The 53,499-nt window shown below is 34.3% G+C and carries 45 protein-coding genes, 1 tRNA gene and 1 pseudogene (1 of these 47 cut by a window edge); 20 read left to right on the top strand and 27 right to left on the bottom strand.

All coding sequences use genetic code 11. The features are described 5' to 3' along the window. Positions 1-175: 175 nt before the first annotated feature. The 3 genes from QO182_RS12550 (at position 176) to QO182_RS12540 (ending at position 3,212) form a co-directional block, all read left to right on the top strand. Positions 176-388 carry a hypothetical protein gene (locus QO182_RS12550; RefSeq protein WP_371561954.1) on the top strand — a complete coding sequence of 71 codons (213 nt, stop codon included), beginning with the start codon at positions 176-178 and terminating at the stop codon, positions 386-388. Next, positions 388-1,209: a hypothetical protein gene (locus tag QO182_RS12545; RefSeq protein WP_371561952.1), complete on the top strand. Its 822-nt coding sequence runs from the start codon at positions 388-390 to the stop codon at positions 1,207-1,209. The genes QO182_RS12550 and QO182_RS12545 overlap by 1 nt, the downstream gene beginning before the upstream one ends. Positions 1,210-1,355: 146 nt before the next feature. Continuing rightward, positions 1,356-3,212, top strand: a complete 1,857-nt coding sequence (locus tag QO182_RS12540; RefSeq protein WP_371561950.1) for a hypothetical protein — start codon at positions 1,356-1,358, stop codon at positions 3,210-3,212. A gap of 327 nt (positions 3,213-3,539) precedes the next feature. On the opposite strand, the gene uvrA is transcribed toward QO182_RS12540, so the two are convergent. The 7 genes from uvrA to QO182_RS12505 all read right to left on the bottom strand — a co-directional run bounded on the left by uvrA (position 3,540) and on the right by QO182_RS12505 (position 13,957). After that, entirely contained in the window at positions 3,540-6,371 is a 2,832-nt protein-coding gene (uvrA, locus tag QO182_RS12535; protein ID WP_371561948.1) for an excinuclease ABC subunit UvrA, read from the bottom strand. 279 nt (positions 6,372-6,650) lie between these two features. Beyond that, complete coding sequence (locus tag QO182_RS12530; RefSeq protein WP_371561946.1) at positions 6,651-7,604, bottom strand: Fic family protein; 954 nt, start codon at positions 7,602-7,604, stop codon at positions 6,651-6,653. Positions 7,605-7,672: 68 nt separating this feature from the next. Then, positions 7,673-9,457 (bottom strand): chloride channel protein, encoded by a 1,785-nt coding sequence (locus tag QO182_RS12525; protein ID WP_371538415.1) that lies wholly within the window; start codon positions 9,455-9,457, stop codon positions 7,673-7,675. A gap of 44 nt (positions 9,458-9,501) precedes the next feature. Further along, positions 9,502-9,603 carry a hypothetical protein gene (locus QO182_RS12520; protein ID WP_371561956.1) on the bottom strand — a complete coding sequence of 34 codons (102 nt, stop codon included), beginning with the start codon at positions 9,601-9,603 and terminating at the stop codon, positions 9,502-9,504. Positions 9,604-9,792: 189 nt separating this feature from the next. Then, entirely contained in the window at positions 9,793-11,478 is a 1,686-nt protein-coding gene (gene ggt / locus QO182_RS12515) for a gamma-glutamyltransferase (RefSeq protein WP_371561944.1), read from the bottom strand. Between the two features lie 49 nt (positions 11,479-11,527). Next, positions 11,528-13,213: a gamma-glutamyltransferase gene (ggt, locus tag QO182_RS12510; protein WP_371561942.1), complete on the bottom strand. Its 1,686-nt coding sequence runs from the start codon at positions 13,211-13,213 to the stop codon at positions 11,528-11,530. Between the two features lie 159 nt (positions 13,214-13,372). Continuing rightward, positions 13,373-13,957: an ACP phosphodiesterase gene (locus QO182_RS12505; RefSeq protein WP_371561941.1), complete on the bottom strand. Its 585-nt coding sequence runs from the start codon at positions 13,955-13,957 to the stop codon at positions 13,373-13,375. A 97-nt stretch (positions 13,958-14,054) separates the two neighbouring features. Between QO182_RS12505 and glmM the strand changes: the two genes are divergently transcribed. Continuing rightward, the gene (glmM, locus tag QO182_RS12500; protein ID WP_371561939.1) at positions 14,055-15,458 is read left to right on the top strand and encodes a phosphoglucosamine mutase; all 1,404 of its coding nucleotides are present in this window, start codon (positions 14,055-14,057) and stop codon (positions 15,456-15,458) included. A 126-nt stretch (positions 15,459-15,584) separates the two neighbouring features. Here glmM and QO182_RS12495 read toward each other — a convergent pair whose 3' ends face one another. The 5 genes from QO182_RS12495 to QO182_RS12475 all read right to left on the bottom strand — a co-directional run bounded on the left by QO182_RS12495 (position 15,585) and on the right by QO182_RS12475 (position 21,143). After that, positions 15,585-15,983 (bottom strand): DoxX family protein, encoded by a 399-nt coding sequence (locus QO182_RS12495; RefSeq protein WP_371561937.1) that lies wholly within the window; start codon positions 15,981-15,983, stop codon positions 15,585-15,587. Positions 15,984-16,252: 269 nt separating this feature from the next. Further along, on the bottom strand, positions 16,253-16,801 hold the full coding sequence (locus QO182_RS12490; RefSeq protein ID WP_371561935.1) for a flavodoxin domain-containing protein: 549 nt from the start codon (positions 16,799-16,801) through the stop codon (positions 16,253-16,255). A 339-nt stretch (positions 16,802-17,140) separates the two neighbouring features. Then, on the bottom strand, positions 17,141-19,666 hold the full coding sequence (locus QO182_RS12485) for a carboxypeptidase-like regulatory domain-containing protein (RefSeq protein ID WP_371561934.1): 2,526 nt from the start codon (positions 19,664-19,666) through the stop codon (positions 17,141-17,143). Then, positions 19,659-20,567 (bottom strand): FecR family protein, encoded by a 909-nt coding sequence (locus QO182_RS12480; protein ID WP_371538433.1) that lies wholly within the window; start codon positions 20,565-20,567, stop codon positions 19,659-19,661. Before QO182_RS12480 ends, QO182_RS12485 begins: the two co-directional genes overlap by 8 nt. Before the next feature lie 60 nt (positions 20,568-20,627). Beyond that, positions 20,628-21,143, bottom strand: coding sequence for an RNA polymerase sigma factor (locus QO182_RS12475; RefSeq protein ID WP_371538435.1), 516 nt, complete (start codon positions 21,141-21,143; stop codon positions 20,628-20,630). A 247-nt stretch (positions 21,144-21,390) separates the two neighbouring features. Between QO182_RS12475 and QO182_RS12470 the strand changes: the two genes are divergently transcribed. From QO182_RS12470 to QO182_RS12455, 4 genes are all read left to right on the top strand, one after another. Beyond that, on the top strand, positions 21,391-22,434 hold the full coding sequence (locus tag QO182_RS12470; RefSeq protein WP_371561932.1) for a hypothetical protein: 1,044 nt from the start codon (positions 21,391-21,393) through the stop codon (positions 22,432-22,434). Between the two features lie 94 nt (positions 22,435-22,528). Further along, a complete protein-coding gene (locus QO182_RS12465) occupies positions 22,529-23,305 on the top strand; it encodes a membrane metalloprotease (RefSeq protein WP_371561930.1) in 777 nt (258 codons plus the stop codon). 24 nt (positions 23,306-23,329) lie between these two features. Next, a complete protein-coding gene (locus QO182_RS12460; RefSeq protein ID WP_371538439.1) occupies positions 23,330-23,908 on the top strand; it encodes a porin family protein in 579 nt (192 codons plus the stop codon). Positions 23,909-24,125: 217 nt separating this feature from the next. Continuing rightward, positions 24,126-25,613 carry an aminotransferase class V-fold PLP-dependent enzyme gene (locus QO182_RS12455; protein ID WP_371538441.1) on the top strand — a complete coding sequence of 496 codons (1,488 nt, stop codon included), beginning with the start codon at positions 24,126-24,128 and terminating at the stop codon, positions 25,611-25,613. A gap of 78 nt (positions 25,614-25,691) precedes the next feature. Here the strand turns inward: QO182_RS12455 and QO182_RS12450 are convergent, their stop codons facing one another. Further along, a complete protein-coding gene (locus QO182_RS12450) occupies positions 25,692-27,257 on the bottom strand; it encodes a YdiU family protein (RefSeq protein ID WP_371538442.1) in 1,566 nt (521 codons plus the stop codon). Between the two features lie 79 nt (positions 27,258-27,336). After that, the gene (locus QO182_RS12445) at positions 27,337-28,206 is read right to left on the bottom strand and encodes a lysophospholipid acyltransferase family protein (protein ID WP_371538444.1); all 870 of its coding nucleotides are present in this window, start codon (positions 28,204-28,206) and stop codon (positions 27,337-27,339) included. Positions 28,207-28,321: 115 nt separating this feature from the next. Here QO182_RS12445 and QO182_RS12440 point away from each other — a divergent pair, with 115 nt between their 5' ends. Continuing rightward, positions 28,322-28,960 (top strand): rhomboid family intramembrane serine protease, encoded by a 639-nt coding sequence (locus QO182_RS12440; protein ID WP_371538446.1) that lies wholly within the window; start codon positions 28,322-28,324, stop codon positions 28,958-28,960. Positions 28,961-29,013: 53 nt separating this feature from the next. Continuing rightward, entirely contained in the window at positions 29,014-29,703 is a 690-nt protein-coding gene (locus QO182_RS12435) for an SIMPL domain-containing protein (protein ID WP_371561928.1), read from the top strand. Positions 29,704-30,026: 323 nt separating this feature from the next. Here QO182_RS12435 and QO182_RS12430 read toward each other — a convergent pair. From QO182_RS12430 to QO182_RS12410, 5 genes and pseudogenes are all read right to left on the bottom strand, one after another. Next, positions 30,027-30,111: transfer RNA gene (locus QO182_RS12430), tRNA-Tyr, on the bottom strand. Positions 30,112-30,287: 176 nt separating this feature from the next. Next, positions 30,288-30,674: pseudogene (locus QO182_RS12425) on the bottom strand (TlpA family protein disulfide reductase); the annotation flags it as partial. Positions 30,675-30,692: 18 nt separating this feature from the next. Continuing rightward, positions 30,693-31,469, bottom strand: a complete 777-nt coding sequence (locus tag QO182_RS12420; RefSeq protein WP_371561926.1) for a DUF4369 domain-containing protein — start codon at positions 31,467-31,469, stop codon at positions 30,693-30,695. A 697-nt stretch (positions 31,470-32,166) separates the two neighbouring features. Beyond that, positions 32,167-32,607, bottom strand: coding sequence for a KTSC domain-containing protein (locus QO182_RS12415; protein ID WP_371561924.1), 441 nt, complete (start codon positions 32,605-32,607; stop codon positions 32,167-32,169). Positions 32,608-32,783: 176 nt separating this feature from the next. Then, complete coding sequence (locus tag QO182_RS12410; RefSeq protein WP_371538450.1) at positions 32,784-33,032, bottom strand: hypothetical protein; 249 nt, start codon at positions 33,030-33,032, stop codon at positions 32,784-32,786. A 94-nt stretch (positions 33,033-33,126) separates the two neighbouring features. Here QO182_RS12410 and QO182_RS12405 point away from each other — a divergent pair, with 94 nt between their 5' ends. Next, complete coding sequence (locus QO182_RS12405) at positions 33,127-33,684, top strand: hypothetical protein (RefSeq protein ID WP_371561922.1); 558 nt, start codon at positions 33,127-33,129, stop codon at positions 33,682-33,684. Positions 33,685-33,699: 15 nt separating this feature from the next. On the opposite strand, the gene QO182_RS12400 is transcribed toward QO182_RS12405, so the two are convergent. Together QO182_RS12400 and QO182_RS12395 are read right to left on the bottom strand one after the other, a co-directional pair. Further along, entirely contained in the window at positions 33,700-34,095 is a 396-nt protein-coding gene (locus tag QO182_RS12400; RefSeq protein ID WP_371561920.1) for a response regulator, read from the bottom strand. After that, positions 34,092-36,935, bottom strand: a complete 2,844-nt coding sequence (locus QO182_RS12395) for a PAS domain S-box protein (protein WP_371561918.1) — start codon at positions 36,933-36,935, stop codon at positions 34,092-34,094. The genes QO182_RS12400 and QO182_RS12395 overlap by 4 nt, the downstream gene beginning before the upstream one ends. Positions 36,936-37,422: 487 nt before the next feature. On the opposite strand from QO182_RS12395, the gene QO182_RS12390 reads away from it, so the two are divergent. The 3 genes from QO182_RS12390 to QO182_RS12380 are packed head-to-tail and all read left to right on the top strand — an operon-like array spanning position 37,423 to position 38,209. Further along, positions 37,423-37,578 (top strand): hypothetical protein, encoded by a 156-nt coding sequence (locus tag QO182_RS12390; RefSeq protein WP_371538456.1) that lies wholly within the window; start codon positions 37,423-37,425, stop codon positions 37,576-37,578. Between the two features lie 11 nt (positions 37,579-37,589). Further along, entirely contained in the window at positions 37,590-37,820 is a 231-nt protein-coding gene (locus tag QO182_RS12385; RefSeq protein WP_371538457.1) for a hypothetical protein, read from the top strand. Positions 37,821-37,828: 8 nt separating this feature from the next. Further along, the gene (locus QO182_RS12380) at positions 37,829-38,209 is read left to right on the top strand and encodes a YchJ family protein (protein ID WP_371538458.1); all 381 of its coding nucleotides are present in this window, start codon (positions 37,829-37,831) and stop codon (positions 38,207-38,209) included. A 112-nt stretch (positions 38,210-38,321) separates the two neighbouring features. Here the strand turns inward: QO182_RS12380 and QO182_RS12375 are convergent, their stop codons facing one another. Continuing rightward, on the bottom strand, positions 38,322-39,557 hold the full coding sequence (locus QO182_RS12375) for an ATP-binding cassette domain-containing protein (protein ID WP_371561917.1): 1,236 nt from the start codon (positions 39,555-39,557) through the stop codon (positions 38,322-38,324). Between the two features lie 148 nt (positions 39,558-39,705). Between QO182_RS12375 and QO182_RS12370 the strand changes: the two genes are divergently transcribed. The 3 genes from QO182_RS12370 (at position 39,706) to QO182_RS12360 (ending at position 43,197) form a co-directional block, all read left to right on the top strand. Continuing rightward, positions 39,706-40,824 carry a VWA domain-containing protein gene (locus QO182_RS12370; RefSeq protein ID WP_371538461.1) on the top strand — a complete coding sequence of 373 codons (1,119 nt, stop codon included), beginning with the start codon at positions 39,706-39,708 and terminating at the stop codon, positions 40,822-40,824. Positions 40,825-40,976: 152 nt separating this feature from the next. Continuing rightward, positions 40,977-42,440 carry an AAA family ATPase gene (locus tag QO182_RS12365; RefSeq protein ID WP_371561916.1) on the top strand — a complete coding sequence of 488 codons (1,464 nt, stop codon included), beginning with the start codon at positions 40,977-40,979 and terminating at the stop codon, positions 42,438-42,440. A gap of 163 nt (positions 42,441-42,603) precedes the next feature. Next, the gene (locus QO182_RS12360) at positions 42,604-43,197 is read left to right on the top strand and encodes a 2OG-Fe(II) oxygenase (protein WP_371538465.1); all 594 of its coding nucleotides are present in this window, start codon (positions 42,604-42,606) and stop codon (positions 43,195-43,197) included. Between the two features lie 185 nt (positions 43,198-43,382). Here QO182_RS12360 and QO182_RS12355 read toward each other — a convergent pair whose 3' ends face one another. Both QO182_RS12355 and QO182_RS12350 read right to left on the bottom strand, forming a co-directional pair. After that, complete coding sequence (locus QO182_RS12355) at positions 43,383-44,093, bottom strand: DUF4339 domain-containing protein (RefSeq protein ID WP_371561913.1); 711 nt, start codon at positions 44,091-44,093, stop codon at positions 43,383-43,385. A 100-nt stretch (positions 44,094-44,193) separates the two neighbouring features. Then, entirely contained in the window at positions 44,194-45,336 is a 1,143-nt protein-coding gene (locus QO182_RS12350; protein ID WP_371561912.1) for a saccharopine dehydrogenase family protein, read from the bottom strand. Positions 45,337-46,160: 824 nt separating this feature from the next. Between QO182_RS12350 and QO182_RS12345 the strand changes: the two genes are divergently transcribed. From QO182_RS12345 to QO182_RS12335, 3 genes are all read left to right on the top strand, one after another. Continuing rightward, complete coding sequence (locus QO182_RS12345) at positions 46,161-46,361, top strand: hypothetical protein (protein ID WP_371561910.1); 201 nt, start codon at positions 46,161-46,163, stop codon at positions 46,359-46,361. A 58-nt stretch (positions 46,362-46,419) separates the two neighbouring features. Next, positions 46,420-48,630 (top strand): bifunctional alpha,alpha-trehalose-phosphate synthase (UDP-forming)/trehalose-phosphatase, encoded by a 2,211-nt coding sequence (locus tag QO182_RS12340; protein ID WP_371561909.1) that lies wholly within the window; start codon positions 46,420-46,422, stop codon positions 48,628-48,630. Positions 48,631-48,850: 220 nt separating this feature from the next. Continuing rightward, positions 48,851-49,927, top strand: coding sequence for a DNA topoisomerase IB (locus QO182_RS12335; protein ID WP_371561907.1), 1,077 nt, complete (start codon positions 48,851-48,853; stop codon positions 49,925-49,927). A 271-nt stretch (positions 49,928-50,198) separates the two neighbouring features. Here the strand turns inward: QO182_RS12335 and QO182_RS12330 are convergent, their stop codons facing one another. From QO182_RS12330 to QO182_RS12320, 3 genes are all read right to left on the bottom strand, one after another. Further along, the gene (locus QO182_RS12330; protein ID WP_371561905.1) at positions 50,199-52,001 is read right to left on the bottom strand and encodes a glycoside hydrolase family 15 protein; all 1,803 of its coding nucleotides are present in this window, start codon (positions 51,999-52,001) and stop codon (positions 50,199-50,201) included. A 687-nt stretch (positions 52,002-52,688) separates the two neighbouring features. Next, on the bottom strand, positions 52,689-52,865 hold the full coding sequence (locus QO182_RS12325; protein ID WP_264619783.1) for a histone H1: 177 nt from the start codon (positions 52,863-52,865) through the stop codon (positions 52,689-52,691). A 499-nt stretch (positions 52,866-53,364) separates the two neighbouring features. After that, positions 53,365-53,499 carry the 3' end of a helix-turn-helix domain-containing protein gene (locus QO182_RS12320; RefSeq protein ID WP_371538475.1) on the bottom strand. The gene runs 189 nt beyond the window's last position, so 135 of the gene's 324 nt are visible here — the last part of the coding sequence; its start codon lies off the right edge, out of view; its stop codon occupies positions 53,365-53,367.

Here is a 53,499-nt window from a genome sequence, read left to right as displayed (position 1 = left end):
ATACAACTTTTCTTGCTTTAATATTCGAAATATACATTATATTTGAAAGAACATAACGGCGGTTTTTTCACAGACTGACGTTATAGGCAATTTAAAAAAATCGGAGATTCAAGATAAATTTGCTTATTAGCATATTAATCTTTAGTTTTACAATGTTTAACTGAATCAATATATTATGACACTTTTTAAAAACATTAACCGTTGGTTCGAAAGAACAAAAAAATCTGACATCAAAAGAGTTAGAGTAACTTCTTCCGGTGCATTTTATATGAAAAGTGAGGATTTATTTAATGATAGCAAAGAAGCCTTAGAATTGATTGAGAAATTAGACAAATCTATAAACAATTTTAAGAAAGCAAATTCTAGAAAATTTGCACACGCTGAATAATGCCACGTTTAGATCTTATAATATTACCTCTATTAGCAGGGTACATTTTTCTTTTCACATTTAATCTAACAAAATTTTATAATATTCGTGTAGACAGACAAAGATTAATTTTTAATTCTTTACTTTGCTCTGTCTTACTTTCTATTACAGCATTTATTTTAGACTACTATATTCTAAAATCAGAAATCACTTTATTTTGTTCAAAACCTATAACTGATTATAGAACATACTTCAGTATTCTAACAAATAATATTATAGGAAAAAATAATATTGTATTTGGATTCAAACACTCAATATTAATTTTATTTATCTCTTTCCCACTTGCAAAATTTCTAAATTTATTTTGTTCCAGAAAATTTGCATATGACTTTACAATAAGAAAGTTTGGAACTCAATTAGATCGTTTATTTTGGTTTTCACTTACAGAAAAAAAAGATGAAGACAAATTATTAATGATTACTACTAAAAGTAACAAAGTTTATATCGGTTATGTAAATAAAATTTCCGAACCTTTAGGCGAATCGCATATAAGAATCATACCAAATTTTAGCGGTTATAGAGATAAGGAAAAACTAACGATTGATATAACTACTAAATATACTGATGTAATTAAGTTTTATGTAGAAAATAATAAGAAAAAAGAAATTGACGAAAAATTGGGAATTATCATTCCTACATCAGAAATATTAATTGTTTCAAAGTTTGATGCTGATATATTCGGTCGCTTGAATTTAAATGATAATTTAGACGAGATAACCGAAACAAACACTCAAAAAATTTTTAGAAATTTATCGAATTTACTCAAAGATTTAACAAGATAAACAGCCTATAACAGCCATTTAGCAAGATTGTGGGTTTAGTGGAATTGCCGTTTTTAATGACGTTTAAGTTCAGCCGAAAGTACTCGTTTTCAAAAGTCCACAACCTCGCTAAGTGGCATAACGTTAGGCAATATTATAAAAGAACTATGAGAATACAGGAAGACATTCCAATATTAGGAAAAGTTACGGTTAACTTCCTTGACTTGAGTGCTAAACTTTATCAACATTACATAAAAGTTGAAGAAATTGAAAGGCAAAAAAAGACTGCACATTTAGGGTTAATTTCACATGCCTTTAAAAATTCAAATCATAGTAGATATGATTACTTAATATTGCAATGTGTAATTTCAGAAATAATAGAAAATACATTTAAAGGAACTACCAATGCACAAGGAAATATAACTATAAATGGTGTTAAATGTTTTGGCAATGATATTATAAAATCGTGGATTTTACTTTCCAATTTCGGACACTGCAAAAACACTATTGGAGATGAAAAAACCTTATTACTCCATTGTCTTCAAAATAAATCTTTTAAGAAAAAATTAATTAATAGTATTAAAGATGTAGATTTAAAAAAATGGTCAACAAATGTTATAGAAAATTTTGATTATGTCAATTTCCATCATATAATCAGTTTTTATAGGATTTATAAAACATTTAAAAGAAGAGTACCACAGCAAAATGAGATTCTAAATGTTTATAAACTTCTTATCCTTCCAGAGGAAGATAATGAACTTATTGCCAACTCTATTCAAGTTTCCCAACTTAAAAATATATATTATATTTTAAGAGACATTTCTATAATCTCACTTGATTCAAGAAATAGCTCATTACCTTTTAATCTAGATATACTCTCTACAGTTTTATCACTAGATTCTTTTGAACATAGATATCAAAATAAAAGAATGTCAATAATTTTGGAACCACTTTTTTCAATTCTTTTTGATAACCTATATCTGAATATTAAAAGCCAAACACATCAACGTTCTTATGAAGTAAATGCATCCAAAACTATTGACGTTAATTTCGAGCAAAGTCTTGATCTTGCATTACAATCAGGATTATATGATCCAACAATTTGTAATTTAAACCATTTTTTGAGAATTCAACTAAACAAAAAAAATATGGTTTTTGAAGAACTTTCTAAAGCAACAAGACAAGTTTTAACAGTCAAAAAAGGGATTGAAGATGTTGAAGCTTCGATGGATTTAAATCCATTTACAGACGAACGAGTGATAGATTTTTACATTGGTGAGAATTTTAATTTAAAAGATTTTTCAACTTTAATTTTTAATATTGGTAACATTGTACTTGGTCAAATTATTGGAACAGCGAATACTGAATTTAATAAAACCAAAAAGATTAGTGAAATAATCGAAAGAAATTTAAATACACTTCCCATTTCAGAACAACAAAAAACAGATTTCAAATTACCAATTAATAAGTATATTTCATCAAATATTACAAAAGCACTTTTAAACAAAAATATCCCTATCTATAAGGATATACTTTGGGCAGTGTTACGTTATCATATAGATGAAAAATTTCATTATGACATTGATAAACACTCTTATGATAACTATGAATATTTTGGCGTTAAAGTAGCTAATTTAAATCCACTTAAAGAAAATATAGAAAATGCGATAATTAATGAAAAAGATGCTGACCGAAAACATGAATTAAATCAAATCAAAAAGTCGGCGTTCAGAAGTTTTGAGGGTACTGTAATAGTTTGTCTTGCTAGAATTAAAATCTATAATTATTCTTTATCACCAGACAAAAGAATAGTAACGGATATAGATGGAGTTGTTTTAAAATTTAATGAAAAGGAATTGATTTTGGAATTACACGAAAGTAAAAATACTGCAAAACCGGTTAAAGACGCTACAAAAGATATTAATTCAAAATTGATTAAAACAATTGATAAGAAAATCAAAGGTTTAAAGGTTATAGGAGTACCAAATTATGGAGCTAAAATTTATATCCGTCATATAAAATAACATTGCCTAACAGCCGTTTTGCAAGATTGCGAATTTTCTGGTAAATTCACGTTTACGTTTCGCAAGAAATTTTATCTTTAACGGGAAATAAATGTTTACGAACTTCCAGACATTTCAAGTAGCATAATGTTAGTTCAAATAGTAGCTGCTCTACGCAGTCTACCTAAAAGGGTATTGAAAGTGCATATGCCTTGCGTAGTCTACAGACTTCTTGCTCACAAACCAATATAAACTAAAAAACTACTGTATCACACAGTAGTTTTTTCGTATTATTTCAAAGTATAATTAAAAGATAATAATTTGCGAATTTGCTGTAATTAAAAACACTTACTCCAATTCCTTTTTCAAAAACTTTGCAGTATAGCTCTTTTTATTATCGGCTATTTCTTCGGGAGTACCTTTGGCAACGACTTTTCCTCCGCCTTTTCCTCCTTCAGGACCAATATCTATAATATAATCTGCCAGTTTTATCACGTCCATATTGTGTTCGATAATCAGGATGGTGTTTCCTTTGTCTACTAATTTATTGATAACTCCCATCAGTACGCGAATGTCTTCAAAATGAAGTCCTGTTGTGGGTTCGTCTAGGATATAAAAGGTGTTTCCAGTATCTTTTTTAGATAGTTCTCCAGCAAGCTTAATACGTTGTGCTTCCCCACCAGAAAGCGTTGTGCTCTGTTGACCAAGGGTAATGTATCCTAACCCTACATCTTGAATCGTTTTTACCTTACGGTGTATCTTCGGAATCATTTCAAAAAACGGAACCGCTTCGTCCACTGTCATGTTCAGCACATCAGAAATGGATTTTCCTTTAAAACGAATTTCTAGAGTTTCTCTGTTAAATCGTTTTCCTTGACAGGTTTCGCACTCTACATAAACATCTGGAAGGAAGTTCATCTCGATGGTACGCACACCTGAACCTTGACAGGTTTCGCAACGTCCGCCTTTTACATTAAAGCTGAAACGCCCCGCCTTATAGCCACGTATCATGCTTTCTGAAGTCATGGTGAATAATTTCCTGATTTCAGTAAACACTTCGGTGTAAGTGGCAGGATTAGAACGTGGTGTTCTCCCTATCGGGCTTTGGTCAATATTTATTACTTTGTCAATAAGCTCTAAGCCTTCAATTTTTTTGTACGGTTGCGGTTTCTTGACACCATTAAAGTAATAGGCATTCAAAATAGGGTAGAGCGTTTCATTGATCAAGGTCGATTTACCGCTTCCAGAAACTCCCGTCACACAAATCAGTTTACCTAATGGTAGTTCAATAGAAACATTTTTCAAGTTGTTTCCTGTGGCTCCGGTTAGTTTCATGAATTTTCCATTGCCTTCCCGTCTTTTTGATGGAACTTCGATTTTCATCTCGCCATTCAAATATTGTGCGGTAATGGTATTTGATTTCAGGGTTTCCGCCGGTGTTCCAATGCTTATGATTTCGCCTCCAAATTTTCCCGCTTTCGGACCAATGTCAATCACATAATCAGCGCGTTCAATCATGTCTTTATCGTGTTCGACCACAATAACAGAGTTCCCTAAATCACGCAATTGTTCCAAAGAATGGATTAATTTATCATTGTCTCTTTGGTGTAAACCAATACTGGGTTCGTCTAAAATATAGAGTACGCCAACCAATTGTGAACCAATTTGTGTTGCCAGTCGGATGCGTTGTGCTTCTCCACCAGAAAGTGATTTTGAACTTCGGCTTAAAGCCAAATATTCTAAACCTACGTTCATTAAAAAGTTCAGTCGGTCCTTAATTTCTTTAATTACTTCAGTCGCAATACGCTGTTGTTTATCAGATAAACGGCTGTCTAAATCCTTAAACCATGCGGTCAGGTCAGAAATATCCATTGCACACAATTCTGTAATGTTTTGTCCGTCAATTTTAAAGAATTGTGCTTCTTTTTTCAAACGAGAACCATCACAAACCGGGCATGGAATTTCATCCATGAACTCCTTAGCCCATCGTTTAATAGTCGTAGAACCGCTTTCGTCGTGCTGGTTTTTTATAAAGTGAGAGATTCCCTCAAAGTCTATTTTGTAATCTCTGGCAACGCCTAAATCTTTTGAGTTAATCGTGAATTTTTCCTTGCCACCATTCAAAATCATTTCCATCGCTTCGGCTGGAATTTTTTCAATGGCATCGCTAATTTTGAAACCATATTTCTCTCCTATGATTTCTAACTGCTTAAATATCCAAGACGATTTGTATTCGCCCAAAGGAGCAAAACCACCTGCTTTTATGGATAATTTTGGATTTGGAATAATCTTCCTTGTATTGATTTCGTTTACCGTTCCCAGTCCTTTGCAATGATCACAAGCTCCTTTTGGAGAGTTAAAAGAAAACAAATTAGGTTCCGGATTTTGATACGATATTCCAGTAGTAGGACACATCAGGTTTCTACTAAAATAGCGTACTTCTTTAGAATCCTGATCCAGAACCATCAACACATTTTCCCCATGATGCATGGCAGTGTTGATGCTTTCGCTTAAGCGTTTTTCATTATCTGGAGTTTTTTCAATAACCATACGATCCACAACAATTTCGATATCGTGGGTTTTATAACGGTCCAGTTTCATTCCCGGAGTAATATCTAGGACATCACCATTCACACGAACTTTTAAGAAGCCTTGCTTAGCGATTTGCTGGAACAATTCTCCGTAATGTCCTTTTCTCGCTCTAATAACCGGAGCAAGAATATTGATTCGTTTTCCTGTGAAATCGTCAATAATTAGCTCTTTGATTTGTTCATCAGAATAGCTGACCATTTTCTCTCCCGTATTGTAACTATAGGCATCTGCTGCACGTGCATAAAGCAGACGCAGGAAGTCATATATTTCAGTGATGGTTCCCACAGTAGACCGCGGACTTTTGCTGGTCGTTTTTTGTTCAATGGCGATAACAGGAGAAAGTCCGTCAATTTTATCGACATCAGGACGCTCTAAGCCTCCTAGGAACTGTCTGGCGTAAGCCGAGAATGTTTCTACGTACCGGCGCTGTCCTTCAGCGTAAATAGTATCAAATGCGAGGGATGATTTTCCAGAGCCTGAAAGACCAGTAATGACTACCAGTTTTTCACGAGGAATGGAAACATCTATATTTTTTAGGTTGTGAACGCGAGCGCCTTGAACCTCAATAGTATTGTCTTTATCTAACATAATTTTTGCAAAAAAGCAAAGTTACCATTTTGATTTATTCTTTCGATAGAACACTTTAGAAGTTTATGTTAAAATCAATACTTTATAATTGAATTAGGTGCATTATTTGGAGCAGAAACACCGCTGTTTTCAATAAAGTGCTCTCCCGCTTTCCGTTTCAATCTTATAAGGCAAAACAGGTGCCTTATAAGGATTTTTACTTCAATCGGGGCTATTTAGTAGGTTTTGTTCTTGTAATAATGAATGGGTATTGCGCATAAAAAAACGCTAATTATGTGATTAGCGTTTTCTCTTTCTAGTGGCCATATAATTCTCTACGGCTTCTCTTGTGGTAAGCCAATTGCGTCCTTCTTTATAAGCATCAATTTTGCCTTGTCTTGCCAGTAAACTTATGTATTCTTGACCATAGGGCATCTCAGGTTCCTGAACTAAATTAGAAATAGAAATGTATTCTGTATCGTTTCCTGGAAGCGCATTTAGGTATATATTAAGTGTACGCTCTAGAGCTTGACACATCAATAAGGTAAGTTTTTGATAATTACCTCCATTGGCTTGATTGAGCGCTTCATAGTATTTCTTTTGATCGTTTTTTAAGATGATGGCAGGCGGAAAACCACAACGCATCAATACTAAATTCATTGCCAGCCGGACCGTTCTACCATTTCCATCAAAAAAAGGATGAATCCAAACGAGTTTATGATGAAAAACAGCCGCTAGCTCAATGTCATTAAGTCCTAACGGATTTGTATTGATAAAATCAATCAGTTCATCGAGTAAATCCGAAACTTTATTGGCATTTGGAGGAACAAAATTAGCACCTGATATACGCACGCCTCCATTGCGCAAGCGACCTGCAAAATCATCTTCAATGGAACGCAAAACCAACCCATGCAAAGACAAAATATCTATACTACGCAACACATAATCATCATTTACAATGGAGAATAAATAATCAATTGCTTTAGCATGATTGTGGGTTTCAAAATGCTCTCGTAATGATTTTCCCTTGATGGTTATTCCTTCTTGAAGCACCATTTGGGTTTCTCTTAAACTCATGGTGTTTCCTTCAATACTATTAGAATTATAGGTCCATTCTATAGATAGACTTTCCTTGATTTTATTCAGTGCGATGGCAGGCAATGGTCTGCTGGTTTGCAGGACTTGCTTTTTTTGATACAATCGATCAAAGGTTGATTGAAATTCTTCTCTATAATTTGTATCTATCTTCCACATAACCAAAAAGATACTACAATTATCGGATAATAATAAAAAACACCCTATCCGATATTAAGAATTATAAATTATTCAATAGTCATCGATTTCAATTTGGTACGATAGGCTTCAAGTGCTATTGATTTTGATATAAATCCGAAGTATTTATCATCTTTCACCACGGGTAAAAAGGCAACTTTTGATCGTTCAAATTTGTTCATAACCGTCTCCATTGTATTAAATGGATAGATTATTTCAGTAGGAACGGCCATGATGTTTTTAACTAAAGTATATTTTACCCTGTAGGTGTTAAAAATTATTTCACGTATGTTATTGAAATGGACAACACCTACTAAGTGTTTTTCTTTATCTACGACAGCAAAAATAACTTGATTCGAGTGCGAAATTAAATCGACTAATTTCTCCAAGTTTTCGTCTGGGGTAACCGTTAAATAATCGGTTTGTATAATAGAATTGGTATCTAATGTAGCAAGTACATTCGTGTCTTTATTACTGGTAAAAGCATGTCCTTTTTTAGCTAATTCTTTTACATCCATGGAATGTCTTTCAAATCGTTTTGAAATAGCAAAACTGATGGAAGCAACAATCATCAAGGGAAGCATTAAACTGTAGCCACCAGTTATCTCAGCAATCAAGAAAATCGCTGTCAAAGGAGCATGGAACAATCCGCTCAAAATACCGGCCATACCTACCATCGTAAAATTACTAACGGGTAACTGGGTTAGACCAGTTAGATTTATCGCTTTTGAAAAGACAAATCCAAGATAGGAACCTACAAATAAGGAAGGGGCAAAGTTACCTCCGTTTCCACCAGATCCTAAAGTAATTCCAGTGGCAAAAACTTTTACCATCATCGTCAAGCCTACAAATATTAGTAGCACCCAACTATTATTACTAAAACTACTGAAAAGAGTGTTTTCTAACATTACACCGGGATTATCCTCTGATAATACTTTGATGCTTTCATAACCCTCACCAAAAAGTGTTGGAAATATAAAAATTAAAATGGCTAGAATAGAGGCTCCTACCATTGCCTTTTTATAAGAGTTAAGTTTAAGTTTAGCAAAATAATGTTCCGTTCTTTGAAAATATCGGGTGTAGTAAACAGACATAAAACCAGTTAATATACCTAGAAGGATATAAAATGGGATTTTATGATAATCGAAGACTTGTTGCTGTTTAAAATTTAATAAAATAGATTCATCCAAGATAATTTCAGAGACCAAAGCACCGGTAGCGGCGGCAATCATAATTGGAGTAAATGCTGCAATACTCACATCGACAAGTAAAAATTCGATAGCAAATAAAACACCGGCAATGGGCGCGTTAAATGCCGCAGCTATTCCGGCTGCAACACCACAGCCAATAAGAAGGGTTCGGTCTTTATAACTCAGTTTGTAGCGTTGTGCATAATTTGAACCAAAAGCGGCTCCAGCCACAACAATAGGACTCTCTAAACCTGCTGACCCTCCAAGTCCAACAGTTAGGGAACTTGTAATGATTTGGGCATACATTTGTTTTTTTGGAACGATACTGGCTTTCTTTGCCACTGCATATAAAATTTGGGAAGTCCCTTTTTCTATAGAGCCGCCAAGCACTCTTTTTACTACCAATACAGTCAGTAATAAACCTGCGATAGGTAATATACTGTTTATGAAACTTAGTTTTAAAATACCATTAATATAAGTGGCAAATGAGAAAACTCGGTGGGCAAATGATTTCAGAACAATAACTGCAAATGCTGAAGAAATACCTACTAATACACTCGATAGGAAAATAAATTGCTTTTCTGTTAGCATAGATTGCGACCAGCCAATAATATTTTCTAACTTAGTAATGTATTTTTTGAACATTTCTTTTTTTTTAAAAGTGCTAATTTACTATTAATTTAATGATCCTATAAGTTTTTTAGTGCTTCTTTTCTGCTCAATCGTTGTAGGTTAATATTGGTAACAAAATTTTTTATTACTTCTGGATTTGCTTTTATATATTCACGCAAGGGCCAGCTAATTGCTTTCAAAATAAAAATTTAGAAGAGCGTATATGTTGACTGCATATTTTTTATATTAAATCTAAATCCGTTTTGTTTTTGTTCCAAAAGAACCAAATTATTCTCAATAGCCACAGCATTTCACTATGGCTATTTTCTTTAAAGGTAAGTTCTAAATCGGTATTAAATCACATTCCTCTAAAATCCCACGGCGGTATCATCTCCTCTAAAATCTGCTCCACCTTCCAACTTATTGTTTGGCAAAACTAAAATAGCATCTACTTTACCAATAACAGGAGTTGTTTTTTCATTGATGAGATAGGCTTTTGCTTTTAATGTATCAAGGGTTTGTGTACTAAACGTATTCGGTTCAAATGTAATCAGATCGGGCAACCATTGGTGGTGAAAACGGGGTGCATTTACAGCGTCTTGCATACTTAAATTGTATTCGTACACATTCAATATGGTTTGCAATACAGAAGTGATAATGGTAGAGCCTCCAGGCGAGCCCACGGTCATCAATAGTTTTCCATTCTTTTCTACAATGGTAGGCGTCATAGAACTCAACATTCTTTTTTGGGGAGCAATGCTGTTTGCTTCATTTCCTACAAGGCCAAACATATTAGGAACTCCTGGTTTAGCGCTGAAATCATCCATTTCATTATTCAATAGAAAACCTAGCTCATCACAGTAAAATTTTGAACCATAACCTGCATTTAGCGTTGTTGTTGCGGCAATAGCATTTCCAAATTGATCTACGATGGAGTAGTGGGTCGTTTCCATACTTTCGTTATAATTTACATTCCCTTCTTTGATGTCTGATGATAAGGTGGCTTTCTCAAAACTGAAATCGGCCATTCTTTGCTTCAAATAGTTGTCATCCATTAATGCTTTTAAAGGAATTTTTACAAAGTCAGGGTCTCCTAAAAAGTAACTTCTGTCTGCATACGCTCTGCGCTCTGCTTCTACAATAACTTGAATCGCTTGTGGTGAATTATGTCCCATCTTAGCCAAATCATAAGGGGCAATCATTTTAAATATTTGTGCCAAACATATTCCACCGCTACTTGGTGGTGCCATTGAAATGATGTTTAAATCTTTGTATTTAAAACTAAGCGGGGTCCTCCATTTAGCTTCATACTGAGCCAAATCTTCCATAGTTATGATGGCTCCTTTTTCCTGAAGATAACGGACTAAAGTTTTAGCAGTTTCTCCTTTGTAAAACTCGTCTCGTCCATTTTTTGAAATTCTTCTTAAAGTTGCAGCAAGCGCTGGGTATTTAATGGTGTCTTTTTCTTTGTAAACTTTTGAAAGTACCGAGTTGGCCCCGTTAATTTTAGTAAGTTCTTGACGGTAGTCATTCAGACGTTCTTCTTGTTTTTGGGAAACCACAACACCGCGTTCAGCTAATTCGATAACGGGTTTCAATATTTCTTCGATAGGTAAAGAACCTAATTTTTCATGTACTGCAAAAACACCTGCTATGGTTCCTGGTATACCTATTGCCAATGGAGTTTTGGTGCTTTTTCCAGGAATAACATTTCCATTTGTATCCAAAAACATATCTTTTGTGGCTGCCAAAGGTGCTTTCTCACGGTAGTCCAAAGTTCCTTTTTCGCCATTGGCTTTTCTATAGACCATAAATCCACCACCACCAAGATTACCGGCATAAGGATAGGCTACCGCCAATGCTAATTCAGTTGCGACCATGGCATCAAAAGCATTTCCGCCTTTTTTCATTATTCCGACACCAATTTTAGAGGCTTCTTCACGTGCCGAAACAACCATAGCCTCATTTGCTAAAAGACCTGTAGGTTGGACAACACTAGTTTGGGTTTTACAGCCAAAAGCAAAGACGCATAATAGAATTATAATTTTTTTCATTTTAGATGTATTTGTGTTATTTATTTGGAATAGGATGAATTAAAATCGTCTAGAAACCTAAAGCTTTATTGTCTTCTCTTTTATCAGCACCGCCTTCTAGTTTTCCGTTTGGCAGTACTAAAATAGCATCTACCTGGCCTACAATTTCCTTATTAGTTTCGTTGACTTTGTAGCCTTTTGCTTTTACTTTATCTAATAGTTCTTTGTCGAAAGAGTTCGGTTCAAAGGTGATTTCGTCAGGAAGCCATTGATGGTGAAAACGAGGCGCGTTGACTGCTTCTTGCATGCTCATGTTAAATTCGTAAACATTCAATATGGTTTGCAAAACAGAAGTGATAATGGTAGAACCTCCGGGAGTCCCCAAGACCATAAACAACTTTCCGTTTTTCTCAACAACTGTTGGCGTCATCGAACTGAGCATTCTTTTCCCGGGAGCGATACTATTGGCTTCGGTTCCAGTAAGTCCGTATAAATTAGGAACACCAGGTTTAGCGCTAAAGTCATCCATTTGGTTGTTTAAAAAGAAGCCTAACTCATCACAGTAGATTTTAGAACCGTAGTTATCATTTAAGGTAGTAGTTGCAGAAACCGCATTTCCTTCGGCATCAACAATAGAGTAGTGCGTAGTTTGCTTGCTCTCGTAACCTGCAATTTTTCCTTTGCCTATTTCGGATGATTTTGAGGCTTGGTCGAATGAGAAGTCACTCATTCTGTTTTTGATATAAGTAGAATCTAATAGCTCTTTCACAGGAAGCTTTACAAAATCAGGGTCCCCTAGAAAAGCATTTCTGTCGGCGTATGCTCTTCGCTCCGCTTCCGTGATTACTTGAATGGCTTTAACACTATTGTGTCCCATTTCGGCAAGATTAAAAGGTTCGATCATTTTCATGATTTGGTTTAAACAAATACCACCACTGCTGGGTGGGGACATGGAAGTAACTTTCAGATCCTTATAAGTAAAAGTAATAGGCGCTCTCCATTTAGCTTCGTATTGATTTAAATCTTCTACTGTCATATTCCCATCTTTCGCTTTTAAGAAAGCTACTAATTTTTTAGCGGTTTCGCCTTTGTAGAACTCATCACGTCCGTTCTTTACAATACGTTTTAAAGTGGATGCCAATGCGGGATATTTAATCGTATCTCCCGCTTTATAAACTTGAGAGAACAGGCTATTTGGGCCATTGGTTTTTATAAACGTTTCTCTATAATGAGCTAAACTTTGCGCTTGAAATTCGGTAACCACCACGCCGTTTTCTGCTAAGGCTATAACAGGGGCAAGAATTTCAGCTATGGGTAAAGAACCATATTTTTTATGTACTGCAAATAACCCAGCTAGCGTGCCCGGTATTCCAGACGCTACTGCCGAAGCGGTACTTTTGCCTTCAATTACATTTCCTTTTTCATCGAGATACATGTCTTTGGTTGCGGCAAGAGGTGCTTTTTCTCTGTAATCAAGCGCTCCGGTTTCTCCATTTGCTTTTCTAAAAACCATGAAACCACCACCACCAAGATTCCCTGCCTGCGGATAAGCTACTGCCAATGCGAGTTCAGTAGCCACCATCGCGTCAAAAGCGTTCCCCCCTTTTTTCATTATTTCGACACCAATTGCGGAAGCCTCTTCTCGGGCCGAAACAACCATCGCTTTATCAGTAACCAAACCTGTAGGAGTAACTGTTTGTTCATTTGATTTACAGCCGATTACTGCTAGCGAAAAGAGTAGTATCATTTTTTTCATTGTGGTTTAATAGATATCGTTAATTTTTGTAAACATTTTAGCTCCAATTATGGTATAGTTTTTTTAAAAATATATAAGTCATGTAAGTAAAATTTGTACTCATAGTATTTTTCAACATTTAAAAACTTATATGTTTCTATAGCTACTCTATTTTTAAATTTATTCTTCTAATAATTTTTGTCTGACATGTGCTCTCAAATCCTCAAAGAACAGCGTGAAATCCTGCTCAAATTCGGTGTATAACTCCGTTAATTCCTCTGATGCAAAACGCATTTTTGATTCATTCTTGGTTCGGCTATCCATTTGCGTTAATATTTTGTCAATTCCTTCAATGGTTTGATAACTGAGCAGCCAATTTTGTTTTATCATATAGGGCATTAAACCAATCGTTCTTTCGCTTAGAATAGGAGTGTTATCACTCAAAGACTGATAGAAAGCAGCAACATAGCCGTCTAAATCCTGATTAGAGTATTTAATCCAGTTTTTTGCCAGAAAATGATCGTAAAAAACATCAACGATAACACCAGAATAATGATGGTATCTGGAATGCAATTTTTTAGTGCTTTGTCGAAAAATAGGATGTGCATCAGTAAAGGTGTCAATGGCGCGATGTAACATAATTCCTTTCTGGACTTCCAAAGGATAATTTTTAAATTGTTTCCCCCGAATACCATCAGCCATAAAATTGCCGATTTTGATTAAATCATTGTCGCCCGAAAGATAGATGTGTGCTAAGAAGTTCATTCGCCTAAATTATGAATTCTAAATGACTTATTTAAACTGTCAATTATTATATTTGTGGAAAATAACAAGAAATAAATCAAAATTTAAAAACATAAGAATGACTTTAATAAAATCAATATCTGGAATTCGTGGAACTATTGGAGGTAAAGTAGGGGATAACCTGACGCCAGTTGATGCTGTAAAATTTGCTTCGGCTTATGGGACTTGGTTGAAAAACAACACAGCTTCTAGAAGTAATACTGATGAAAAACTAAAAGTAGTTGTAGGTCGCGATGCCCGTATTTCTGGACCTATGATTCATAATCTAGTAGTGAATACTTTGATTGGTTTAGGTATTGATGTGATTGATTTGGGATTGTCAACGACACCTACAGTTGAAGTTGCCGTTCCTTTGGAGAAAGCAGACGGAGGAATTATCCTTACCGCTTCGCACAACCCCAAGCAATGGAATGCCTTAAAGTTATTGAATGAAAAAGGGGAATTTCTAAATGGTATCGAAGGAGAAAAAATCCTTGCTATCGCTGAAGCCGAAGCGTTTGATTTCTCAGATGTGGACAGTTTAGGCGAAATCACAGAGAATGATGCTTACATGGATATTCATATTGATGAGGTGCTGAACTTGCCCTTGGTTGATGTTGAAGCTGTAAAAGTAGCTAAATTCAAAGTGGTAGTAGACGGAGTGAATTCATCTGGAGGAATCATCATCCCAAAATTATTAGAATTGATGGGTGTAGAAGTAGTGAAATTATACTGTGAACCTAACGGACATTTTCCACACAATCCAGAACCTTTAAAAGAACACCTGACTGATATTTCAGAACTGGTAGTAAAGGAAAAAGCTGATTTAGGGGTTGTAGTTGATCCAGATGTGGACCGTTTGGCTTTCATCTGTGAAGATGGTGAAATGTTTGGTGAAGAATATACTTTGGTAGCTTGTGCTGATTATGTTTTGAGTAAAACTCCAGGGAATACGGTTTCTAATATGTCATCTTCCCGTGCTTTGCGCGATGTGACTAACAGACATAATGGAACTTACGAAGCATCTGCTGTAGGTGAAGTGAATGTGGTGGATTTAATGAAAAAGAACAATGCTATCATTGGCGGAGAAGGAAACGGAGGAATCATTTATCCAGAGTCACATTATGGTCGTGACAGCTTGGTAGGGGTTGCCTTATTTTTGACGCATTTGGCCAACAAGAAAATGACGGTTTCTGCTTTGCGTGCTTCGTATCCGGAGTACTACATGAGTAAAAACAAGATTGAGTTGACACCACAAATTGATGTGGATGCGATTCTAGTTGCTATGACTGATAAATATAAAAACGAAGATATCACGACCATTGACGGAGTAAAAATTGACTTTGCTAATGAATGGGTTCACTTGAGAAAATCAAATACAGAACCGATTATCCGTATCTATACCGAATCGCCTTCACAAGCACAGGCTGATACGTTAGCTCTGCGAATTATTGACGAAATTAAAGCGGTAGCTGGAATCTAAAACTGCGCTTTTTAAAAATGTAAAAACCCCTTTCAAAGTTAATTTGAAAGGGGTTTTGATTTTTAGTTCGTAATGAAAGAATGCAAATTATGCATAGTACTTTTTTAATTTCATATAGTCAAAAGTTTAATCCCATGTATTGGAAGAAGAGACTGCCGTTTTTCCACCTCCAGTGAAGAATAATGTCAACGCACCAAATAGGTATAATCCCAATAATTCCAATTTCCAACCACCATTTTCGTTTAATAAAAATAGATCTGCTGTGTGAACTAAGAAAAAAGCAAATAAAGTACCAAAAATATATATAACAGCCGCTAATCGAGTTCTGTATCCAACAAGAATAAGTAGAGGAGCAATAATTTCAGTGATATAAACTCCATAGGCAAGAATTGAAGGTAGTCCTTTTGCAGATAGCATGCCTTCAATAAAAGAGACATCTCCTAATTTAGAAATTCCGTGAAGTAACATTAAGGCTCCAACTGCAATGCGAAGGATTAACAATCCTAAATCAGTGTTTTTATTCATAATTTTTGTTTGATAGGTTTCAAATGAAAAGTTAATATGATTACGCTATTCTATAACTTAGTTCTTATTTTGTTTCTCAAATATATTCTATTTTCTTTAGCAGACGTAGTTTTTTACTTCTAAACGGTACTGTTTTTAATCTTTAATACAAATAAACCTTTTTCAAAGCGGCTTATATTCGATATAAAAGGGCTATTGAGTTTCGGAATGAAGTGCTATTCTACATGAGGTTCTATTCTTTATTTTTAATTGTAATTCGTTTGTGTAGATTAGAGTACTTCTCTCATTTTTGCAACTTTATCAGCGAATTGATCGATAAATGTTTTTACGGCATTCCAGTCCGTGTATTCATAATCCTGCGAAGTATCTGTAGTATGTCCTTCTTTTTTAGAAATAAATTTCATGAGGAGACGTTTGAAGTAATCATATTGAGTGTACTTAAGCGCTCCAGCAATTTGAGTGGTAATCATAGGCTTCCATCCTTTTTGGGCAAGGAATTCATCTGTTATTTTTTGAACTTCCTGATGTTCTTCTTCGATGTCAGACGCAACAGCGAGAGAGACTGAGAAGAATGCAGTGGGCATTTTATTCAAATCAGTAACATGATTGGTTATATAATGCGCCATTGGCGACTGATATTTGTGCATGTGAATAGATCCGCCTATCAAAACGGCATCAAAACCATTTGGCGTTGGTGGTTCCTCTGAAGCATCAGCAATAATCACTTGATGGCCATTCTCTTGCAAAACCTCTTCCATAAAACGTGCAATTTTTCGGGTTTGCCCCTCAGTAGTACCGTAAATAATTAAGAATTTCATAGTTGTCGTTTTTATATTTCTACTCTTTTAGCTTTTCTAATGTGCCCCGTTTTTATTTTGAGATCTGGTTTACACACAGAAATAAATAGAGGGTAATTATAGAAGTAAAAATACGGATAAAAAATCACAAGTATCTGAAAATAAATAAAGTACAGTACTTTTTATTGTCGTTAATTCTGTAGAAAAAGGATAAAGGAGGGCTGTTAATTCGAAAAAGAATAGTTTCAATGGACTTATTTAACAGATAATAGGAAAAGGCAACAAAAGCAATGGCCCATTTTAAAGTTGAATTTAAAAGAGGGTTTAAGTTCTAAATTGGTGCTGCTTTAAGCGCGAACGCTAAAAATTGACTCTAAAACTAACATTAGGAGTCATACCTAGGGATTTGTTGTTTACTGCAATAGTATTGCTGTTGTCGTTTGGATCTACTTTGTAATAACGGTTTGTGACATTGTCTTCATCAGTGATATTGATTACCCCACCGCGTAGGGTTGCCTTTATTGCAGTACTGAAATTGAAACTATAACTGAAAGATGCATCTAATCGCATAAAGTCATCTAGATTCTCGCTGTTAGGTGCTCCGTAATTGACCATGGTATTGTTGCCATTTTGAACCGTTTCGTTGCCTTCAAGTGGTCGAGTGTATGGTTGCCCATTGCGCCAAACTCCTCCAACTGAAATTTTTAGATTGTCCAGAATATCATAATTTAGCCCCAGTGAAGCAGAATGCCGAATGTCCACGTTATTAGGGAAGCTAGAAGGAGTAAAGGAATCAAACTCATAGTCGTTAGTGCTATACGTATAACTAATCCAAGCGCTGAATCGTCTAGCTGTTTTATTGGCTAGAAATTCGACTCCTTTTACTGTATAACTGCCATGTGCATTTTTGTATTGAAAATTATTATAAAACCCCTGATTAGAAGCTGTAATTCCGTCTACGATTTTATAAAACCCAGTCAGCTCAATATTCAATTTGTTTTGTTTGAATTCTACTCCAAAAGAACTCTGCTTGCTGGTTGCGATAGGAATGTCTTCATTGTTGACCAGTACCCAGCGCCTTTTTTCGACACCCAGAAAATCGTCTTCAAAATCGATTATTTGAGTTGCGGTTTGATTTTTAAATTCCCCTTCTAGTTTTAATGCAAATTCCTTTGATAGCTGTTGGCGGATATTAATGCGCGGTTCTACCAGTAATTTGTCAAATTTTTGAAAATAATTTAACCGTGCTCCCAGTCTTAAATAGGTGTTATTCTTGTTGTACTCGGCTTCTGTAAAAACGGCATGATTCAGCAATACATCTTTTTTAGTGCTGGAATAGGAGGGAGCGCTCACGGTAGTTTGGTTAAGCATTCCGGTTTCGTTAATTTGGTATCCTAATAGTAAATTAAGATTTGAGTTTGCTTTATAGTGTGCATTCAGCTTGGTTCCTGTTTCAAGTACTTCATTGGCTTCGGTTAATAACTGGTCCGTTGGCACCCGATAATCCGTTGCGTTAATATTGTATCTGGAAAAATAGGTTACGACCTCTGTACTAAAACGATCCGTCCATTGCCCTTTCCAACTACCTCCGTAGCCCATATTCTTTTGCGAAAGCTGGCTAACCTTAGATTCGCTTTGGTTGGCGTTAGAATATTCAGCATAATTCAAAGCATTATTGATCCCAATTATGTTCGCTCTAAAACTGTGCTTGTCGTTTAAGTCAAATAGTAATTTAGCGGTAAAATCATAAAAATAGAAATCAGATTTGGTACTTTTATCAGCATTGTCAGCATTGATTTCTGTGTCTTGAAAACTTCTCTGGTAATAGTTGGTAAAAGTGGGTGTAGTAACTAAATCAGTAACGGAACGACGTGCAGAGATATCTAACTCGAGATTTTTAGCTAGCGGTATTTCTAGAAAGGCATCGGCACTGATTAGATTGACACCACCACCACCTGAAATCGAGCTTCCTATTTTATCATTTGTACTCATGTTTATGGTACTCGAAACCCCATCACTATAGGCGGCGCTGGTTCCGTTTTTACTTACTGTGACTTTATTTGTTACGTTCGGATTGTAAGCAGATATCAAACCAAAAAAGTGTCCGGAATGATACATTTTTATATTATCCCAAAGCATTAAATTTTGGTCATTGGTGCCACCACGTACATTAATATTGGCAATACTTTCATTCGTGCTTTCCACGCCTGGCAAAGCTTGTATAGACTGTAATACATCAGGTTCTACCAGTCCGGGAAGAATGCCAAATTTTTTAGTATTTAAAACCGTACTTCCATCAATATATTTCTGTAATCCCGGTGTCAGGTAAACATTGATTAACACTTGATTGAGTTCTTCCTTAGAAGGTTTAAGGAATATTTTCTTGCAATTGACTGTAGTAGAAAATAATTCATTAGCAGTAAATTGTTTGGATTCATAGCCTATATACGAAATGGTAATATTCGCGTCAAGTGGTACATTGTCCAGTATAAAAGAACCGTTTTTTATAGTTATGGTTCCTTTAGAACTGTTATCAATACGCACAGATGCTCCCGGTAAAGAGGTATTAGAATCCTGTGCGATCACGGTGCCGCATATGGGGAATGTTTTGTTTAATACGGAAACCGTTACGTAACGACCGTCCAACGATTTAAAGTTCAAAAGTACTTTTGAGTTGAGGTAGGCTATAGTTTGCTCAATCGTTAGTTCAGTAGCAGGTTTTTCGATGGAAATATTGGCCACGTCTTCGACAGCATACGAAAACTTCACATTGAACTGTTGCTCAACAGTACCTATGATTGCTGTTAAAGCCGTTTTATTGGTTGCTGTTTGCGCCTGACCAATGGTTGTTATACACAACAATAAATAAAGGATCCATTTATTCATAATTATAGAATACGATAGTTTTACCTTCTATTTTGTAACTTAATTTTAAGGGAATGGTCACTGCTTCCAATGCGATTTTTTGATTGGTGTGGGTAAAGCTTCCTGTAAATAATTTAGAAGTATCAACCCCTTCCGTTTTGATTTTAATATTGTACTGACGCTCTAATTCTGCTATTACCTGAACCAAAGGAATTCCTGTAAAACTAGATTCCTGTTGCATCCACGATGGATTTTCGGCAGTAGAATCATCTACATCTTCTATTTCTTTATTTACTACTCTAAACGTTTTACCAGGAGGTAGTTTAATCGTTTCATTGTTATAGGTTACACTAACTAATCCTTCATAACAACTAACTTCATAGTAGTTGTTGCGTTGTTTTACATTAAAATGGGTTCCAAGTACTTTTACAACACCGTCAGCAGTTTGTACGCTGAAGGTTTCTCCTTTTTGCACCTGAAAATAAGCTTCTCCATCAAGGGTTAAATCGCGGTTGTCTTTCCATTTTTTTTCATTGAACGTGATTTTTGATTTTGCATTCAATAAAACTTCGGAGTTATCTGGTAATCGGAAGGTTTTTGTTTGTGCGATTCCGGTTTGGTGGGTCTGGGTGTTGTTAAAAAATAGAAAATAAGAGGAAGTAAGTAACACCACTAAAACCGACGCCACTTTAAAGAAGGACTTGAAGTTTAGGGTACGTACTTTTGTTTCTTTTTTCGAAAGAGACCTAGTTTTGAAAGCTGCCAATGCTGCTTGCGCATCTACGTTTGGGGTTTCCAAATGGGAAGCATAATGCGCTATTTTTTCAATCGTGTCAAAACCTTCAGATTGTTTTAAATCTTCGATTTCTTTACTTGAAAGTTCGCCGTTAAGCCATTTTATTATTTCGTTTTCGTTTTTCATTTTCAACTCTATATGTATAAGACAAATTCAATTCGATTTACCCTACTATAAATCAAATAATTATATATTTTCTATTTGTGCTTTCAAAATTTTTAGTGCTGCCGACATTCTTTTTTCAACGGCTTTCTGCGAAATATCAAGTAGTTCTGCTATTTCGCGGTATTTTTTTCCGTCAATTCGATTCATTAGAAAAACTTCGCGCTGCGCTTCACTTAAAGACGCAATCGCATTTTGCAGTTTTACTTTGAATTCCTCTTCTTCGAGTAGATATTCTGGACTTTGATTTGTAGTGTCTAAATTAGGCGTCTCTTTGGCGAAAGCCATAACTACCTTATTGTGTTTGATAGTATTTAGAAATAAATTATTTACTGTAGTCAACAAATAGGTTTTGACTTTACTGAAATCAATCTGGGAACAATTCTCCCAAATTTTAGCAAAAGCATCTTGAACAAGATCCATGGCAGCATCGCTATCACCGCATTTATAGTAGGCAAAATTAGTCGCTGATTGAACATTCTTTATATAAAAGTCGCTAAAATGTTGCTCCTCACAAAGGTTTTTATCTCCGTTATTCATTTATCGTAGGTTCATTGAATGGGCTGTAAATGTAAAATATTTTTTAAACAACGGGAGGAACAAGGCAAGTTGATATTTTTTTATGTTTTTTTAATTATTTTAAATAATTGATTATAAGTAGGTTGTTAAATTTATTATTTTTTATTAAAAAAGGGGGTAGGGTAAAAATAATGTTGATTGTCTTACTAACAGAAAGGCGAATCAATCCTCGCTGTATAACATTAGAAAAACATTAAATTTGTAAATTATGAAAAGATTAAAAACTATTACAGGAATTGCATTGATGACTATATTAGGTTTCACATCATGCCAAAGTGAAGTAGATGACGTACAAGGAGAGAATCCAAATACAAACGCTGCTAATTCAACTACTTCAAACAACCTGAAACGTACTGCGATGTACGATGGTTCTTTTGACGATTTTATTGATGGTACTTCATGCTCATCAATTATGCTTCCTGCAAAAGCTACAGTAAATGGGGTGCAAGTAACACTTTTAAGTCAATTAGATTACCAACAAGTAATTTCTATTTTAGGGCAGTTTAATAATGATCAGGATTCAGTAACCTTACAATTTCCTTTAAAAGTTAAAACAAGTAACTATACAGAGGTTACGGTAAACAATCAAACGGAATACAATGCTATTCTTAATGCATGTACGACTGCTCAGTCTTCTGGACAAGATGCTATTTCTGCGGTAACAATTAACTTTCCTATTACAATTTTAATCTATAATGTAAGTTTACAACAAACGGGGAGTGTGGTTATAACATCCGAACAGCAATTATATACGTATATGTCTAATATAAGCAGTACAGAATTGTTTTCAATTAATTATCCAATGTCAGTTACACTGATTGATGGAACAAAATCAACGGTATCCAGTGATGCGGAATTTCAATCAACTATTAATACCTCTATTAAAACAGAAGCAACAATGGCTGAAGCAGTTCAAAATTCTAAAAAAGTGGAAACTATTTTAGTAAACGGAATGTTTAAAGTACAATCCTATTTAAATGCAGGTGTTGACTCAGCGAATAACTATAAAGATTTTACTGTAGACTTTGCAAATGACATGTCTATTAAAGTAGTAAACAGTCTTACCACAGCTGCAACAGGTACTTATGCGGTAAGTTCGCAGACTGATGTGTTTTTGAAATTGAATTTTTCAGGAAATGCTTCTTTTAGCTTACTGAACAATACTTGGAAAGTAACTAGTTTCAGTGCAACTTCAATCACGTTGCAAAGCACAACAAATGCTGCTGTAACCTTAGTGTTGAAACAAATATAATTTGAGTGATTAGTTTTAAATAATGGATAAGTTTAGAACAGCAACTGGAAACGGTTGCTGTTTTTAAAAATGGGATTCCTAAAAAAAGAATAAAATGAAAAAAAGAATTGCATTAGTAATGATGGCCTTTGCCTTATTAGTTTCTTGTTCGAAAGAGGATAGTACAGATACAGCTTTAGTAGACGGATTTTCGATTAGTAATAATAAGAAAGCAACGGGAAGTTCAGCCCATGATTTATTATCTGAAGATACTTATAAAAGCATGGTAATCGAAGTGGTTTATGTCCAAGGATATGAACCGACAGCGACAACAATTAGTAATTTTACTTCTTTTTTGAATGCCAGAATTAATAAATCAGGGGGGATAACGGTAGCAAAAAGAGCAATTGCTTCACCTGGGAAAGCTACATTTACAAATGAAGAAATTGTAGCTATCGAAGATGCCAACAGAACCAAATATAAAACTGCAGACCAAATTGCAGTATGGGCTCTTTTTATTGATGGAGCATCTGCTTCTGACTTAGGGAATAGCTATGTTTTAGGTACTGCTTATAGAAATACGTCCTTCGTGATTTACGAGAAGACAATTCATAGTTTAAGCGATAGTCCTTTTGAGCCTAACAGGGCTTTATTTGAAACCACGGTAATTACACATGAGTTTGGACATATTCTAGGACTGACTAATTTAGGGACAGTCTTGCAAAGCAATCATGAAGATACAGAACATGAAAAACATTGTAATGTTGAAAGTTGTTTAATGTATTGGTCTGCAGAGTCAGGAAGCGGAATTGCCAATATGGTTTCAGGAGGTTCAGCCCCAAAACTGGATGCCCAATGTTTAGCAGATCTTAAAGCAAACGGGGGGAAATAGAAGAATAACATAAATAATAAAAACATGAAAACGATATATAGTACACTAGCTTTATTAGTAGGTATCGCTACATCAAACGCACAGGATACAGCGACGCACCAGTCAAATGCAGGAATCAAAGGAGGATATAATTTAGCTGCAGTAAGTTTTGACGGGGATGGAGAAACGGGACAGCGACACGGGTTTCAAATAGGGGTTTACGGCGAGTCATTTATCAGCGAAAGCTTTTCTATCCAACCCGAATTGATGTATTCGCAACAAGGGTACGAAATTAAAGATGTTAATGGCACGTTTACCCAAAAACTGAATTATATAAACTTACCGGTTATGCTAAAAGCATATCCCTCTAAAAACTTCTTCTTAGAAACTGGGCCACAAATAGGATTAGCTATTTCTCATAAGGAAGAATACGATGGGTTGTTTAGTAGTTCTCAGGAATATGATCCTAATAACTTTGATTGGGGTATGAACTTTGGAGCAGGTTTTAAAACTAATTCCGGAATAAGTTTAGGAGTGCGTTACCACCTAGGCCTTGGAGACTTGTATGACGAAGGAAAAGCACAAAACCGAGTTTGGCAATTTTCAGTTGGATTTGATTTGTAAATTATGACGTTTTAATAATAGGATGAACCCTTTCAGAGTAGTACTTTGAAAGGGTTTTGCTTTTATCTCGAATGAGTGATGTTTTTAGAAATAGTTGTTACTTATCTTAAAAGTATAAATTCCAGCCGTCCATAATAAGTCTTGGGCCGAATGACAATCGATCTCAATTGCAGGTTCCCTAAAATTCAATTATCTTTACAACCAAATAATGACTATAATGACTACCAAAGAGAATCCAACCCAATTAGAACAATATTTCCAACAATTCCGAAAGAATATCATAGGAATCGATCAAGACTTCACTTCTCCGTACGGGCAACAACAAATTATCTATACGGATTGGACAGCGAGCGGTCGTTTATACCGTCCTATTGAGGAAAAATTGATGAATAAATTTGGACCCTTTGTTGCCAATACGCATACAGAGACAACGGTGTCTGGTACAGCAATGACGAAAGCATACCACCATTCGAGAAGTATTATCAAAAAGCATGTTAATGCAAATAGTGATGATGTTCTCATTACGGACGGAACAGGTATGACAGGGGTAGTAAACAAATTTCAACGTATTCTAGGACTGAAAGTACCAGAGAACTTGAAAGATTTTATAAACGTACCTGCTGATAAGAAACCTGTTGTCTTTATTTCGCACATGGAACACCATTCGAATCAAACTTCCTGGTTAGAAACGATTGCTGATGTTGAAGTTATCCCTGCTACAGAAGATGGATTATTTAGTGTAGAAAATTTAGAAATACTTTTAGAAAAATACAAAGAACGAAGTTTTAAAATTGCATCAATTACTTCCTGCTCTAATGTAACTGGCATACGAACACCTTATCACGAGGTGGCAAAAATAATGCATCGACATAACGGACTTTGCTTTGTTGATTTTGCTTGTTCAGGACCTTATGTGCCAATAGACATGCATCCTGAAGATCCAGAAAGCTTTTTGGACGCCATTTTCTTTTCACCACATAAGTTTCTTGGTGGACCTGGAACCTGCGGTGTTTTAGTCTTTAATAAAAAATTATATCAAAACTTAGTTCCTGATAACCCTGGAGGAGGAACTGTTTCTTGGACTAATCCTTGGGGCGGACATAAATATATTGATAATATAGAAGATCGGGAAGACGGCGGAACTCCAGGTTTTCTACAAGTGATTAAGACTGCTCTGGTAATTCAGTTAAAAGACCAGATGGGAATTGATAATATCCTGAAAAGAGAACACGAAATTGTAGATTACATATTCTCAGCATTAGGAACTATTTCGAATATTAAAATTTTGGCGGCACAACACCAAGATCGATTGGGTGTAATCTCGTTCTATATTGAAGATTTGCATTTCAATTTGGGTGTAAAACTACTAAATGATAAATTCGGAATACAAACTCGTGGAGGATGCAGTTGCGCTGGTACTTATGGACATTTTTTATTGCACGTAGATCAAGAAACGTCCCATAAATTGATTGATGAAATTACCTTAGGGGATTTAATCAGAAAGCCGGGTTGGATTAGAATGTCTATTCATCCTACAACAACAAATGCCGAAATTGAATTTGTTTGCAACAGCATCAAGGCTTTGGCAGAAAACCATAAAACATGGGCTTTGGACTACACCTACAATAGAGATAGTAACGAGTTTGTCCACAAGGATGCGCAGCCGTTAGAAGACGAATTGGTTAAAAGTTGGTTTTCAATGTAACCCATTAAGAAATATGTTTTATATACAAAAGCCCTTTAAGAGATACTTAAAGGGCTTTTTAGTTGGTATTAATTCATCTTAAGAACTACAGGAAAGCATGGAGCTACCAATTTTTTCTCTGGCCCAATCCGGTCTTTTGGCAAACCATTTTTGGTGCTCTGCTTGTTCTTGATAAGGGTTTTTTAATAAAAGGTGTAGTTCTTCAATTAGCGAATAATCTTCTTTTTCGGCCCCTTCAATAGCTAATTGTGACATATAATTACGCAATACATACTTAGGATTCACTCTATCCATGGCAACTTTACGGTCGGCATCTGATATTGACTCTTGTTTTAGTCTGTTTAAATATTGGGTAAACCAATACATCCAGGCATCGTATGTTTTGTCTACAAGCTCTTCCATTTTGTAAAAGGATTCTTTTATCAATTCAAAAGCATCTTCAACGGATTTTTCTTTCTCGATTTGGCTTAATTTTCTAAAGAAAATAGTCATATCCGTTTCTGTCAATTGTAGATTTTCTGTGAGGATATGAATAAGCTGGTTGTCCTCATCTTCTGTAGTGGATAGTCCTATTTTATCTCGCATCATACTTAAATATTCCTGCTCGTATTGCGACTGAAAGGCCTCTAATATTGCTTCTAGGGGAGCTGCTTCTTGGATCAGTGGATACAATGCATTAGCCAACTGATATAGATTCCAAAGTGCTATTTCGGCTTGGTTGCCAAAGCGATACCTGCGATTTTCACGATCCGTTGTATTAGGAGTCCAGTTGGGGTTGTAGTCTTCTAGCCATCCATAAGGTCCATAATCTATAGTAAGTCCTAAAATAGACATATTATCTGTGTTCATCACGCCATGCACAAAACCAACGCGTTGCCAGTGCACAATCATTTCGCGAGTCTTGTTTGCAACGGCTTGTAAAAGGGCGGCATAATTGGCTGTCGTATTTCCTTTAATTTCAGGAAAATGGTATTTAATCGTAAAATCAGCGAGTGTCTTTAATGTTTTGAGATCTTTTTGTGAGGAGAATAACTCGAAATTTCCAAAACGAATAAAAGAGGGTGCTACTCTGCAAACTACGGCACCTTTTTCATAGGCAGGGTTTCCGTCGTACATCACGTCGCGCAAAACCTGGTCTCCAGTAAGCATCAACGATAAAGATCGGGTAGTAGGAACACCTAAGTGGAACATAGCTTCGCTACACAAATGCTCTCGGATGGAAGAACGCAATACCGCCAAACCGTCAGCTCTGCGTGAGTAAGGCGTCATACCAGCTCCTTTTAATTGTAAAGTGTAAACTTGTTCCCTGTATTCTACTTCGGCAAGAATAATAGCTCTACCGTCTCCTAATTGCCCAGCCCAATTACCAAACTGATGTCCGGCATAACTCATGGAGTACGGTCGTGAATCCGGTAGTAGTTCTTTCCCTGAAAATACATTTGTGAATTCAGGTGATTGTATCTCTTCATTAGAAATGCCTAGCATCGCTGCTACTTCCTCTGAAAAATGAATTAATTTGGGGTTCGAAGGAACTTGGGGTTTAACATAGGAAAAACAAGCGTTTTTTACCTGACGCGTAACATTGGTTTCATCAGGATCTGCAGGTAATTCTGCGCTAAATCTATTGTTGATTTTTAACTTCATTTTGTTTTGCATTAGCCTCAAAATTAGTCAAATATTTTTGGACCAACAGTTAATTAAAACTAAAATTATGGCGTCCGTCTTAGCGTCTGTGTTTCCATCTTTTATGAGTCCAGAAATAATATTCGGGAGCTTCATGGATTTGTTTTTCTACTTCCTGAATAAAAGCATCGGTAATTTCAAAATTAGGAACCGACTTAGGATCATCACTGATAGGAATCAGAGTGGCTTCATAATAGCCTCTTCGTACTTTTTTTACTTTTGCAAAAATCACATTAAGATCATATTTTTTTGCCAACATTTCGGGACCGGTATGCACTGGAACTTCGACACCCATAAAGGATTTCCAATGAAAAATCCTACCAGCTTTTGGGGATTGGTCGCTGGCCAAACCGTATATAGATAGTATATTCTCTTTTTGATTATGGGAGATATAAGGAATCGTTTTGCTGGTGGTAACCAGTTCTGTATTGTATTTTGATCGAATATCCCTGATGAGTTTGTCAAAATATTTGTTACTTAATTTTTTATAGACGCCCACCCCTTGATAGCTAATTTTTTGATTAAGTGTGATTAACCACTCCCAGCTCGCATAATGGGAAGCTATAAGCATAATGCTTTTTTCTTTTTGTTCGTACTCTTTCATCAACTCGATATTTGTGATTACAAATCTTTTGTTCATTTCTTCGGATGATATGGTCATGGTTTTTATCATTTCCATAAACATATCACATAAGTGTCTGTATGATTTCTTCTCAATTACTAGTCTTTCCTGATCACTAAGATTAGGTAGTGCCAAAGCTAAGTTTGCTCTAACAACTTTTTTACGATAGCCTATAATGTAATAGACTAGAAAATAGACGCAGTCTGACAACCAGTAAAAAATGCGAAAAGGAAGAATGGAAATAATCCAAAGAAAAGGGTAAGCTATGATGAAAACGAGAAATTGCATGCAGTATTTTTTCTTGCAAAGATAAGTCAAAAATGAATAACCAGATATATTTTGATGAGGTACTAATAGGGTCTATGAGAATTAGTACATTTGCAATTCACAATAAATAGACTTTATGAATATCATTTTAATAGCAATAATCGTTGTAACCGCATTAGTTAGCTGGAAAGGGTTTAATGACCAATCTTTTTTTAGAAAATACGAATTCCATATGGGCAGTGTTCGCGCCGGTGAACAAATTAGACTGATATCCTCTGGTTTTCTTCATGCTGATATTGCGCATTTGGCCTTCAATATGATTACGCTTTACTTTTTTGCTCCTGTGGTTATAGGTCATTTAGGAAGCTTGTCGTTTTTGATTATTTATTTTGGAAGTTTAATTTTTGGAAGTCTATTGACTATCATGTTCCATAAAGACGATTATAATTATAGAGCGATAGGGGCTTCTGGGGCCGTTACGGGTATTTTGTATTCGGCAATATTATTGCAACCAGACATGATGTTAGGGATCTTTTTTATAATTCCAATGCCGGCTTATCTTTTTGGAATACTTTATTTGCTTTATTCTATTTACGGAATGAGAGCTAAGAACGATAACATAGGTCATACGGCGCATTTTGGAGGTGCTATTGGGGGGTATTTGATTACTTTGATATCTAATCCGCACTTAGTAGTTGACCATACTTTTATGGTTGTGTTACTTACTATTCCTATAATTATTCTTTTTGTGATGGCAAAAATGGGCAAATTATAGTGGCATAACTTTTGAAAGAATATTAGTTCATAAATTAATTAAAATAGTTCAAGATGAAAAAAGCACTAGTAGTACTGTCAATGATGTTTATGACGATGTCATATGCACAAGAAATTAAACAAGTTCCTCAAATCAGTGTTGTAGGAGAAGGAAAAGTAAAAGTTGTTCCAGATCAGGCTACCATTTCTGCCACTGTGGAAACAAAAGGAAATAATGCTAAGGACGTAAAAAAGGAAAATGACCAACAAATGGAAGCGGTACTTAGAATCATAAAAAAAATGAATTTGGCACCAGCTGATTATAGAACACAACGTGTTTCATTAAATCCGATTTATGATTATGAAAAAAAGAAAACGAGTTACAACGCTACTCAAACGGTTGAAATAATATTGAGAGATCTATCTAAATATGATGAGTTAATGGAAGGTTTAGTGAATCAGGGAATCAACAGGATTGATAATGTGGTTTTTCAGTCTTCAAAATTAGCGCAATACCAATCAGAGGCAAGAAAATTAGCGATGAAGGACGCTAAGCTTAAGGCAGAGGATTTTGTGTCTGTTTTGGGACAGAAAGTAGGTAAAGCGATAACTATCTCAGACAATTCGCAAAACTCTCAACCACAGCCTGTATATGCAAGAATGAAGACCATGTCGATGGACGAGAGTGCAGCGCCGAGAGAGACATTGGCAGCGGGAGAAATCACAATAACTGCAAATGTAAGTGTAAGTTTTATTTTAGAATAAGAACAGAATAAATAATAGTTAAGGTCCCGTCTCTTTCAATAAGAGGCGGGGCTTTTTTTTTATATTCTTTTTTGGCTTTATTGTAAGCTGTGAGGTAATAAAAATAGAGTAGTGTATAGTTATGCTAACTGGAACTAAACAAACAGCTATAGCTGCTTGAAGCGATTTAGAAGTCAGTTTAGAGGAGTTCGTAAAATTAATTTTCTTCTATTTAGATTATCTAACCTTTTTGGATAATCCCCAACTTTTGCTTTTGATCCTTGATCTGTTTTATTTGCATTTATTGGGGCAAAAAAAAATCGCTGCAATTGCTTGCAGCGATTTGGTGGGGAGAGTAGGATTCGAACCTACGAAGACGTAGTCAGCAGATTTACAGTCTGCCCTCGTTGGCCGCTTGAGTATCTCCCCGAAGCCTTTGAGTACAACACTTATGTTGTTGTTAGCGGTGGCAAATATAGTAACACTTTTCGTTTCTGCAAACAAATAATGCACTTAATTTCACTATTATTTTTAACTGATTGGTATTGAATAAAATAAAAAAATCTCCACTAGGGAGATTTTTTTTATCTGTTCTTGAAAAACGATTATTTAGCTAAAAGTTCAAGAATTTTTGCTTTAAGTTCAGCGCCTCTTAAATCTCTTGCTACAATTTTACCAGAAGCATCAAGTATAAAAGTTGCAGGAATTGCTTCAACTCCATATTGAGCTGCAATTGGTTCATCCCAAAATTTTAAATTAGAAACCTGATTCCAGGTTAACTTATCTTTTGCGATAGCTTCTTTCCATTTGGCAGCATCTTTATCTAATGAAACACCAATGATATTAAGACCTTTTGCGTGTAACTCTTTATAGATCGCAACAACATTTGGGTTTTCTTGTCGACAAGGAGCGCACCATGATGCCCAGAAATCTACAATTGTTACCTTTCCTAAGCTTTCTTTAAGAGAAATTACTTTCCCTTCAGGATTTGGCGCAGAAAAATTTGAAGTTCATTTAGCGTCTCCCATTGGAGCAGCAGTAGCACCAACAGCAGGAGAATTAACTTCAGTAAGTTTTGTTTTAACAGCTTTTCCAGCTTTAGTGTTTTTTAAAGACTCTTCTAAACTATTGAAAATTGTCTCCGTTTTTTTAATATCAGCACTTGGATCGTTAACCATTCCTTGTACAATTAATACACTGATATAAGACTTAGGATGTGATTCAGCGTAAGTTGTATATTTTGCTTTAGTAGCAGCACCAACTTCTGATTGAATTTCTGTATATCCTTGCATCAATTTATTGATTACAGCTGTATCTTTTGTTTGTTGCGCTGCATTCATTGCTTGCATGTTTTGAGTTTGGAAATCCATTAGTTTCTTTTGAACTACTTTAATTTCCTCATTGAATTTAACATACTCATCATTACTATAAGTTCCTGAAACTTTAGATTTTTGAATACTGTCTTTATCGATAGCGATAGTGATTTCTCCATTTTCTAAGATAAAAGGAATTTTTCCGTAAGGTTCTTTTCCTGCTACTGATTCTAATTGTATAGTATGGAAAGATGGTTCAGTAACCTTTCCTTTGATTTCAAACTTACCGTTTTCTACTTTTACAGTATCTAAAGCTGTAATAGCGCCAGTGGTAGGATCTTGAGTTTCTAAGATTATAGTTTTACCATTTTCAATACCAGTTGCAGTACCAGTGATAAGGAATTCATCTTTTCCAACTTTGTTGCAAGAAAATAAAACAACAGCAACAGAAAGTAATAAAATTATTTTTTTCATTATTAATTAGTTAATTAAGTTAAGTGTGCAAAAGTATTTAAATTTATTAAAGTACAATTAATTTTATAACCTAAATTTTTGTTATTTTTTTAGTATTCATAATGATGAATATCAGCAGATAGTTGTTAAAATACGGAATAAAAGAGGAGTGTTTGTACACCAAGTCTCAGGCACTCTCTTTTTAACCCAGGGATATTTATTAGTGTATCTGATGGGCAGAATTGTGTCTTGTTTTTAGTGTAACCAATTGCTTATTAGGTTTTTGTTGCTATCAATACTGATAGAAATCGGCATTGGTTTAAAATAATTTATATAGGTTATCAGGTCACCGCAATTTAGAAGATAGTAGTTTTGTTGTTTTTAAAATTAGAATTAGGTCTATTTTTAGGTGGATTTATGTTCTAATTTCTATTGCATAATGCAATAAGCTACTTGTTTTAATTTATTTAAAGTAATCATATGTGCCTTTAATTTACCTCTCTTTATAATACAGTAGTGTTGCAATCCAGTTGTGTATTGAAGTCTATTGCAGTATTTTTAATGTGTAACCAGAGGATATTAGTCAGTAAAAAATGGCTGTTTTTGTAGAATAACTGATAGGAAGAGAGATATTAGCTAAATCTCAAATATTAAAAAAGAGGATGTATAAAAAAAGCACCCGTTAAGAGTGCTTTTAGTATTTCTATTGTAGAGTAATTTAGTCTTGGTTTAATGTTTTTCTCCAGGTAAAAGAACCAAGAATGTGTCTTTTTGCGAATCTTCCAGGAGATGCTGCATTTACCATTTTTACATAAGTTGCTTTAGGTACACTGATGTACTCATAAACGCTACCGTTTGAAAAATTGATAATCAATCTACCTTCAACAAATTTGTAATCAGTAATTGTTGCAGTTGTAATTGTTTCTGTGTATTCAGGTAAGTTTAACTTTGTAGTTTCAGGATTGATACTTACTAAGAAGTGGTAGGCCTCAATTACTTGTTTACTTTTTTCTTCAGCTGCTTTTAATCCTGCCTCATCACCTTGAAATTTATCAGGATGACATTCCTTCATAGAATTACGGTAGATCGTTTTTAACTCTTTAAGCTCTGCAGTTTTTTCTACATTTAGCAGTTTGCGGTATTCAACTATTTTTTTCATAAATATGGTAACTACTTGTCTTTTAATATAAAATCAATATAATTTGATTTCAGAACCGACAAATTTTTTGCAAAAGTACACTTTTTTTTTAATTTTTAGTTTGAGACTAAAAAATATTCATAAAAAAGAGCGTACAACAGTTCTTAGTTTCTAAATAAATGGACTTTAAAACAATATTATTGTTGCGGTTTGTTGTTTGCTTTATCGAAGTTTTTAGATTTCTTAGGATACTTGTTATAGCTGATATCACTAGGGTTCTCTATGATCGACTTAATTGTAATATAATCTCCTAGAGTATGATTAGAACTCGCCATTTTATAATCTAAAAGATATTCACCACAAAAGAAATTGTTGTTTTCATCTTTTTCCATTATCCCGGTATAAACCCCTTTTTGTAACATTTTTTCTTGTGAAGACTTTGTCATAATCAATTTAATTTTATAAAGTTCTAATTTGCAAAGTTAATCAAATATTTAGTTCCCGCTGCCGCATTTTAGACTTTCTGACTACCTTTGTGCAATGCAAAAAATATTTCGCCCCAGTCCTAAATCTTTCAAGAACACTTTCTGTGTTTTTCAGGAGCTACCCATAAGCAGTCTCGAAGCGCTAACGGTGCAATATGCTAGTAAGTCAGGGAGTAACTATTACTACACTAAATTGGGTATGTATCGCCTGTCAAACCATTGGGGAAGATTAGCTAATAGTAAATGGAGATTAGAAGCTATGGAACCCGAATCTGACTCGAAAACTAAATTAGGTTTTGCGCCTTGGTCTCAATTTTATCCTGATAATGCGGTGGAGGAACTGTATTATTTAGAAATGAATTATGAGAAGAAAACGGTTAATTATCAGCATAAAAACAACCCTGATTATAATGGAAAAGCAATACTTCGTACCAGTTTTGAAACGACAAAAAAAATCAAGCAAATTAGAAATCTACTCAATTTGACTTCATGGGCTAAGTATTATGAATATGATGACTTAGATGTTTTGCGAAAAAAAATTATAGAGGAATTAATTTTCACGACTAAACCTTTAGAGGAAATTAAAAGAGATCTGATGGATACTACCTCTTGATTATTCTATGTTATTTTAATCGTTGGTAGCAATCAATTCGATATCGTTCTTAGTAATAGGTTTAGATAAATAGCCTAAAATTGCAGGATAGGTTTTTGATTTGTTCTTGTCTTCAATTGCAATCGAAGAACTTGAAATATAGACGTCAATGTTTTTGTTTAGTACAAGTTTCAGTTTTCCCAGTTCTTCCATAAATTCCCATCCGTCCATAACGGGCATATTGATATCCAAAAGAATGATATCTGGAAGTACTTCTTTGTTTTTAATTACATTAACCAAGGCTTCTAAACCGTCTTTACCGTCATGAAAAGAAGAAATAGTCGAGAATAAATCTGTTTTTTGGATAATCTTAGTAACGATGATTTGGTAAATTGAATCATCGTCTATGACCCATATTTTCTTTTTTGTCATCGAATATAAATTTTAAAAGTAGTACCTACGTTTGGCGTGCTTTCCACCGTAATATTTCCGTTCATAGCGTCAATTTGGTTTTTTGTAATAAATAATCCAATTCCTTTCGATTCCGGGTTATTACTGAATGTTTTGTACATCCCAAATATTTTGTCTGCATTTTTTACCATATCAATTCCAACTCCGTTGTCTGAAATTTGTAGTACATTCTTTTCTTCTTCAATTAACCATTTAATGTTAATAACGGGTGTCCTATCTGGGTGGCTGTACCGAATTGAGTTAGAAATAATGTTGTATAAAATACTCTCTAAATAGGCAGGATTGTAATTGACCTTTACATCATGAGGAATTTCGGCAAAAATAGTTACTTTTTTTGCAATTATTTGTTGAGAAAGCACTTTTTTTGTTGCCTCTAAATAGTAGTTTAAATTCAAAGATTCTGATATCAAACCGATATTATTCCTAATGTTTATAACCTCGTTTAAGTGTAGCATCGTTTCGTTTAACGAATTAGATACCGATTTTAATAGCAGTAACAACTCATTTTTTTCTTGCTCAGAATCAGAGGTTTCGATTAAGGACGTAATTGAAGCGATATTACTAGTATGAGATCTTAAATTATGAGACACGATATAAGAGAAGTTTAAAAGCCTTTTATTTTGTTCTGTAACGAGGTTAAAAGAATTCTTTAAATCTTTTTCTGCTTCTTTGTTCTTTGTAATGTCGATCATGATACCTCTTAAACCTACAGTTTTATCATTTTCATAAACAACACTTACAATATCTTTCAGCCAAACAATTGATCCGTTTTTAGCAATCATTCGATATTCAAAAGTATGATTTAAGTTCTGAGTTGTTTTCAAATTGCAATAGTTGACTGCCCATTCTCGATCCTCCGGATGAATATGGTCATTCCAAAAAGTACGACTCGCCAGCCACTCCTCTTGAGTATAACCTAATATTTCTTCTACTTTTTTACTGATAAAGGAAAATGAAAAGGTTGCAAGGTCACTTTCCCAAACAATTCCATCAATAGTATTAATTAGAGATTCTATTCTTTTTTGTGAATCAATAATATTTTTTTCAGCTGTTTTTCTTGCTGTAATATCTTCGGTTGAGATTATTACTCTTTCTAGAGAATCTTCATATCCTTTCATTACATTGTACATCAAATGTATGTCCCTGATCTCTCCATTTGGATTTTTTGTCTTGGCATCTATTTTAAATTGATTCTTGCCTAAGCAGATTGCCTCAATATTTTTGATAAAAGAAGGAATAGATTCTTCGGTAAAAATAATTGAAGAATCGTTAAGGATTTCAAACTTTGTTTTAGGGAAAAAATGAACAAGACATTCCGCATTAATATCAAGAATTTTAACCAAGGAGAAACAATTCCTCACTACTTCAGGATGTTTAAATAAATGAGTGGAAATTTTTTCAGGGTCTTCACCAATGAGTTTCAGATCTGAAAGGTATTTTTTAACTGCAGAATAATCTTCTTCCCATAGCTGAAGAGGAGAGTCATTAAATAGACTTTTAAAACGAATTTCACTTTTTTTAAGTAATTCTTCGGCTTCTTTTTTTAATGAAATATCTTCAACAATCGCAATGTGAGTGGATGGTTTCTCGCCAACACTCCAAAGGGGTGAAACGGTTAGATTAGTCCAGATAATTTTTCCGGATTTTGTTCTGTATCGTTTTTCCATTGAGTATTCTCTGATCGTTCCTTGTTTCAGTTTTTCTAAATTTGATAGATCTTGTTTCAGGTCGTGAGGATACGTGACGGATTGAAATGTTTTTTTTTGCAATTCCTGGGCTGAATATCCTAATAATTTACAATATTGATCATTGATTTCGAGAAAATAGCCGTCGATAGAGTCCATGTATGCGATACCCACAGCAGCTTGGTCAAATATCGATTTAAATTTTATTTCGCCATCAGAAAGGATAGCGGCCTGATTTTCGACTAAAAGTTGTAATTCGGCCGGTTTTTTCAGGATAATCGTTACCAAAAAACCAAATAATGCTGCTAATAGCAAACCAAAAATGGCTGGTATTACAATTTGGCCATATAGATAGTTTTGATGTTTAGAGGTAAGGTATATTTCCCAATCACCATCAGGTATACGAAACGATACGCTATAATTTTTTGAAAATTCGTTCTCTTTGGGCAGGTAGAAAACCTCTTTTTGAGTAACAGGGTCTACCTTTGAAAACTGAAAGTAATATTTAGAATGATTTATGCTATGTACCCCTGAATACTTCAAGAGGTCTTCTAGTTTAATGATAACTGCTGAAAACCCCCAAAATTTATTATTCTGGAATACAGGAAGACGCCCCACAATCCCAACACCACCTTGTTTCAAATTAAAGGGACCGGCGAAGAACATTTTCCGAGTCTGAATCGATTTTAACGCTTCTTTTCTAAGAGATACGGACTTCAAAATGTCTAAACCCATTGCGGCTTCGTTGCCTTTTGCAGGATAAGTATATTTAATGATTCCGTCTGGTACTAACTGAACTGCAGAGACAGTTGGATTAGAAGCTACTAATTTTTTTCCAATGGTGTCAAAATTTTCAGGAACACCCTCGTCATTTATAGTAAGCGCTAAGGAAAGTGTGGTTGTATAAGAGTTTTTAAGTGACTGTTCAATGTTTTGATGAATAGTTTCAAGCGTATATCTCATCGCGTGCTGTTCATCATCTTTAACTATTTTATATTGCTGAAAAGCGATGTATCCTACAAAAATGCTCAAGAATAGGAATGTAAAGAAGCCCGTTGTTTTTGGATTTGTTAAAAACCAATGGTAAAATTTTAATCTAGTATTTTCAGATTTCATTTATGCTATTTGAGGGATTGCGGGAATCTTGAATGACTTACAATTTTAATTATAAAAATTTTATAAATATATAAGAAATTACTGAAAACCGTAAATTTATAGATTATTAATTAACGTAATGAAAGATTAAATTTCCTGTTGGATCGTTGTTAGGACTAAAAATAAATTAATAAAATCAACTAAGATATGGTGTTGATTTTTCATGAACTAGTAAGTAAGGTTATTAAATCATTAAATTTATTTGGTTTAATGGGAATCAATTCGTTCTGGAGGATTGTTAATTTTTAATACAAATAGCAGAAAGGTTTTATTAAGCCATAGAAGCACAGTATGATTTCAATTAAAATGCCGAACTTTGCCTAATAATTCTAAAGTACAAGAATCTTCGATTTAAGATTAAAATTATTTTATTTTTAATAGTGATTAGCTAAAGTGCATGTTGCGTTAAGAATAGGTAGTATAGAAATAGATTGAAAAACAAATTATTATGAGCAGGAATAACGAAAAGAATATCAAAAAGCATAACGATAAGTTGCATAAAGCACAGGATAGGGTGAAAAATGCAGAGATTCTTCGCAAAGAAAAGTTAAAACAAATTGTGAAAAAATTCCACGATACTAAGAATTCAGATACTACTATTTAATTAAACAAAAAATGGAAAACGATAAATTTATCTTATTGAACAAAAATGTTCAGGAAATAATTGATTTGATTGCAATTAAAAATGCTAAAGAAGCGAACAACAAATTAGCGGAAGTAAGTGAGCAGTTAGATGATTTTCTTGATTTTTCTGATGAAGACGAGGATTTGATTGAAATCAGTAAATACCAAGTATTATTAAATCAATTGCACCAAAAGATAATAGCTCTTAATGGGCAGGCATAACAACCTCTATGACAACATTAAAATGCTATTGCGGTTCGCTAAAGAACTTTAGCCAATGTTGCGAAAGCTACATCAAAGGAGTTAAAAAAGCCCCTACAGCAGAAGCTTTGATGCGCTCGCGCTATTCTGCATATGCTACACAAAAAGCAGATTATTTAGTAGCAACGACTCATGTTTCTACGCGGAAGCACCATAAAAAAGAAGATATTTTAGAGTGGTCTCAAAGTAATGAATGGATTAAATTATCTGTTTTAGACGCGACTATAAATACGGTTACTTTTAAAGCATTTTATCTTGATAGCACACTTCATGCACAAATTCATCATGAACATTCTACTTTTAAATTAGAAGACGGAAGTTGGTTTTATGTTGATGGAGAATTTTATTAGTACCACGTAATCGCGTGAGTGATTGCAGCGGAAATCCTCCCGTTTTTTTCGGGAGATTGAGAGCGTAAAGCACGACCCTTGTGGTCACGCCAAAATTAAATTTATAGTACGATTAGTTTCTAACTATACCAGTAGAACCTGTTGTATTAGGTGTTAATTCATAAACTGTATTAGGGATAATGTTAGGTTCAATTCGATGAGAAACGTATAAAATCGCCATATTTGTTTCTTGCGATAAAAGGGTAATGAGTTGTGCCACCATGGCAACATTTTCATCATCTAACCCTTCTACAGCCTCATCTAAAATTAATAAAGGAGGATGTTTTAGTACGGCACGCACAATGAGCGCAAGTCTTTGTTGGCCTATTGAAAGTGTTTTAAAAGGTTTGTTTTTAAGTAGACTTAAATGGATTAACTCAAGCCATTGCGAAACTATATTTTTTTGTAAAACTGTGGGTTGTGTGTACAAGCCGATGGAGTCAAAAAAACCAGATAAAACCATTTGTTCGAGACTGTCATTTTTTTGAAATAAATCAGTCATGGCGGTCGAAAAGTAACCAATATTCTTTTTTATATCCCAGATGTTTTCTCCGCTACCTTTTTTCATGCCAAAAAGATATAAATCCTGTCCGTAGCCCTTTGTATTGTCTCCCGTTATTAAAGAGAGCAAGGTGCTTTTTCCAGATCCATTAGGACCCAGTAAATGCCAGAAATCTCCTTTTTTAATAGTCCAATTAATATTATTTAAAATTGGTTTTTCGTGGTAGCTTACGCAAAGATTATTCATTTTTATTAGAACCTCTTCAGAAAAAATGATGGGGTCAAGAGGTGGTGGGATGCTATTCGCTTTAAATAAATCTTGCGCTTTAATTATTGGCTTTATTTCGTTCAAGACAAATGAATTGTCTTTGATGTGCGCTTTTTTTACTTGAAAAGGAACTAAATCGCTTTGACGATTTACTAATAGAATCAATTGCGTTTTTTGAGCTAATTCCTGTAATATAATTGTAATCGTATTTCTAGATTTTTGATCTAAATGGTCTAGTGGATTGTCAACGATAATATAATCAGGTTCTTGGTCGATGCAATAGTTCAAAAAAACTTTTTTTCGTTCGCCAGATGAAAAAGTCCTTAGCTTTCTTGGGGTCTCAAATGAAGTTTCGACTGTATCATATTGATATTCTTTTTTAATGAAGTTGTCAATGGCTATGTCTGAAAAAAGGATTCCTTTTTTAGTGTTAAAAGTACTTAGCTCTGTGCGGGATGCTCCAGAAAGAATGGTTTCTATAAATGCATTTTTATCGACTTGATTGGATAGAAAGATTCCCCAATGTTCTAATGGTTCCATTATTGATTTTTTTAAAACGATAAAATTAAACTTATTTATTTTCGTACCACCTGATTCGAAAGGAATGTGATAACAAACTCTTTTTTTAACTAAAAATTAATAATCGTTTGCCAAGACACTGTTTCAAAATGATGTAATTTTAAAGTCTATGAAAAATGATACTAAAAAAGGTTTCTACTTCAAGCAATATGAGGCGCCAAATCAGTCTCCGTTTGATAAACTCTTTGGAATTTTCAAGGAATTAATCACACATACTTCAGGAGATTTTGACGAAGCAATTGACTGGTTGCGGGAATTAGACAAAGAATATAAACTCACAGATGAACACTATACCATCGATGATTTTATAGAAGATTTAAAGAAAAAAGGATACATCAGAGATGAACTAAAGGACGATGGAACTTCAGGTATTGGAATAACGGCGAAAACAGAACGTGCCATCAGGCAGCAAGCTTTAGACCAGATTTTCGGAAATTTGAAGCGGTCTGGAAGCGGAAATCACAAAACAAAACATTCCGGGAATGGAGATGAGCATACGGGAGAATTTAGGGAGTTTCATTTTGGCGACGGCCTGGAACGAATTTCCCTGACTGAGAGTTTACGTAATGCCCAAATCAATAACGGAGTAGAAGACTTTATGCTCACCGAAAATGATTTGGTTGTCGAGGACACCCAGTATAAATCCCAAATGAGTACCGTACTGATGATCGACATCAGTCACAGTATGATTTTGTATGGTGAAGACCGAATCACACCCGCCAAAAAAGTGGCTATGGCGCTAGCGGAACTAATTACGACACGCTATCCAAAAGACACTTTAGATATTTTGGTTTTTGGAAATGATGCTTGGACTATCGCCATTAAAGATTTACCGTACTTAAAAGTAGGTCCTTTTCACACTAATACCGTGGCGGGATTGCAACTGGCAATGGATTTACTGAGAAGAAAGCGAAATACCAACAAACAAATTTTTATGATCACAGACGGTAAGCCGAGTTGTGTTCGTGAGAAAGATGGTAGCTATTATATGAATAGTAATGGGCTGGACGAATATATTGTAGATAAATGCTACAGTCAGGCACAACAAGCCAGAAAGCTGCATATTCCAATAACAACATTTATGATTGCAAACGATCCGTATTTACAGCAATTTGTCAATAAGTTTACAGAAGCTAATCAAGGAAAAGCCTTTTATACGGGACTGAAAGGTCTTGGTGAAATGATCTTCGAAGATTATGAGACGAATCGTAAAAAGAGAATTAAGTAGTATTCAGTGTTCAGTTTTTAATGTTCAGTCGAGCAGTGAAATAAAGAGGATAGCAATAAATACTTAACGTCTTTTGTTTTTAAATATAATGAGTTACCGTAAGAAATTAGAATAACGACTTCCCGCACTTAGCGGTTAATTAAATAAAAAAAATGAAAATAGAAAATATAAATACATTAGGGGAGTTAAAAGCTTCAGGATATCAAAGTAAAAGTATAAAAGAAGAATTACGTACTAATCTAAGAGAGAAAATAAAATCAGGAAAGCCAACTTTTGAGGGTGTTCACGGTTTTGAAAACACGGTAATTCCTGAGTTAGAACGTGCTATATTATCGCGTCACAACATCAATCTATTGGGGCTTCGTGGTCAAGCAAAAACTCGTTTAGCGAGAAAAATGATTGAATTGCTGGATGAGTATATTCCATTTGTGACTGGTTCAGAGATTAATGATGATCCGCTAAAGCCTATTTCGCGTTATTCCAAAGATTTAATTGCAATAAACGGAGATGCTACCGCTATTTCATGGTTGCACAGAAGTGATCGTTTCTTTGAAAAATTAGCTACACCAGATGTAACTGTTGCCGATTTGATAGGTGATATTGATCCTATTAAAGCCGCTAATTTAAAACTGTCTTATGCTGATGATCGTGTGATTCATTTTGGGATGATTCCACGTGCTAATCGTTGTATTTTTGTGATTAACGAATTACCAGATTTACAAGCCAGAATCCAAGTGGCATTGTTTAATATTTTGCAGGAAGGTGATATTCAAATTAGAGGATTCAAATTGAGAATGCCGCTAGATATGCAATTTGTATTCACTGCAAATCCAGAAGATTATACTAACAGAGGGAATATTGTAACTCCGTTGAAAGATAGAATTGGATCTCAAATATTGACACATTATCCTGAAACGGTACAAATCGCCCGTACTATTACAGAACAAGAAGCGAAGCTGGACGTTGCTCAGAGCGATATGGTTCATGTTCCTTCTCTGGCCAAAGATTTATTAGAACAAATTAGTTTTGAAGCTAGAGAAAGTGAATATATTGACAATAAAAGTGGGGTAAGTGCCCGTATGAGTATAACTGCTTATGAAAACTTATTAAGTACGGCAGAGCGTCGCTCGCTAAAAGCTGGAGTAGACAAAACCACCTTGCGTTTATCTGACTTTATGGGAATTATTCCATCGATAACAGGTAAGGTTGAGTTGGTTTATGAAGGAGAGCAGGAGGGAGCAGCATTTGTAGCGCAAAACCTTATTGGATCAGCAATTCATACGTTTTTCCCAGGTTATTTCCCGAAAATTGAAAAACTAGAGAAACCAGATGAAAAAACGGCCTATACGGATTTAATCGAATGGTTTTTTGCAGAAAGCGGTTTTGAATTATTAGATGACGCTACAGATGAGGAATACCAGAGAATTCTAGGATCAATAGTTCCTTTGGAAATATTGGTTAAGAAATACCAACCCCAATTAGAAAAAGAAGACAAATTTTTCATGAAAGAATTTATTTTGTGGGCCATGGTAGAATATAAAAAACTGAGCAAAGACAGGATAACTGATGGTTACCAGTTCAAAGATATGTATGGAAGTTATATCAGTAAATTATAATCACTAATATAGCATTTATAAAATTGCAAAAAGGATTCAGATTCAGTTCTGGATCCTTTTTTTTATGTACTTCGTAATGATTATTAAGTTTAGTAAATACCTATTGCTATTTATTTTTAATCTACCTTGCTACGTTGGCATCACTTTCGGTCAATGAAATACAATGGAAAATAGCTTTGAAGCTTTAATTACCTCCTATATCGAGAATAAAGTAGGTATCTCTGAACATTTTTTAAGCAACGACTTGGCCAATAGCTTAAAGCAAAATTTACTCGCCTTAAATCAACAAAATTTATTAATTGTCGCTGGAACTGGAAACTCAGAAGTTATTGCTTATGATAGCGCTGTGCGAAGCGATTCTATTTATTGGTTGGATAAAAAACACAATAACGAATTTGAAAATGCTTTTTTTGTTCAAATTGAAGCTTTTATAGCCTACCTAAATGAAAGTTGTTTCACTGGAATTACAGGCTATGAATTTCATTATTCCTTATATGAAAAGGGCGATTTTTACTTGGAACATTATGATCAATTTCACAATAATCCAAGTCGGAAATATTCGATGATTAGTTATTTAAATAGTAATTGGCAACCGGCTGATGGCGGGGAATTGTTAATTCACCAAGATAATAATAACCAGAAAATTGCACCGACGCAGGGAAAAACTGTTTTCTTTAAAAGCGATGAGCTGCTTCATGAAGTTTTAGTTACTCAAAATACCCGTATGAGTATTACAGGTTGGTTAAAATGTGATTGATGTTTAAAACAGTTTTAGTAATTGAGACGCAGATTAAATAGATTTCCGCACCTAATATAAAAATGCGGAGAACCTTTAAATCTGCTTTATCTGTGTGTTATTTTCTAATGTACTGCTTATGTATCCCACTTTATTATATTTTAAATCAATAGGACGGTTTGCATGTCAGTTATAGCAACAGGTTATTAATGAATTGTTTCAAGTTGTAAATACAATCTGTCCGATTCATTTTGTAGTTGGCTTATTTGACTTTTTATGTTTTGGAGATCATTTTGCAACAAGCTCATTTCTTCTAGTTTTTCATTTTCAGATCGAAAGAATGTGAATTTTTCGGCATCTGTAAAATCCTTTTGTGTGTTTTCGAACTGATTTTTATTGTCAATAAGTAAGGCCTTAATTTCAGTAATACGACTGTTAATAGAATCTCTTCTTCTCAGGTTATTATTTTCTAATGCTATTCTTTTTTTTATTTCGTCTTGTATTCGTTGTTCGTTAAATTCGTTTTGTTCCAGTGTGATTTTTTCGTTACTGAATTCTGTTTGTTTATTTTTTAAATCTAATTCGCTTCGTTTATTATTTTGAATAACATTAAGCACAAGGACAGCTGCGAATATGGATAAAAATAAAAGCGTCAAAAAAAAGTGACTTTTCTTTAATCCTAAAATTGTTGTAGACTTTTTTATGGGCTCAATTTCTGGAGAAGGAATTGATCGCTTTATCGTTGGAGGAACTACTGCGAAAAAAGTTTTAAGTTCCTCTATATCCTGAGCGTTTTTCCATTCGTTCATACCTTGGTACCAAACTAAAGAGGCTTTATTTAAGTCTTGTTTTTTTAATTCTTCTAGGGTAAAAGGACCACCATTTTCCTTGCCATTATTGATGTAGTAGCTTCTCATAAATTGCAAATATTTGCTGTGCTTTAATAGAGTGTAATATTACAAAAAAATGTATTTTGTTTGTGTTGAAAACAGTAGTTTGTTTTGTTCTAGTTAGATTTTATAATTTTCCATATACTCTTGAAACAAAAAATCCGTTGAGGAATGCGGCTGAATCAATATGACTTTGAAGAAGAACGCCTCTGTGCTTGCCTTCTAGTAGTAATTGAGCGGCTTGCGCCAAAGGAGCTGCGGTAGTGGTTTGAATTGCTCTTAGTAGATGATTTCCTATTTTTTGAGGAAGTATGGTTTTGGCTATTTCTCGACGGCGTAAAACACCTTCAATATCTCTGCCTTGTATGGCGGCATACAATACAATTTGGTCGTCCTCAATATGTGGAATTACCTCTTGCATTTTGTATTGTAGTTCTTTAATTTTAGATGCGGCAACATCTATTTTTTTAATTTGCTTTTCAATCCATGCGTAATGACCGGGGTAGCGTAGCGTTTTATAATCAAGTCTGCACACTTTTCCAGATAAGGCATGAGGTAAATCAGCAGCACCACCAGAGGTAAGGTCTTCTTCATAAGTAATGCCGTCAATAATAATTTCAGCTCTTTCTGATAAGGAGGGAAGCGTGGTTTTTACGTAATCTCTAAGTACGACGGTAGCTTTTAGATATTCGGTGGCCACACCTACGGGACTCCAAGTAAATCCGTAGTAATGCGGTGCTACAGCATGTTTTGTTAAAGCACCTACTTTGAATTCTAAAGTGTGAACAGAGTTGACTTTGTAGTCATTACAAAATTTTCGGAATAATTCATGGGCTAATAAATTAATATATCCAGGTGCTAAGCCAGTTTGTAGTAGAAAACCAGTATCGGCATTTTTAGACAAAGCTATAATTTCTTCCGTCTCGGCCACATACTCGGTAAGGTTAGCATAGTGAAGTTTGAAGTCTTTTGCAAATTGAGCAATTCTTGGTGATGCACTACCTGGGAGACAATCGAGAATGATGTCCCCCTGTTGAAAGATGGCAATCATTTCCTCAGTTAATTCTTTTTCGTCAAGATTAAAAGCTTTGATAGTGCAGGGTTTTGTTGTTCCTTCCTCAACCCATTTAGCTACTTTTTTAGCTTTTAAAAAACTCCTATCACCTATATAAAGAGTAGGAGTGACATCACTCCATTCGGCTAAAATTAAACTAACTGCCTCAGCAATACCTCCTGCACCTGCAATAATAATATTGAAATGTTTTTTCATATACTAAAGTTAATAAAATTTATATAAACAATTGATTTTTAATTAATTAAATATTTAGTGGTTTAAAATTAGGTACTGTTGTTCCTCTCAATTTATTTGCTAGAACTATTTTTGGCCACGTCCCGCAACCTCGGGATAACAAAATAGTACCGATTAATTAATGATAATTAGTCAAATCCACCTAAATTTTAATATGGTAGACTTGGTTTTTTTGTAATAAAAAACGTGGTATTGTTTTCAAATAACCCAACTATGATGTCTCGATTTAATAATACTCAAAACCTACCAATCTATCAAAAAGCAGATGGGGTCTTTACTTAAGATAATGATTGTAGTCAAGACACTAAAGAATTAATTCGAGCAGATACAATGTTTACGTCCTGCCTAGGATAGTAACGGAAAGCCCGTAAGGGAAGGAGCACTAAATAAAACAAAACCCAAAACAGCGACCGTAGGAAGCTCGTTTTGTGTTTATGTTTTTAAGTGCGATGCCCGCGGACTTGTAGTGAAAAGCCTAAAATGGCAGCATACTTATTATTTATACGATAAATTAAGAATTCATGAAAAAAAAGTGATGTCAGGATCTTAATGTGTAATTTTTAGAAGGAATTATTAATTTTCAGTTTCATAATTAGCTGGTAGTTAAATAATTCACTATTTTGAGTGACAATTCTATAAAATCTAAAGGGGGTATTGTAATAGGATTCAGCAGGGGTGGGGGTAATTTTATTACTAAAAAAAATAGTGCTACAATGATATAAAAGTAGCTATTAGCCAGAATGTATAACCTAATAGGAAAGTGACTAGAATAAAAAACAATAACTATGTTTAAAGTAGGACAAAATGTAAGACAAGAGTTTGGATTTCAAATTATGGAAATAATTGATTTTGAACTTGGCTTAGTTGAAAACGTGATTATGCAGTGGGAGGATGATTTAGGAAATAGATTAATAGGAAAATTTAGTGAGTCACAACTTACCAATGCTGATAATGTTGCCAATGTAAATAGTAATGCACAGCAGTAAATTATATTAAGCACTAAAGTGGTTGATTTAAAGATAATAATTTTTTATAAAAAATATAATGAATAAAACGATAATAGTTTCTAATAGATTACCAGTAGATTTAAAATATGATGAAGACAAGTTAGTTGTAAAATCAAGTTCGGGTGGTTTAGCTACTGGAATGAAATCTGTTCATAGAGAGGGCAACGGGATATGGATAGGTTGGTCAGGTTTGGCTAACGAAGATATGAGCGATTTGCAAAAAGCGGAAGTTGATGCTGCTTTGGCCAAAGAAAAATGTGTACAAGTCCCGCTTACTAATAGTGATATTGATAATTATTATTATGGTTTTAGTAATACTGCCTTATGGCCGTTATTTCATTATTTTCAAGCGTATACTGAATTTGAATTAAATCACTGGGAATCGTATGTTGAAGTGAATCAAAAATTTGCCGATGTTGTTTTAGAAAGCGTTAATGATGGTGACACGGTTTGGGTTCACGATTATCAATTATTGCTGCTTCCTGAGATGCTTAGGGAAAAGAATCCTACATTGACTATTGGATTCTTTTTACACATTCCATATCCATCTTATGAGCTTTTTAGAACTTGTCCGTGGCGAAATGAATTGCTTCAAGGAATGCTTGGTGCTGATTTAATTGGTTTTCATACTTATGATTACGCCCGACATTTTCTAAGTTCAGTAGGTCGTATAAAAGATGTTGAAATAAACTTTAATGAGATTTCATATGGTAACCGAATCATAAAAGTAGATTCTTTTCCCATGGGAATTGATTATAATCGCTATCATAATGCTGCATTGGAACATGATAAATATCCCGAAGATTCTAAGTCGGAATTAATGAAAAGCATCGATTTTCATAACAGATCGAATGATGAAAGTAAGTTGATTTTGTCTATTGACAGAATGGATTATACGAAGGGAATCCCTAATAGAATAAAATCTTTTGAATATTTTTTAAATAAATATCCGGAATATAAAGGAAAAGTACGATTGGTAATGTTAGCAGTACCTTCGAGAGAAAATGTTGCCCAATACCAACTATTAAAAAGAGAAACAGATGAACTTGTAGGAAGGATTAATGGTGATCTATCTACTATTAGTTGGACTCCTATCTGGTACTTCTACAGATCATTGCCTTTTGACGAGTTAATCGATTTGTATGTTTCTTCAGATGTGGCAATGGTAACGCCAGTTAGGGACGGAATGAATTTAGTTGCGAAAGAATATGTGGCTAGTCGAACAAAAGAAAATGGAGTCTTGATATTGAGTGAAATGGCTGGTGCAGCCAAGGAAATGCATGAGGCATTGATTGTAAACCCGAATAATTTTGATCAAATAGCGGATTGTCTTAAAGAAGCATTAGAGATGCCAGCAGAGGAACAAAAAACGAGATTAGAAGCGCTACAAAAAAGAATTTCTAGATACGATGTAGAACGATGGGCAGGAGAATTCTTAAAAGCGCTTAAAGTGGCAAAGGAAGCTGTTCCAATACAAGTTGCAAAAAAGCTTACGCCAAATAAAATTGAAGAAATTGGGCTACATTATAAAACGGCTACTAAAAAATTACTTTTACTGGATTACGATGGTACCTTGGTAGGTTTTAAAAATAATCCAATCGACGCTAGCCCAAGTCAAGAGTTATATGACTTATTAGACAAAATTAATCGTGACGAAAATACTGAAGTAGCCATAATTAGTGGGCGAGATCGTAAAACACTCGAAGGTTGGTTTGGTAGTAAAAGCTACACTTTGGTTACAGATCATGGGGCATGGTTACGAAAAATAGGAGAGGATTGGGTCGCTTTAGATCATTTAAAATCACAATGGAAAGAAAATATTAGACCAGTACTGGAAGCTTTTACAGATAGCACCCCAGGAGCGTTAATAGAGGAGAAAGAATATTCGTTGGCTTGGCATTATCGAAAAGCAGATGCTGAAATGGCGGCTTTGAGAACGATGGAATTGAAACATGTTTTAAAAAGTTTGTTATTCAATAATAGTCTTTCTGTTCTTGATGGAAATAAAGTGCTGGAAGTAAAAAACAGCAATATCAATAAGGGTCGCGCTGCTACGAGTCTTATTTCGAATACAAAGTATGATTTTATATTTGCTATGGGAGATGACTGGACAGATGAGTTTATGTTTGAAGAACTTCCTGAAAGTGCTTACACGGTAAAAGTTGGAAATGTAAAAACAGTAGCCAACTATTTCATTAAAGACAATACAGAAGTTCTTGGTCTTTTAGATAATATAACCTCATTATAATTTATAACAGCAGTTAATTCTGCATTTAGATTGTTTAAATAATAAGAAGCGTTTTTAAAATCACATTTAATTGATGGTTTTAAAAACGCTTTCTTAGATTTTAATAGCCGTTAAAAAGGGGAACTATTTATTATAAAACTATAATTCCTAAACGAAATACGATAAGGATTTATACAAACAATCATGCTAAATTTACTTTAATTGTTTAAAGTGACTGATTGTGCACAGACTAGAAACTAAATTATCAAAAATTGATAATAATCCGCAACAGACGGCTAAATTAGTCGGTTTACGTTATTTTATAAATTCGTCAAGAGGGTTTTACCGTTTTAAAAAGGGGAAAGGATTTTTTTATAAAGATGAAAATGATGTCCCAATTCATGATGGAGAATTGTTAACCCGATTCAAAACATTAGTACTTCCTCCAGCTTGGGAAAAAGTATGGATTTCGCCTTGTGAGAATTCACATTTGCAAGCAACTGGAATTGATACTAAAGGAAGTAAACAATACCGTTATCACGCTAATTGGAATAGAATACGAAATCAATCTAAATTTTATCGCTTACGCCAATTTGCGAAGGCATTACCAAAAATTAGAGTACAAGTAGAAAAAGATTTGAATAAAAAAGGAATGCCTTATGAAAAGGTGATTGCTCTAGTTATTAGATTGATTGAAGTAACCAATATTAGAATAGGAAATGAAGCATATAAAAAGTTATACGGTTCTTTTGGGCTTACTACATTACTCGATAAACATGCAAAAATTAGTAAAGGACTAATCTCTTTTGAGTTCAAAGGAAAAAAAGGGGTGAAGCACAACATTACTTTAAAAGACAAGCGATTAATGCGCTTGGTAAAAAGATGTCGTGATATTCCTGGACAAGAACTTTTTCAATATCATGATGATAATGGCAACCATCATACTGTAGGCTCTGGAGATATTAATAGTTATCTGAAAGAATGTACTTCATTAGATTTTACGGCTAAAGATTTTAGATGCTGGTCAGGGAGTTTAAATGTTTTAAGCAGCTTTTTACAACAACAGAAACCATTATCAGCAACTGATTGTAAGAAAAAAATTGTAGTTGTTTTAGATTCAGTTTTAGAAAAACTAGGCAATACGCGAACTGTTTGTAAAAAGTATTATGTGCATCCCACAGTTATTGCATCCTTTGAAAGTGGAGCCATTTGGAAATACCAACCTCGTAAAAGCATGTCAAAGGGAAAATTAAATGTCGAAGAAAAAGCACTAAGCAAGCTTTTATCAACGGAGAAAATTGCTGAAGTATTAGTTTAACAAATAATCATTTGTGAACGTTTTTAAGTGCTTATTTAATTTGCAATACAATTAAAAGATAAAAGTAATTGTTGTATCATTTCTATTAGAACAAAAGGAATAAAAAAACTTGTGTTTTAACGATTACAATTATGGAAATAGTAGGAATGAAGCCTGATTATAACTCAATAAATTCTAAAATTGATGTTTTTACAGCATTAAAAAAACCGCAATTAGAAATAAATTGCGGTTTACTATTTTACTCAAATTAGCGTTTTTGAAACGACTAGAATTAGTTTTTTATTGCTTCTAAAACTTCTTCATCATCAGTAATTTTAGAAAGATTAATAGCAGTTTCAATAAGTGCTAGATGTGAATAAGCTTGCGGAAAATTCCCTAACAAACGCTTGGTTTCAAAATCAATATCCTCACTAAATAAACCTAAATGATTGCTATAAGAGAGTAACTTCTTAAACATTTTTTCTGCTTTTTTAGTTTCTCCAATTTTGAATAGACTATTGATATACCAAAACGTGCAAATTGTAAACGAAGAGGACGGGAGTCCAAAATCATCTTTATTTTTATAGCGGTATAGAAGACCGTCGTTGCTTAAGTCACGCCCTATTGCATTTACGGTTGCGACATATTTAGGATCTTTAGCATCAATAAAGCCATAGTTTTCCATCAAAAGCACCGATGCATCTAGGTCAGCTGAACCGTACGATTGAGTAAAAGCTTGAACGGATTCGTTCCAAGCGTTATCCATGATATCCTTTCTTATGGCTTCGGCTAATGGTTCCCATTTTGCGGCATTAGATTTTTTACCTAATATTTTTGCTACTTTTATTGCTCTGTCAATGGCGGTCCAACATAATATTTTAGAAAAAGTAAAATGTCTTTCTTCGGTTCTAAATTCCCAGATCCCTTTGTCAGGTTCTTGCCAGTGTTTTGCGACTACCCACACAATCCCTTTGGTGATATTCCAAAGCTCTTCACCATTTTCGGTGTCGTTGCTAAAAGTGCTCAGTTGCTGGTGAATTACATCCATCAAAATTCCGTAAATATCATTTTGACGTTGTGAGTAAGCGGCATTCCCTATTCGAACCGGCTTACTTCCCATATAACCACTCAAATGATCGAGCGTCTTTTCGGTTAGTTTTTTCTCTTTGTTGATACCATACATGATTTGGAGTTTCTCATCCTTATCTGGAATTAAATCAACAATAAACTGCAGGTAATTTTTAGCCATTTTTTTATGACCCAATTCTGAAACTACCTTTACGACCATTGAAGCATCACGAATCCAGCAGAAGCGATAATCCCAGTTTCTGACTTCACCTATAGTTTCTGGTAGAGAAGTGGTAGCTGCTGCTAGTACAGCCCCTGTTTTTTCATAACTAAGCAATTTTAATGTGATAGCACTTCTTATAATTTGCTTGTTAAATTTTTTATATTCAGTTGTTTTATCAACCCATCCTAACCAATAAGTTTTCGTTCTTTGAAACTCCAAATTAATTTTTGCAGTGGTTGGCATTAATATTTTTTCATTGTAGGCCAATAATACATATCCATCTTCATCAAGTTGGATGCTTTTACCTCCTTTAATAGCCGTGAGGTCAAAGCTGCTATATAAAAACAGTGAATCAAATTTAGTAGAGTCACTTAAGCTTATAATATGGTCATCTTTCACATAGTTTAGCGTTTGTCCTAAGGCATATTCTAACTTCGGGTTATATTCTATAGTAAATTTTGGTGAACCGCTTATTTTTTTAAAGTAACGAATAATTTCAGGAGGGATCACATATCCTTCTTTCTCTTTTCGGTAACGCGGCATAAAATCATTGATTTCAAATGCATCAGTACCATTATCAAAAGTAGTTACGAGTATACTAGTATTTTTAAGATATTTTTGGGAAATAGAATAGTCATCACTGCAATGAATTTCAAAACTTCCGCCTATTTCAGTATCTAAAATTTTAGCAAATACAGAAGAGGAATCGAATTCAGGTAAGCAACACCACTCGATAGCTCCAGTATCCGAAATTAGTGCAGCACTTCGACAATTACCTATTATGCCATAATTTAAGTTTTTCATAAAGTATTCTTTTTTCGTTGGTGTTTCTTAATTCTTTAAAATTAATAAAAGAATCTTAGGTAGCCTAACGACTCCTTACTTAAAAAGATAATTACCAATTGATGAAAATATTGATTAACTAAATAGATTAATCCTATAATTTGGATGTTCTTTTTACGATTTTCACTACTTAATTTGTGGGGCTAATGAACGTTTTATAAAAAAACAATTGTATCAAATTGGTTAGACGTAAATTATCTGGGTATAATTGACTGAAATGTTTAGTAGATGAACTATTGAGAAGTAACATTTTTTCTAGTAAGATTTTTTAAATCCGAGATAATAAGCTTTGCTACTATTGAGACTAAAATTTTTTGAACATGAAGGACTTAATTCATGTTTAAATCGTCTTTATTTTGTTTTCGAATAACGATTTATGTTCCAACTTTAATTACTGCTAATTCATCTTGAGTAAAAGCAGTATGTTTTATCTTTTTTTAATAAAAGCAACAATTGAATTCATATTAGATGCTTTTGGATATAAACAATAAATAGCGAAAGTTGTTTTGAAAGTATGAATATAAAAATAAAATATAAATACTTATTACAAAATTGATTTTTGATTTGTTTGAAGCAAAGTAGCTTCAGCTAACAACGTAAAAAACAAAAGTCCTCAGATTAACTAAGGACTTTTGTGATAAAAGGAAATTATTTTTTAGACTCTTCGATAGAAAGTTTTCTAAATTCCTTTAGCATTTTTTCCATTTCTAAAGTTGACTTACGTGCTCTTGCTCCAGCTGCTTTTACTCCTTTATCAATTAGAGATTCTGTTTCTGCAGTAAATGCTTCAAACTCAGCGTTAATTTTTGCTACTAATTCTTTCATGTGTTTTTTATTAAATTAAAGTCACAAAAATAGAATTTTGCGAAAGATAGCCTAGTAATATTATGTTAAAAATAATTCAATATTAAAGTTTATTGCTCATTTAGTACTAAAAAGGACTATTCGACCTGCTTAAAATTAGCTGATTTTGTCATAAATAAAAAAGTTGTTGATTTTTATTAAAGTTCTTTAGAACATTTTTAACTGTAAACTGCGGCTGAATATTGGTCAGTACTATTACTTCCCGATACAGAAAATAACTTTCCTTACTTTAATGGAGTTTTAAACTTCTGTGGTACAATTATGGTACAATTTAAAGCAAACTATCGCAAAACAAAACAAAGTATCCTTGTCAAGATAACATAACTCATGGGAGTTGTTTGTGCAAAAATAGTTATAAATTTTGATTATATCACTAATATAAAAAAGCTAAGTCTTGTATGATGAGAATACTTAGAGATTAGGGGAAAAAATAAAAGAGGTCAAAAATCTAGTATTAACTTTAGATTTTTGACCTCTTTTCAATATCATTTTGGATTTCGAAATAAGTTTTTACTCGACCAGACTTAATCCATTTCATTAACTCATGTCTGTAAAAATAAATGCGTTTACCTTGTTTATTAACTGGGATTTCCTT

This window comes from Flavobacterium sp. Arc2, assembly GCF_041431385.1.
GTDB lineage: Bacteria > Bacteroidota > Bacteroidia > Flavobacteriales > Flavobacteriaceae > Flavobacterium.
This window is presented reverse-complemented; position numbering and strand designations above follow the sequence as displayed.

Coding starts and splice junctions, on each gene's coding strand:
- QO182_RS12550 (WP_371561954.1), top strand. CDS start 176: ATGACACTTTTTAAAAACATTAACCGTTGGTTCGAAAGAACAAAAAAA.
- QO182_RS12545 (WP_371561952.1), top strand. CDS start 388: ATGCCACGTTTAGATCTTATAATATTACCTCTATTAGCAGGGTACATT.
- QO182_RS12540 (WP_371561950.1), top strand. CDS start 1,356: ATGAGAATACAGGAAGACATTCCAATATTAGGAAAAGTTACGGTTAAC.
- uvrA (WP_371561948.1), bottom strand. CDS start 6,371: ATGTTAGATAAAGACAATACTATTGAGGTTCAAGGCGCTCGCGTTCAC.
- QO182_RS12530 (WP_371561946.1), bottom strand. CDS start 7,604: ATGTGGAAGATAGATACAAATTATAGAGAAGAATTTCAATCAACCTTT.
- QO182_RS12525 (WP_371538415.1), bottom strand. CDS start 9,457: ATGTTCAAAAAATACATTACTAAGTTAGAAAATATTATTGGCTGGTCG.
- ggt (WP_371561944.1), bottom strand. CDS start 11,478: ATGAAAAAAATTATAATTCTATTATGCGTCTTTGCTTTTGGCTGTAAA.
- ggt (WP_371561942.1), bottom strand. CDS start 13,213: ATGAAAAAAATGATACTACTCTTTTCGCTAGCAGTAATCGGCTGTAAA.
- QO182_RS12505 (WP_371561941.1), bottom strand. CDS start 13,957: ATGAACTTCTTAGCACACATCTATCTTTCGGGCGACAATGATTTAATC.
- glmM (WP_371561939.1), top strand. CDS start 14,055: ATGACTTTAATAAAATCAATATCTGGAATTCGTGGAACTATTGGAGGT.
- QO182_RS12495 (WP_371561937.1), bottom strand. CDS start 15,983: ATGAATAAAAACACTGATTTAGGATTGTTAATCCTTCGCATTGCAGTT.
- QO182_RS12490 (WP_371561935.1), bottom strand. CDS start 16,801: ATGAAATTCTTAATTATTTACGGTACTACTGAGGGGCAAACCCGAAAA.
- QO182_RS12485 (WP_371561934.1), bottom strand. CDS start 19,666: ATGAATAAATGGATCCTTTATTTATTGTTGTGTATAACAACCATTGGT.
- QO182_RS12480 (WP_371538433.1), bottom strand. CDS start 20,567: ATGAAAAACGAAAACGAAATAATAAAATGGCTTAACGGCGAACTTTCA.
- QO182_RS12475 (WP_371538435.1), bottom strand. CDS start 21,143: ATGAATAACGGAGATAAAAACCTTTGTGAGGAGCAACATTTTAGCGAC.
- QO182_RS12470 (WP_371561932.1), top strand. CDS start 21,391: ATGAAAAGATTAAAAACTATTACAGGAATTGCATTGATGACTATATTA.
- QO182_RS12465 (WP_371561930.1), top strand. CDS start 22,529: ATGAAAAAAAGAATTGCATTAGTAATGATGGCCTTTGCCTTATTAGTT.
- QO182_RS12460 (WP_371538439.1), top strand. CDS start 23,330: ATGAAAACGATATATAGTACACTAGCTTTATTAGTAGGTATCGCTACA.
- QO182_RS12455 (WP_371538441.1), top strand. CDS start 24,126: ATGACTACCAAAGAGAATCCAACCCAATTAGAACAATATTTCCAACAA.
- QO182_RS12450 (WP_371538442.1), bottom strand. CDS start 27,257: ATGAAGTTAAAAATCAACAATAGATTTAGCGCAGAATTACCTGCAGAT.
- QO182_RS12445 (WP_371538444.1), bottom strand. CDS start 28,206: ATGCAATTTCTCGTTTTCATCATAGCTTACCCTTTTCTTTGGATTATT.
- QO182_RS12440 (WP_371538446.1), top strand. CDS start 28,322: ATGAATATCATTTTAATAGCAATAATCGTTGTAACCGCATTAGTTAGC.
- QO182_RS12435 (WP_371561928.1), top strand. CDS start 29,014: ATGAAAAAAGCACTAGTAGTACTGTCAATGATGTTTATGACGATGTCA.
- QO182_RS12420 (WP_371561926.1), bottom strand. CDS start 31,469: ATGAAAAAAATAATTTTATTACTTTCTGTTGCTGTTGTTTTATTTTCT.
- QO182_RS12415 (WP_371561924.1), bottom strand. CDS start 32,607: ATGAAAAAAATAGTTGAATACCGCAAACTGCTAAATGTAGAAAAAACT.
- QO182_RS12410 (WP_371538450.1), bottom strand. CDS start 33,032: ATGACAAAGTCTTCACAAGAAAAAATGTTACAAAAAGGGGTTTATACC.
- QO182_RS12405 (WP_371561922.1), top strand. CDS start 33,127: ATGCAAAAAATATTTCGCCCCAGTCCTAAATCTTTCAAGAACACTTTC.
- QO182_RS12400 (WP_371561920.1), bottom strand. CDS start 34,095: ATGACAAAAAAGAAAATATGGGTCATAGACGATGATTCAATTTACCAA.
- QO182_RS12395 (WP_371561918.1), bottom strand. CDS start 36,935: ATGAAATCTGAAAATACTAGATTAAAATTTTACCATTGGTTTTTAACA.
- QO182_RS12390 (WP_371538456.1), top strand. CDS start 37,423: ATGAGCAGGAATAACGAAAAGAATATCAAAAAGCATAACGATAAGTTG.
- QO182_RS12385 (WP_371538457.1), top strand. CDS start 37,590: ATGGAAAACGATAAATTTATCTTATTGAACAAAAATGTTCAGGAAATA.
- QO182_RS12380 (WP_371538458.1), top strand. CDS start 37,829: ATGACAACATTAAAATGCTATTGCGGTTCGCTAAAGAACTTTAGCCAA.
- QO182_RS12375 (WP_371561917.1), bottom strand. CDS start 39,557: ATGGAACCATTAGAACATTGGGGAATCTTTCTATCCAATCAAGTCGAT.
- QO182_RS12370 (WP_371538461.1), top strand. CDS start 39,706: ATGAAAAATGATACTAAAAAAGGTTTCTACTTCAAGCAATATGAGGCG.
- QO182_RS12365 (WP_371561916.1), top strand. CDS start 40,977: ATGAAAATAGAAAATATAAATACATTAGGGGAGTTAAAAGCTTCAGGA.
- QO182_RS12360 (WP_371538465.1), top strand. CDS start 42,604: ATGGAAAATAGCTTTGAAGCTTTAATTACCTCCTATATCGAGAATAAA.
- QO182_RS12355 (WP_371561913.1), bottom strand. CDS start 44,093: ATGAGAAGCTACTACATCAATAATGGCAAGGAAAATGGTGGTCCTTTT.
- QO182_RS12350 (WP_371561912.1), bottom strand. CDS start 45,336: ATGAAAAAACATTTCAATATTATTATTGCAGGTGCAGGAGGTATTGCT.
- QO182_RS12345 (WP_371561910.1), top strand. CDS start 46,161: ATGTTTAAAGTAGGACAAAATGTAAGACAAGAGTTTGGATTTCAAATT.
- QO182_RS12340 (WP_371561909.1), top strand. CDS start 46,420: ATGAATAAAACGATAATAGTTTCTAATAGATTACCAGTAGATTTAAAA.
- QO182_RS12330 (WP_371561905.1), bottom strand. CDS start 52,001: ATGAAAAACTTAAATTATGGCATAATAGGTAATTGTCGAAGTGCTGCA.
- QO182_RS12325 (WP_264619783.1), bottom strand. CDS start 52,865: ATGAAAGAATTAGTAGCAAAAATTAACGCTGAGTTTGAAGCATTTACT.